General features: G+C 39.0%; 44 protein-coding genes and 1 other annotated feature (1 of these 45 only partly in view). All 44 genes read right to left on the bottom strand.

Annotated elements, in window-relative coordinates; all coding sequences use genetic code 11:
- Positions 1-264: 264 nt before the first annotated feature.
- Positions 265-909 carry an orotate phosphoribosyltransferase gene (pyrE, locus tag AC3A54_RS08770; RefSeq protein WP_487654162.1) on the bottom strand — a complete coding sequence of 215 codons (645 nt, stop codon included), beginning with the start codon at positions 907-909 and terminating at the stop codon, positions 265-267.
- Positions 906-1622 carry an orotidine-5'-phosphate decarboxylase gene (gene pyrF / locus AC3A54_RS08765; RefSeq protein ID WP_487654161.1) on the bottom strand — a complete coding sequence of 239 codons (717 nt, stop codon included), beginning with the start codon at positions 1620-1622 and terminating at the stop codon, positions 906-908. The genes pyrE and pyrF overlap by 4 nt, the downstream gene beginning before the upstream one ends.
- Complete coding sequence (locus AC3A54_RS08760) at positions 1594-2535, bottom strand: dihydroorotate dehydrogenase (protein WP_487654160.1); 942 nt, start codon at positions 2533-2535, stop codon at positions 1594-1596. The genes pyrF and AC3A54_RS08760 overlap by 29 nt, the downstream gene beginning before the upstream one ends.
- The gene (locus AC3A54_RS08755) at positions 2532-3305 is read right to left on the bottom strand and encodes a dihydroorotate dehydrogenase electron transfer subunit (RefSeq protein WP_487654159.1); all 774 of its coding nucleotides are present in this window, start codon (positions 3303-3305) and stop codon (positions 2532-2534) included. Before AC3A54_RS08755 ends, AC3A54_RS08760 begins: the two co-directional genes overlap by 4 nt.
- On the bottom strand, positions 3302-6511 hold the full coding sequence (gene carB / locus AC3A54_RS08750; protein WP_487654158.1) for a carbamoyl-phosphate synthase large subunit: 3210 nt from the start codon (positions 6509-6511) through the stop codon (positions 3302-3304). The genes AC3A54_RS08755 and carB overlap by 4 nt, the downstream gene beginning before the upstream one ends.
- A complete protein-coding gene (locus AC3A54_RS08745; protein ID WP_487654157.1) occupies positions 6504-7595 on the bottom strand; it encodes a carbamoyl phosphate synthase small subunit in 1092 nt (363 codons plus the stop codon). The genes carB and AC3A54_RS08745 overlap by 8 nt, the downstream gene beginning before the upstream one ends.
- Positions 7592-8878, bottom strand: coding sequence for a dihydroorotase (locus AC3A54_RS08740; RefSeq protein WP_487654156.1), 1287 nt, complete (start codon positions 8876-8878; stop codon positions 7592-7594). The genes AC3A54_RS08745 and AC3A54_RS08740 overlap by 4 nt, the downstream gene beginning before the upstream one ends.
- The gene (locus tag AC3A54_RS08735; RefSeq protein WP_487654155.1) at positions 8838-9782 is read right to left on the bottom strand and encodes an aspartate carbamoyltransferase catalytic subunit; all 945 of its coding nucleotides are present in this window, start codon (positions 9780-9782) and stop codon (positions 8838-8840) included. Before AC3A54_RS08735 ends, AC3A54_RS08740 begins: the two co-directional genes overlap by 41 nt.
- Positions 9783-10019: 237 nt before the next feature.
- On the bottom strand, positions 10020-11330 hold the full coding sequence (locus tag AC3A54_RS08730; protein ID WP_487654154.1) for a solute carrier family 23 protein: 1311 nt from the start codon (positions 11328-11330) through the stop codon (positions 10020-10022).
- Positions 11331-11501: 171 nt separating this feature from the next.
- Complete coding sequence (gene pyrR / locus AC3A54_RS08725) at positions 11502-12044, bottom strand: bifunctional pyr operon transcriptional regulator/uracil phosphoribosyltransferase PyrR (RefSeq protein ID WP_335526380.1); 543 nt, start codon at positions 12042-12044, stop codon at positions 11502-11504.
- A 180-nt stretch (positions 12045-12224) separates the two neighbouring features.
- Complete coding sequence (locus AC3A54_RS08720; protein WP_487654153.1) at positions 12225-13136, bottom strand: RluA family pseudouridine synthase; 912 nt, start codon at positions 13134-13136, stop codon at positions 12225-12227.
- Positions 13108-13599 carry a signal peptidase II gene (gene lspA, locus AC3A54_RS08715; RefSeq protein WP_308080239.1) on the bottom strand — a complete coding sequence of 164 codons (492 nt, stop codon included), beginning with the start codon at positions 13597-13599 and terminating at the stop codon, positions 13108-13110. The genes AC3A54_RS08720 and lspA overlap by 29 nt, the downstream gene beginning before the upstream one ends.
- Positions 13600-13677: 78 nt before the next feature.
- Positions 13678-13974: a hypothetical protein gene (locus AC3A54_RS08710; RefSeq protein ID WP_487654152.1), complete on the bottom strand. Its 297-nt coding sequence runs from the start codon at positions 13972-13974 to the stop codon at positions 13678-13680.
- Between the two features lie 158 nt (positions 13975-14132).
- The gene (gene ileS, locus AC3A54_RS08705) at positions 14133-16904 is read right to left on the bottom strand and encodes an isoleucine--tRNA ligase (protein ID WP_487654151.1); all 2772 of its coding nucleotides are present in this window, start codon (positions 16902-16904) and stop codon (positions 14133-14135) included.
- Positions 16905-16979: 75 nt separating this feature from the next.
- Positions 16980-17218 (bottom strand) — a binding site (T-box leader).
- A 48-nt stretch (positions 17219-17266) separates the two neighbouring features.
- On the bottom strand, positions 17267-17782 hold the full coding sequence (locus AC3A54_RS08700) for a DivIVA domain-containing protein (protein WP_308080242.1): 516 nt from the start codon (positions 17780-17782) through the stop codon (positions 17267-17269).
- An 85-nt stretch (positions 17783-17867) separates the two neighbouring features.
- On the bottom strand, positions 17868-18641 hold the full coding sequence (locus tag AC3A54_RS08695) for a YlmH family RNA-binding protein (RefSeq protein ID WP_487654150.1): 774 nt from the start codon (positions 18639-18641) through the stop codon (positions 17868-17870).
- A 28-nt stretch (positions 18642-18669) separates the two neighbouring features.
- Positions 18670-18933: a YggT family protein gene (locus AC3A54_RS08690; protein ID WP_308080244.1), complete on the bottom strand. Its 264-nt coding sequence runs from the start codon at positions 18931-18933 to the stop codon at positions 18670-18672.
- Between the two features lie 5 nt (positions 18934-18938).
- Positions 18939-19394 carry a cell division protein SepF gene (locus tag AC3A54_RS08685; RefSeq protein WP_335544803.1) on the bottom strand — a complete coding sequence of 152 codons (456 nt, stop codon included), beginning with the start codon at positions 19392-19394 and terminating at the stop codon, positions 18939-18941.
- 11 nt (positions 19395-19405) lie between these two features.
- Complete coding sequence (locus AC3A54_RS08680; protein WP_487654149.1) at positions 19406-20083, bottom strand: YggS family pyridoxal phosphate-dependent enzyme; 678 nt, start codon at positions 20081-20083, stop codon at positions 19406-19408.
- On the bottom strand, positions 20080-20910 hold the full coding sequence (gene pgeF, locus AC3A54_RS08675; RefSeq protein ID WP_335544801.1) for a peptidoglycan editing factor PgeF: 831 nt from the start codon (positions 20908-20910) through the stop codon (positions 20080-20082). The genes AC3A54_RS08680 and pgeF overlap by 4 nt, the downstream gene beginning before the upstream one ends.
- Positions 20911-20979: 69 nt before the next feature.
- The gene (locus AC3A54_RS08670; protein ID WP_308080248.1) at positions 20980-21249 is read right to left on the bottom strand and encodes a YlmC/YmxH family sporulation protein; all 270 of its coding nucleotides are present in this window, start codon (positions 21247-21249) and stop codon (positions 20980-20982) included.
- Positions 21250-21345: 96 nt separating this feature from the next.
- A complete protein-coding gene (sigG, locus tag AC3A54_RS08665; RefSeq protein WP_040204876.1) occupies positions 21346-22125 on the bottom strand; it encodes an RNA polymerase sporulation sigma factor SigG in 780 nt (259 codons plus the stop codon).
- Positions 22126-22466: 341 nt separating this feature from the next.
- A complete protein-coding gene (sigE, locus tag AC3A54_RS08660; protein ID WP_487654148.1) occupies positions 22467-23186 on the bottom strand; it encodes an RNA polymerase sporulation sigma factor SigE in 720 nt (239 codons plus the stop codon).
- 44 nt (positions 23187-23230) lie between these two features.
- On the bottom strand, positions 23231-24169 hold the full coding sequence (spoIIGA, locus tag AC3A54_RS08655; RefSeq protein WP_335544798.1) for a sigma-E processing peptidase SpoIIGA: 939 nt from the start codon (positions 24167-24169) through the stop codon (positions 23231-23233).
- A 422-nt stretch (positions 24170-24591) separates the two neighbouring features.
- Positions 24592-25725, bottom strand: a complete 1134-nt coding sequence (gene ftsZ / locus AC3A54_RS08650; RefSeq protein WP_308080251.1) for a cell division protein FtsZ — start codon at positions 25723-25725, stop codon at positions 24592-24594.
- 42 nt (positions 25726-25767) lie between these two features.
- Positions 25768-27072, bottom strand: coding sequence for a cell division protein FtsA (gene ftsA, locus AC3A54_RS08645; protein ID WP_308080252.1), 1305 nt, complete (start codon positions 27070-27072; stop codon positions 25768-25770).
- A gap of 127 nt (positions 27073-27199) precedes the next feature.
- Positions 27200-27562 carry a small basic family protein gene (locus AC3A54_RS08640; RefSeq protein WP_308080253.1) on the bottom strand — a complete coding sequence of 121 codons (363 nt, stop codon included), beginning with the start codon at positions 27560-27562 and terminating at the stop codon, positions 27200-27202.
- Complete coding sequence (locus tag AC3A54_RS08635) at positions 27562-28293, bottom strand: DUF881 domain-containing protein (RefSeq protein ID WP_335544796.1); 732 nt, start codon at positions 28291-28293, stop codon at positions 27562-27564. Before AC3A54_RS08635 ends, AC3A54_RS08640 begins: the two co-directional genes overlap by 1 nt.
- A gap of 55 nt (positions 28294-28348) precedes the next feature.
- Positions 28349-29059: a DUF881 domain-containing protein gene (locus tag AC3A54_RS08630; protein ID WP_308080255.1), complete on the bottom strand. Its 711-nt coding sequence runs from the start codon at positions 29057-29059 to the stop codon at positions 28349-28351.
- Positions 29046-29825, bottom strand: coding sequence for a cell division protein FtsQ/DivIB (locus tag AC3A54_RS08625; protein WP_335544841.1), 780 nt, complete (start codon positions 29823-29825; stop codon positions 29046-29048). The genes AC3A54_RS08630 and AC3A54_RS08625 overlap by 14 nt, the downstream gene beginning before the upstream one ends.
- A 230-nt stretch (positions 29826-30055) precedes the next feature.
- Positions 30056-30964 carry a UDP-N-acetylmuramate dehydrogenase gene (gene murB / locus AC3A54_RS08620; RefSeq protein WP_487654147.1) on the bottom strand — a complete coding sequence of 303 codons (909 nt, stop codon included), beginning with the start codon at positions 30962-30964 and terminating at the stop codon, positions 30056-30058.
- 60 nt (positions 30965-31024) lie between these two features.
- Positions 31025-32128 (bottom strand): undecaprenyldiphospho-muramoylpentapeptide beta-N-acetylglucosaminyltransferase, encoded by a 1104-nt coding sequence (gene murG / locus AC3A54_RS08615; protein WP_487654146.1) that lies wholly within the window; start codon positions 32126-32128, stop codon positions 31025-31027.
- A gap of 338 nt (positions 32129-32466) precedes the next feature.
- Positions 32467-33567 (bottom strand): stage V sporulation protein E, encoded by a 1101-nt coding sequence (spoVE, locus tag AC3A54_RS08610; RefSeq protein ID WP_308080258.1) that lies wholly within the window; start codon positions 33565-33567, stop codon positions 32467-32469.
- Positions 33568-33639: 72 nt separating this feature from the next.
- A complete protein-coding gene (gene murD / locus AC3A54_RS08605; RefSeq protein ID WP_335544793.1) occupies positions 33640-34992 on the bottom strand; it encodes a UDP-N-acetylmuramoyl-L-alanine--D-glutamate ligase in 1353 nt (450 codons plus the stop codon).
- On the bottom strand, positions 34993-35970 hold the full coding sequence (mraY, locus tag AC3A54_RS08600) for a phospho-N-acetylmuramoyl-pentapeptide-transferase (protein ID WP_487654145.1): 978 nt from the start codon (positions 35968-35970) through the stop codon (positions 34993-34995).
- Between the two features lies 1 nt (position 35971).
- Positions 35972-36421: a hypothetical protein gene (locus AC3A54_RS08595; protein WP_308080261.1), complete on the bottom strand. Its 450-nt coding sequence runs from the start codon at positions 36419-36421 to the stop codon at positions 35972-35974.
- A 2-nt stretch (positions 36422-36423) separates the two neighbouring features.
- Positions 36424-37884 (bottom strand): UDP-N-acetylmuramoyl-L-alanyl-D-glutamate--2,6-diaminopimelate ligase, encoded by a 1461-nt coding sequence (locus AC3A54_RS08590; RefSeq protein WP_487654144.1) that lies wholly within the window; start codon positions 37882-37884, stop codon positions 36424-36426.
- A gap of 187 nt (positions 37885-38071) precedes the next feature.
- Positions 38072-39991, bottom strand: a complete 1920-nt coding sequence (locus AC3A54_RS08585) for a stage V sporulation protein D (protein WP_308080263.1) — start codon at positions 39989-39991, stop codon at positions 38072-38074.
- 134 nt (positions 39992-40125) lie between these two features.
- The gene (locus AC3A54_RS08580) at positions 40126-42372 is read right to left on the bottom strand and encodes a penicillin-binding protein (RefSeq protein ID WP_487654143.1); all 2247 of its coding nucleotides are present in this window, start codon (positions 42370-42372) and stop codon (positions 40126-40128) included.
- Complete coding sequence (ftsL, locus tag AC3A54_RS08575; protein WP_308080265.1) at positions 42369-42731, bottom strand: cell division protein FtsL; 363 nt, start codon at positions 42729-42731, stop codon at positions 42369-42371. The genes AC3A54_RS08580 and ftsL overlap by 4 nt, the downstream gene beginning before the upstream one ends.
- A 250-nt stretch (positions 42732-42981) precedes the next feature.
- Complete coding sequence (rsmH, locus tag AC3A54_RS08570; RefSeq protein ID WP_487654142.1) at positions 42982-43914, bottom strand: 16S rRNA (cytosine(1402)-N(4))-methyltransferase RsmH; 933 nt, start codon at positions 43912-43914, stop codon at positions 42982-42984.
- 63 nt (positions 43915-43977) lie between these two features.
- Positions 43978-44409 carry a division/cell wall cluster transcriptional repressor MraZ gene (gene mraZ / locus AC3A54_RS08565; protein ID WP_307289041.1) on the bottom strand — a complete coding sequence of 144 codons (432 nt, stop codon included), beginning with the start codon at positions 44407-44409 and terminating at the stop codon, positions 43978-43980.
- A gap of 156 nt (positions 44410-44565) precedes the next feature.
- Positions 44566-46200, bottom strand: a complete 1635-nt coding sequence (gene bshC, locus AC3A54_RS08560; RefSeq protein ID WP_487654141.1) for a bacillithiol biosynthesis cysteine-adding enzyme BshC — start codon at positions 46198-46200, stop codon at positions 44566-44568.
- A gap of 86 nt (positions 46201-46286) precedes the next feature.
- Positions 46287-46648 carry the 3' portion of a DUF3397 domain-containing protein gene (locus AC3A54_RS08555; RefSeq protein WP_487654140.1) on the bottom strand. Its footprint extends 34 nt past the window's final position, so 362 of the gene's 396 nt are visible here — the last part of the coding sequence; its start codon lies off the right edge, out of view; its stop codon occupies positions 46287-46289.

Here is a 46648-nt window from a genome sequence, read left to right as displayed (position 1 = left end):
TGAGTCCGGTGGAGTACCGAACTCAAGTCTTAAAAGTTGCATAGAAATATTTTGTCTAACTTTATTGGGTCAGATCATTTTCCGGGGCTTTTCTGTACGAATTCCTATCAAAAATTTATCTTAAAAAATTATTTCTACACGATTTTAAGATTTATCTACACACTTTTGAGTTTTATCTACACACTTTTATTATTTATCTACACACATTTAGCTTTTATCTACACAAAAACCAGTTTTATCTACAAATTTCTCTACAGAACCAGGTTAAGCCTCTTGTTTCTCAAACCTCTTGCTCCATGATGAAGGGTCTTTTCTCCAATCTAGGAGGCTGGCTTGGTCGGTTTCGTTAACATAGCCCTTTTCAATTGCAACCTCTATTAACGTAGGAAAATCAGTTAATGATTCACTTTTAATCCCTGCCAGTAAAAAGGCTTCTTTTCCTTTTTCAAGCCCATAGGTAAAGATTGAAACCACCCCAAGCACCTCACAGCCAGCTTCCCGTAATGCTTGAACCGCCGTGATTACGCTGCCTCCTGTGGATATCAAATCCTCAACTACGACTACTTTTTGTCCTGCTTCTACTTTTCCTTCAATTTGATTCCCTTTCCCATGTCCCTTTGGCTTGGAACGAACGTAACACATTGGTAAATCCAAAAGGTCACTGACCCATGCAGCATGAGGAATCCCTGCAGTGGCTGTTCCTGCAATTACTTCTGCATCAGGAAAGTTTTCAAGAATGAGCTTTTTCAACCCTAAGGCGATGTCTTTCCTTACGGATGGGAAGGATAGTGTTAACCGATTATCACAATATATGGGGGACCGTAGTCCAGAGGTCCAAGTGAATGGTGTTTGTGGTTTTAGTGCAACTGCATTGATTTCTAATAGTTTTTCAGCGATATCATGTTTCATAATCTTACTCCCTTCCATTCTTGCATCCAAAGCTCATAACTTGCTAGCGGGTCAACGGCCCTTGTTATAGAACGTCCCACAACAATGGAACTTACCCCTGCAATCTTAGCAAATGTTGGGGTGGCAACTCGTTTTTGATCGCCTACCTCATCTGTTACCATACGAATTCCTGGTGTTACGGTGTAGAAATCTGAGCCTAGCTTTTCACGAATAGCAGCTGCTTCCCAGGCTGAACAAACAACCCCATCGAGTCCCGCTTCTTTCGTTACTGCTGCGTAATGAAGCACTGATTCCTTTAACGTGACAGGAATCAATTGTTCTCTGTTCATTTGTTCCTGAGAGGTACTTGTCAACTGCGTCACGGCAATACAAGCAGGTCGAGTGCGTCCTGCAGCTGTCCCTGCCTCCAACCCTTCTAATGCAGCCTCCATCATTTCCTTGCCTCCCGCCGCATGAACATTGACTAAATCGCATTCCAGTCGGGCAAGGCCTTTCATCGCGCTTTTCACTGTATTTGGGATATCATGAAGCTTTAAATCTAGAAAAATACGATGTCCTTTTTCTTTCAAAAATGCAATCATAGAAGGACCTTCCTGGTAAAACAATTCCATTCCTATTTTTACAAATAACTCTTTCCCACTAAAAGGCTGTAAAAATTGTTCTACCTCTTGCTTGTTTGAAAAATCAAGCGCGATGATAAGCGAGTTGTTCATGCCTCATCCAGCTCCTTCCCGTACATTCACTAATGTGTTCGAAACCTAATTTATCTAAAAGGTCTGGCAGTTCTTTAATAATCGTTGGACAAACAAATGGATCTATGAAATTCGCTGTACCAACAGCTACCGCACTTGCTCCAGCATAAAAGAATTCAATCACATCTTCGGCAGATTGAATCCCACCCATTCCGATAATGGGAATGGATACAGCTTGACTAACCTCGTGAATCATTCGAATCGCTACTGGTTTAATGGCTGGCCCGGATAAACCGCCAGTCCCATTAGCTAAAATCGGTTGGCCTGTTTTTAAATCCAATCTCATCCCAATTAAGGTATTAATCATGGTTAGGCCATCAGCTCCACCTTCCTCAACTGCCTTAGCCATTTCAACAATGTTTGTCACATTTGGAGATAATTTTACATATACAGGAACCTCTGAAATTTCCTTTACCTTTTTGGTTAACTGTTTAGCCACTTCAGGAATCGTCCCAAATGCAATGCCTCCTGTTTTCACATTTGGACACGAGATGTTTAGTTCTAACGCACGTACATTTGGGGCATTTGAAATTTCTTTAGCGACCTTCACATAATCTTCTTCTACAGAGCCTGCCACATTCGCAATAATCGGCACATCATACTGAGAAAGCCAGGGCAGTTCCTCGGACATGACTTTTTCTAAACCCGGATTTTGAAGCCCGATTGCATTTAGCATCCCAGCAGAGGTTTCAGCCACTCTAGGAGTAGGATTCCCAAATCTAGGTTCAGTTGTAGTCGCTTTAATCATGATAGCCCCAAGTTCACTCAAATCGTAGAATTGACTGTAGTCCCTGCCAAATCCAAAGCAGCCGGATGCTGGCATTATAGGATTTTTCAAAGTTAAGCCTGGTAATTCTATGTTTAATCGACTCATATGACAACCTCCCCGGCACGAAATACAGGACCATCGCTGCAAACCTTTTTATACGAAACTCCCTGTGGATCATCCGCCTTTTTGCAAACACACGCAAAGCAGGCGCCAACTCCACAACCCATTCTCTCTTCTAATGATAGAAATAGTTTTTTATCTTGATAACTTTGTTGAATAGCCCTTAGCATAGGGGTCGGTCCGCAGGTAAAGATAGAGTCAAAGGTTAGTTCTTTTATCACATCAGTGACAAATCCTTTCCTTCCATACGTACCGTCAACTGTTGCCACAAATGTTTCTCCATTTTTCATAAATTCATTTTCGTAAAAAACAGCAGATTCTGTTTGGAAGCCGAGGATATGAATGACATTTACTCCTTTAGCCTTCAATTGGTTGGACAGCTGATATAGAGGCGGGACACCAATCCCGCCACCAACTAATAGTGCTGTTTCTCCTGCATTTACTTCATCAACCGGGAAACCATTTCCTAACGGTCCCAGAATATCAAGGTCCGTCCCTGGTTTCATTTTCGCAAGTAGTGAAGTCCCTTTTCCTTCTTTCCGATAAATCATAGTCAATTGTTTGCTTTTTTTATCATAGGAAGAAATGCTGATTGGTCTCCGTAAAGATGGGTCCCAGCTGTTTGAGACCCGAATATGGACAAATTGACCAGGTTCGGTTATTTCATTAACCAATTCTGCTTCGACAACAAGCTCATAAATATCTTGGGCAATTTCATCTTGGCTGACGATTTTGCATAATTCTTTTCTAATCATGCAAAAACGGCCTCCTTTTTCTCCTCTACAGCCATTGCTTCTGCTGAAAAATTCATTGATTCAATTACCTTTAAGATTGCATCCGCTGTATCTAGTGAGGTTAAGCAAGGAACTCCATTCTCAACTGCTTCACGGCGAATTCTGAATCCATCTCGTTCCGGCTGCTTCCCTTTTGTCAGTGTGTTGATAATGAATTGGGCTTCCCCATGATGGATGACATCTAATAGTGTTTTTCCTTCTGAACCAATTTTTCCCACCACTTTCACCTGTAATCCTGCTGACTCTAAAACGGTAGCCGTACCGCTTGTTGCCATTAAACGATAACCGTTTGAAGCAAAACGCTTGGCAAGCTTTAATGCTTCTTGTTTATCTTTATCAGCGACAGTAAACAATACAGTGCCGAACTTTTGAATGTTCATGCCTGAAGCAATCAATCCCTTGTATAGAGCTTTTTCGAGCGTCATGTCCTTACCCATTACCTCACCTGTTGATTTCATTTCCGGTCCTAAGGTGATGTCCACGCTTTTCAGCTTGGCAAATGAGAAAACCGGAACCTTTACATACACACCTGTTTTTTCTGGAACAAGTCCGGGAGTATAGCCTTGATCTGTCAATGAAACTCCTAAAATAGCTTTTGTTGCAATCTTTGCCATTGGAACTTGGGTGATTTTACTTAAAAATGGTACCGTACGACTGGATCGCGGGTTGACTTCGAGTACATAGACTTGACCTTGTGACAATACATATTGAATATTTAACAATCCCACGATGTTTAAGCCTTTTGCCATTTTTACTGTGTATTCAACAAGTGTTTTCTTCACATCTTCAGATAGTGTTTGAGGAGGATACACTGCAATCGAGTCACCAGAATGGACCCCGGCTCGCTCGATATGTTCCATGATTCCAGGTATTAATACATTTTCCCCATCACAGATGGCATCCACTTCAATTTCTTTTCCGGTTAAATAGCGGTCAATCAAGACTGGATGTTCTGGATTTACCTTTACTGCGTTTTTCATGTAATGAAGCAATTCTTTTTCATGATAGACTATTTCCATAGCTCTACCGCCTAGAACATAGGATGGTCGGACTAGAACGGGATACCCGATATCGGTTGCAATCACTAGTGCATCTTCCACTGATAATGCTGTTTTCCCTAAAGGCTGTGGAATATTTAGCTGTTCAAGTGCTTGTTCAAATTTATCTCTATTTTCTGCACGATCTAAATCCTCAAGGCTTGTTCCGAGAATTTTCACACCGTTTTCAGTAAGCTTAGCTGCCAGATTAATGGCTGTTTGACCGCCAAATTGAACCACAACTCCAATAGGTTTTTCTAACTCAATAATGCTCATGACATCTTCAATCGTAAGCGGTTCGAAGTAGAGCTTATCCGATATACTAAAATCTGTGGATACCGTTTCAGGGTTGTTATTAATGATGATCGCTTCATATCCGGCTTCTTTAATGGCCTTAACAGAATGAACCGTTGCATAGTCAAACTCTATCCCTTGACCAATTCGTATGGGTCCAGAACCGAGAACAATCACACTTTTTCTATCTGTAACCACCGACTCGTTTTCCTCTTCGTATGTTCCATAGTAATAAGGAGTTTCCGATTCAAATTCTGCAGCACAGGTATCGACCATTTTGTATACAGGGACTAGACCGAAGTTCTTCCTGAGTGTATTTATATCCTTTTCAGTCAAATTCCATAACTCAGCTATTTTTTTATCCGTAAAGCCTTTTTGCTTTGCTTCGATTAGGATTTCTTGATCTAGTGGATTCGTTGCAAGCTGTCTTTCTAGTTCAATGATCCCTTCCATTTTCTTTAGGAAAAATAAATCTATTTTACTCCATTGATGGATAGTTTCAATGGTAATTCCACGTTTTAGCCCTTCTGCGATGTAAAAAAGCCGTTCATCGCCTGCTTTACGTATCCGTTTCTCGAGTAAATCATTATCAATTTCCTCTGCACCGTTTAATTCGAAATGGTACACGCCTGCCTCAAGTGAGCGAATGGCTTTTAACAGGGATTCCTCAAACGTACGGCCTATTGCCATAATCTCTCCTGTTGCTTTCATTTGGGTTCCCAATGAGCGATTACCTGATTCAAATTTATCAAACGGCCACCTTGGTATTTTCGTCACGATATAATCAAGTGCCGGTTCAAAGCTGGCGTAGGTTTTACCCGTAACAGGGTTCAACATTTCATCGAGTGTTAAGCCAACTGCAATTTTTGCAGCAAGCTTTGCAATCGGATAGCCAGTAGCTTTTGAGGCTAGTGCCGAAGAACGGCTAACACGTGGATTTACTTCGATAATATAATAGTTAAAGCTATCTGGATCCAAAGCAAGCTGAACGTTACAGCCCCCTTCAATCCCTAGCTTTCGAATGATTTTTAGAGAAACATTTCGCAACAGCTGATATTCTCGATCACTTAGCGTCTGACTTGGGGCTACAACAATGGAATCACCGGTATGTACTCCAACCGGGTCAATATTTTCCATGTTACAAACGACAATTGCATTGTCATTTCCATCGCGCATGACTTCGTATTCAATTTCCTTAAAGCCAGCGATACTTTTTTCTAGCAGGCATTGATTAACAGGACTGTGCTTTAATCCACTTGAGACAATTTCCTCTAATTCTTCAGGATTATGACAGATTCCGCCTCCCGTTCCTCCAAGGGTATACGCCGGACGAACAATGACAGGGAAGCCAATCTCTTCCACAAAAGCCTTTGCTTCGGCTAATTCATGAATAATTTCACTATCTGGTACCGGCTCACTTAATTCATTCATTAAGCTACGGAAAAGATCTCTGTCTTCTGCCTGTTTAATGGCTGAAAGTTTGGTTCCTAGAATTTCAACTTCGCATTCAGCTAGAACACCCGATGTTGCCAATTCGACGGCAAGATTAAGACCTGTTTGCCCCCCAAGTGTTGCTAAAAGGGCATCCGGACGTTCTTTACGAATGATTCGGCTGACAAATTCTACTGTCAGTGGTTCAATATAAACCGCATCTGCAATTTCTGCATCCGTCATAATTGTTGCAGGATTAGAGTTTACAAGAATGACACGATAACCTTCTTCTTTTAACGCAATACATGCCTGAGTACCGGCATAATCGAATTCGGCAGCCTGACCAATGACGATTGGTCCTGAACCAATTACTAGAATGGAGTGTATATCTTTACGTTTAGGCATTTGCTGTTACCTCCTGTTTGTTCTCTTCCATCATTGCAAGAAACTGATCAAATAAGCCGTTGGCATCTTCAGGCCCTGGTGATGCCTCGGGATGGTACTGGACAGTAAAAGCCGGGTAATCTAAATGTTTTAGTCCTTCTACCGTTCCATCATTAATCGCTATATGGGTGATTGCTAGTCTTGTGTCTTTAATCGAACCTTCTTCAACCGTATATCCATGATTTTGTGACGTAATCGCAATTTTTCCAGTAGATAAATCTTTCACAGGGTGATTTGAACCTCGATGACCAAACTTCATTTTTTCGGTATTGGCTCCGCACGCTAGAGCAAATAGTTGATGACCTAGACAAATTCCAAAAAGAGGAACCTTACCTAAAACCCCTTTTAACATATCAATAGCTTCAGGAACATCCTTCGGATCCCCAGGTCCATTGGACAGCATAATTCCATCTGGGCGTAATTGAAGAATTTCGTCAGCAGTTGTATGATAAGGAACTACAACCACGTCACAGTCACGCTGGGTTAGCTCTCGTAATATTCCATGCTTCATTCCAAAGTCTACAAGGACTACTCTTTTCCCACGTGCTGGACTCGGATAAGCATTTTTAGTTGATACCTGCTTAACTTGGTTAATTGGAAGTACGGTGCCTCGTAATTTTTTTAATACTTCCTCTGGATTTTTTTCTATACTACAGATGACACCTTTCAAGGTTCCATATTGACGGATTATTCTTGTTAACTTCCTTGTATCAATCCCTGCAATCCCCGGGATTTTTTTCATTTCAAAATACTCAGCTAAGGTAAATTCACTTCTCCAATTGGAAGGAAAATCAGCAGATTCTTTAACAATGAAGCCCTTCACAGCTGGGTTGATTGATTCGAAGTCGTCCCGATTAATCCCATAATTGCCTATAAGCGGATAGGTAAGGGTAACAATTTGTCCGCAGTAGGATGGGTCCGAAAGAATTTCTTGATAGCCAGTCATACCTGTATTAAATACCACTTCCCCAATGGTTTCCGTATCACTGCCAAACCCTTTTCCAATAAATATCGTTCCGTCTTCTAATATCAGCTGCTTTTTCATGCTAGTACACATCCTTTTTCCCAAGCTATTTGGCCTCCAGCGATTGTCATCTCCGGCCATCCCTTACATTTCCAGCCACCAAATGGCGTATTTTTACCCTTTGATAAAAATTCTTTAGGGTTAATCACTTGTTCCTCATCTAAGTTGATTAAGACTAGATCCCCAGGTGATCCAACTTCTATTTTTCCATATGGAAGACCAAATGCTTCCGCAGGCTTTATTGTTAAGAATTCAATCAGTTGCTCAAGTGAAATGATCTTCTTTAACACCAGGTTTGTATAAAGAAGGGGAAACGCCGTTTCTAATCCAACAATACCGAATGGTGCTAACATCATTCCCTCACTTTTTTCCTCCGATGTATGCGGCGCATGATCGGTTGCTATAAAATCAATTGTTCCATCAAGCAGTCCTTCAATTAAAGCCTTCCTGTCTGAGTTGTCCCGAAGCGGCGGGTTCATTTTATAATTAGCATCAAGCCCTGGAATATCATCTTGTGATAATAATAGGTGATGCGGTGTTACTTCCGCAGTGACTTTAATACCTGCTCGTTTTGCATCTCTTACCACACGCACAGATTCTTTTGTACTGATATGACAGACATGATAATGGCAGCCACTGGCTTCCGCTAATAAGACATCCCGGGCAATCTGTACAGACTCGCACACAGAAGGAATACCGTTTAAACCGTGTTTTTCTGAAAATGATCCTTCATGGACAGAACCTTTGTTAATCAGTGTATCCTCTTCACAATGGGCGACAATCGCCATATTTACCTCACGAGCTTTTTTCATGGCGGCAAGCATCTTTTCTGCTGACTGAACACCTACTCCATCATCTGTAAAGGCGAAAGCACCTGCCTTTTTTAGTGCTTCAAAATCCGTAAGTTCCTGGCCAAGTTGTCTTGTTGTAATTGATGCATATGGCAACACTCTTACCTTAGCAGTCTCTTGAATTCGGCCTTGGAGCCATTCCAGCTGTTCTTTGGTGTCAGGCACCGGTCTCGTATTAGGCATGGCAGCAATGGTAGTAAAACCACCTTTCGCTGCAGCGAGCGTACCAGTTGCAATTGTTTCCTTTTTTTCGCCGCCAGGCTCACGAAGATGAACATGTAAGTCAACAAACCCTGGTGACACTAGCTTCCCTGCTGCATCTACTTTTCTATCCACCATAGCATCAATGTTTGAATCAATTTTTGTAATTATTCCGTTCTCTATCAATATATCTGCTTGTTTTTTCTCTCCATTAAATGCTATGAAGCATGCGTTTTGAATAAGTAGTTTCATATCTGTTTCCTCCTTCAAGACTCTCAATTGCCCTTTTGATAACCGCCATTCGGATATATACTCCATTTTCCATTTGTTTAAAAATTCTTGAACGCTTGCATTCTACAAGACTATCAGCTATTTCTACATTCCTATTAACAGGTGCAGGGTGCATGATGATACTTTGGGAGTTCATCATCTTTTCCCTTTCTAAGGTAAGGCCATATTGTTGATGGTACTTGTTTGCAGTATAGCTGCTTTTTTGTTGATGCCGCTCATGTTGAACCCGCAGTAGCATAACAACATCTGCTTCTTTTATTGCTTGGTCCACTGGTCTATATCTGGATATATCCACACTACGGTAATCAAACCATTCCTCCGGTCCAGAAAACATCACCTCTGCTCCAAGCCTTGTCAGTACCTCGGCATTGGACCTGGCCACTCTGCTATGACGGATGTCTCCTATAATGGCAATTTTTAATCCCTTAAATCGGCCAAACTCTTGCTGAATAGTCATCAAATCGAGAAGTGACTGTGTAGGATGATGACCGCATCCGTCACCACCGTTGATGATAGGAATGTTAACTTTTCCTACCAGTTCATCAAAGTACCGATCTTGATCATGACGGATGACAATCGTATTTACGCCGATCGCCTCTAATGTCTTCACTGTATCGTAAAGTGTCTCCCCTTTTTGAACGCTGGAGGTCAGTACTTCAAACGGGATTACCTCTAAACCCAACCTTCTTTCAGCTACCTCAAAACTGCTTTTTGTCCGTGTGCTTGCTTCAAAAAATAAGTTGGCAGTAAACATTTGCTCTTTAGGTTGCCACTTCATTCCGGCTTTAAAATTATGAGCATCTGTTAAGATTTGATTAATCTCCTCCACCTTTAATTCATTAGTGGTTAACAAGTGATTTAACATTCAAGATCCCGCCTCTCATTTTTAATAAAGGCTCTGTTAAACTTGCCTGTTGATTTCCGCTCCAATCAACAGGGTGTAAAAATCAACACTGTTCTTTAACACAGCCTTAAAAAAACACCCTAATCTTATAATTAGGGTGTAGTAACGTACATACTTAGTAACCAAGGTAAATCAGCTTGGTTTTTAAGTTATACACCCTTATAAGCCTCTCAGGACTTCCTTTAAAAGGTTGTTTATTTATGCAGTTTTCTTGTTCTTTACAGATTCTGTTTCTTCAAACATATTTTCTTCTACTGGTTGTTTTCCTGGGAGAATGAGGTTTAGCAACACACCAATGATTGCCGCTAAAGCCATCCCTTGAATTTGAATATTAAAAGGAAGTTTGACTATTGCTCCTCCAATGCCTAAAACCAGTATGACGGAGGAAATCACTAGGTTACGTTTATCACCAAAATCAATTTTACTGTCTACTAACATCCTTAGTCCTGAAGAAGCGATAATTCCAAACAGTAGGATGGATACGCCTCCCATAACTGGAGTTGGGATTGTACTTATTAATGCAGTCACTTTTCCAATAAATCCGAAGATGATGGCCAGCACTGCTGCTCCGGCAATAACATACACACTGTAAACCCGCGTTATTGCAAGAACACCAATGTTTTCACCATAGGTTGTCTTTGGAGGTCCACCAATTAGAGCTGAGATGATCGTCGCAGTTCCATCGCCCAGAATGGAGCGATGAAGACCTGGTTCCTTAATGTAGTCATGTCCAACCACCTTACTTAGTACAAGCTGATGACCAATATGTTCTGACAAAGTAACAACCGCTACAGGTACCATCAGTGCTACTAAATCCCAAGTGAATTTCACCTTATAACTTACAAATGGAATAATAAAATCTGGCTTCTCAAACCAATGTGCTTTCAAAACTGGTGAAAAATCCACAATCCCTATTATTAAAGCGTATATATATCCCACAATAATACCTGCTAATATCGGAATCATACTAAACATTTTTTTTGCGTATATCGAAAAGATAATCGTTGCAGCTAAGGTAACAAGTGCTGCAGAGAAATGAACCATGCTGTACTTTCCTGTAGGGTTATTCATTGCCATTCCAACAGCTGTTCCTGAGAGTGCTAATCCAATTACGATAATTACTGGACCAACCACGATTGGCGGAAGTAAATTCATAATCCAGCGGTGCCCCGCCTTACTAATAACCAAGGCAACAATTCCATAAACTAGGCCTGCTAGAAATGTACCCACCATCGCTGCTCCTGGACCACCAGCAGCTTTTGCTGCAATCACTGGTGCGATAAAGGCAAATGAAGATCCCAGGTAAGCTGGGACTTGCATTTTTGTGATAAGTAGAAAAGCTAATGTCCCAAGTCCACTTGAGATTAATGCTATCGCTGGGCTTAAACCTACAAGGTAGGGTACTAAAATGGTTGCCCCAAACATGGCGAATAAGTGCTGTAGGCTTAATGTAAGCCATTGTGTAGGTTTTGGAATATCTTTTACGTCTAGGATTGGTTTGTTGTTCATTTTTTTCTCCCCTATTTTTATATCGATTATGTTTATTGTCTACCTTTTGGCATAAAAAAACCCTCTTTGCCACTGCGGGTACAAAGAGGGTATGGATATGCCGAAATAAAATGGTTACCGGCATTTTCCCCTTTGTCAGCCTCACAGGACTGCCTTTAAAAAGGGTGCTATTTATTTGTCAAAAATGCTTACTTGATCTATCTTATCTACTTCTGCTAATTCAACTACAATCTTTTCCTCGCTTGATGTTGGAACATTCTTCCCAACATAATCTGCTCGAATGGGAAGTTCACGATGTCCCCTATCTACTAACACCGCAAGCTGGATGGCAGCAGGACGTCCAATGTCCATCAAAGCATCTAGACCCGCTCTTACGGTTCTGCCTGTATATAAAACATCATCTACAAGTATGACTTTCTTATCACTAATATTAACCGGTATATCAGAGCCTTTAACAAGTGGTTCTTGATTTTCGGTTTTCTTCGATAAATCATCTCGATAAAGGGTGATATCGATCTCACCAACTGGAATCGGATTGCCTTCGATTTCTTCAATTCTTGAAGCAAGTCTTTTTGCTAAGTAAATGCCTCTTGTACGAATTCCTACAAGGATACATTCTTCGATACCTTTGTTTTTTTCAATAATTTGGTGTGCAATCCGTGTAAGTGCTCTCCCTATTGCTTGTTCATCAAGAACGATTGCTTTTTGATTCATGTGACACCTTCTTTTATTAAAATAAAAAACCTCTCACCGGTTTTGGCGAGAGGTTGACGATTGCTTTCTTAGATATAGGTATAGTAAGCCTACATCATTAACCGTTCCTTCTCAGCCTCACGGGACCGAATTAAAGGGCTTATTTAACTATAGTCATCTTACTTGATTTTCATACTAGCGTCAATGTTTATTTCGTAAATTTACAAGAAGTTGCTCAAAATCTTCAGGAAGTGGGGCTTCAAATTCTAAATACTCGTTTGTTCTAGGATGTGTAAATCCAAGAATGCCAGCATGAAGAGCTTGTCCGTCAATATCAAGCGTTTTTTTCGGTCCATATTTTGGATCACCTGCAAGTGGATAACCAATATATTTCATATGAACACGAATTTGATGAGTTCTACCTGTTTCTAATTGACATTCCACAAAGGTAAAGTCCTTAAACCGTTCAATAACATGAAAATGTGTAACTGCATGCTTTCCTTTATCAACAACCGTCATACTTTGGCGCTCTTTAGGATCTCTGCCTAGCGGGGCATCAATGGTACCAAAGTCGTGCGGAATCACACCATGTACAATCGCTTTATATTTACGAGTAACCGTCTTTTCAACCAGCTGATTGACAAGACTTTCATGGGCCATATCATTTTTAGCAACCATTAAAAGACCTGTGGTATCTTTATCGATTCGATGAACAATTCCAGGTCTTAGGACACCATTAATCCCTGACAAGTCCTTACAGTGAAACATTAAGCCATTTACTAATGTTCCTGCCACGTGTCCAGGCGCGGGATGAACTACCATCCCTCTTGGCTTATTTACAACTAATACATCACTATCTTCGAAATAAATATCTAAACCTAAATCCTCAGGCAGGACATCCAACTCTTCTGGGTCAGGAATAGTAATTTCAATCCTATCGTTAAGACTACATTTATAATTAGTTTTAATGGTTTGCCCATTTACGAGGACATTCCCATCTTTAATCCATATCTGAACTTGCGATCTTGACCATTCTTCATTGAGGCTTGAAATAACCTTGTCTATTCGGTCACCTTTTTGCTCCTCAAGTATGGTGTGTTCCATTTTCTCCATGTAATTTCTCCTTTGATTCTCTCTCTTCACGCAGCATCTGAATCATTAATACAACAACACCTACGACTAAAGCAGAGTCAGCAATATTAAACACTGGAAAATTGTAGGTAAAGATATAGGTGTGAATAAAGTCCACCACTTCTTTGCGAACAACCCGGTCAATGAAATTTCCGATTGCTCCGCCTAACATTAAGGCTAAGGATACACCTAATAACCATTTTCCTTTTGCTGCTTTCTGCATGTAATACATGATCGCGACAATGACAATAATTGTAATAACATAAAATAACCACATTTGCCCCTGTAAAATTCCCCAAGCAGCACCACGATTACGGTGTGAAGTAATATACAAAATATTATCAATGATAGGAATACTGTCACCTAAGTTCATTTTGCTTACTATTAACCATTTTGTAATTTGATCTAATAAAATAACAAAAAGTGCGATTAAGTAATAAAACACTAAGAAATACCCCCAAGCCTAAACTGACTTACTTCTTAAGCATTTTAGCATACTTTTTCGCGAAACGACAATGTAACATCATAAAAAAGAGGTTGAAATTGATTTTTTATAATACGTTTGCAAATATTGTGAATCCTCCAGCGACTTAAGTGTAGGTATCATGGATAATAAATCATCAGGGATTAGTTCACCTGAAATTTCACAATGACCAAAATTTCCAGCTTCAAATTTGTGAATTGCTGTGTTAATGTCAGCTAGTTCTTCTTCTAGAATGGATGTTAACCACTCCTGCCGCTTCTTGTTCCTTAGTGAATATTCGATTTCTTTTCTTGTTTGACGGAGTTCTAAAAACAGCTTTTCCTGCGTGGCATTCATAGTTGTTACCTCCGTGAATCATTTGTTTTATTATTTCCTTTAACCTACAAATGACCCCGGAAAACATTTGACAACGGCAACAACAATTAACGAAAAAGGGAAAATTTAAATAATAGTAAAAAGCCCCCTGCATTTCTGCATGGGGCATTCATTTTTTATTAAGCTAAGTGTGTATAGTTTTCTTTTACTACTTCTGCACATCGTGGGCAAAGGGTTTTGTGCTCTGGATCCTGACCTACTTCAGGTGTTACAATCCAGCATCGCTCACATGTTTCTCCCTCAGCTTTTGTTACAACAATAGCTGCGCCTTCAAGCTTAAGGGCATTTTCAGGGGCTTCCTCATAGGTTCCAGCCACTTCAAAACCAGAAACAATAAACAATTGCTTCATGTTTTCTTCAATCGAATCTAACAGAGCCTTTGATTTATCATTAACATATAAGGTGATTTTTGCTGTTAATGACTTACCAATTACTTTTTGATTTCTAGCTTCTTCTAGTGCTTTTAAGACATCATCACGAAGCTTCATAAATGTCGTCCATTTTTCCTCTAAAGCTTTCGCACCTGCAAGTTCCTTATACTCTGGAAGATCGGTCAATTGAACACTTTCTTCTTCGACGGCAGGGATGAATTTCCACACTTCATCGGCTGTATGAGAGAGAATAGGTGAAACTAATTTTGTTAGTGCAAGCAGTGACTCGTATAATACCGTTTGAATGGCTCTGCGTTCATGATTATCTGCCGCTTCAATATAAAGGACATCCTTTGCAAAGTCTAGGTAGAATGCACTTAAGTCTAAAGTACAGAAATTATTTACAGCATGATAAATGCCTGCAAACTCATAGTTTTCATAAGCTTGGCGAACATATTTAATTAGCTTATTTAATTTAACAAGCATAAATTGGTCAACTTCACGCAGGTTTTCGTAGGCAACCGCATCTGTTGATGGATTAAAGTCGGCTAAGTTTCCAAGTAAGAAACGGAAGGTATTACGGATTTTACGATATACCTCAGCAACCTGCTTAAGAATTGCATCGGAAACACGAACATCTGCCTGATAATCAACAGAGGCAACCCATAGTCGTAAAATATCTGCTCCTAACTGATTCATAACCTTCGCAGGTATAACCACATTACCTATTGATTTACTCATTTTTCTACCTTCACCATCAAGCGCGAAACCATGGCTCAAGACTCCTTTATATGGAGCTTTGCCAGATACAGCAACTGCAGTGGATAGGGATGAGTTAAACCAGCCACGGTATTGGTCAGATCCTTCTAAATAAAGGTCTGCTGGGCGGACTAAATCTTCTCTTTCTAGAAGAACCGCTTGATGGGAAGAACCAGAATCAAACCAAACATCCATAATATCAGTTTCTTTAGTAAAAATTCCATTTGGGCTTCCTGGGTGAGTAAAGCCTTCCGGAAGTAATTCCTTAGCTTCTTTTTCGAACCAAATATTAGATCCATGTGCACGGAATAATTCAGATACATGGTTAATCGTTTCGTCAGTAATAATCTCTTCACCATTTTCTGCATAGAAAACTGGAATTGGTACACCCCAAACGCGCTGACGAGAAATACACCAGTCACCACGGTCACGAACCATATTAAACAGTCGTGTCTCGCCCCAAGCAGGAACCCATTTGGTTTCCTTAACTGCTTCTAACAAATCTTCACGGAAGTCTTTAATAGAAGCGAACCATTGGGCAGTAGCACGGAAAATTACTGGCTTCTTTGTTCTCCAATCATGTGGATACGAGTGAGTGATAAATGATAATTTCAACAGTGCACCTGCTTCTTCTAAAGCCTGTGCAATCGGCTTATTAGCAGTATCATAAAATAAGCCTTCGAAACCTGGTGCCTCACTTGTCATCACACCTTTGTCATCTACAGGACAAAGAACATCTAATCCATATTTCTGACCAACATAAAAGTCATCTTCCCCATGTCCAGGAGCGGTATGAACACAGCCAGTACCTGCATCAGTGGTTACGTGTTCACCCAACATCACTAACGAATCACGGTCATATAATGGGTGTGCTGCGACAATATATTCTAATTCAGCACCCTTCACTTTTTGAACAACTGTAGTATCGTCCCAGCCGATTTCTTTTGTTACTGCTTCTAAAAGTGCTTCAGCAACGAGGTACTTACTTCCATTTGCAGATACAATCACATAAGTTAGGTCAGGATGTACAGAAATCCCAAGATTCGCTGGAATCGTCCATGGTGTTGTGGTCCAAATGATGATTTGCGTATCAGTGTCAAGTACACCCTTGCCGTCCTTTACCTTAAAACCAACATAAATGGAAGCTGAACGTTTGTCTTGATATTCAATTTCCGCTTCAGCTAAGGCTGATTCACTAGATGGTGACCAATAAACTGGCTTTTTTCCCTTGTAAATATAGCCTTTTTTCGCCATATCACCAAATACTTTAATTTGTTGTGCTTCGTATTCAGGTTTTAAAGTAATATATGGATTTTCCCAATCACCACGAACACCAAGACGCTTAAATTGTGTACGCTGATTATCAACCTGCTCAAGTGCATATTTGGTACATAGCTGACGAAATTCTGCTACCGTCATTTCCTTCCGCTTTACACCTTTATTTGTTAATGCCTGCTCAATTGGGAGGCCATGTGTATCCCAACCAGGTACGTAAGGAGCATGAAATCCGCTCATTGATTTATACCGAACAATCATATCTTTTAGAATTTTATTAAGTGCATGGCCCATATGAATATCGCCGTTAGCATATGGTGGTCCATCATGTAATACAAACATTGGACGGCCGTTTGTCCGTTCCTGCACTTTCTGATAAATTTTCATTTCTTCCCATTTAGCCTGAATCTCAGGCTCTCTTTGGGGAAGATTGCCTCGCATCGGAAACTCAGTTTGCGGCATTAATAACGTATCTTTATATTCCATTTTTTCTTCCTCCTGATATCCTCTTCATATAACAGAATAGCCAATAGACAAATAAAAAAAACCCTCTCATCCCAAAATAGGGACGAGAAGGTTTTTATTCCCGCGGTACCACCCTGATAGATAATACCGATACGTACTATCCTCTTAAGCATTCGTAACGTGAATAACACGCCTGAGCCTACTGCCCAACTAAAGGGGTTCGGTCCGGAACTCAAGGGTGATCTTCCAATTTTTCAGCCTTACCGGGCTTACACCATCCCCGACTCGCTATCTAAGCCAATGAAAAATTGTACTGTCCCTGTCATCGTCATTGCCAATCTATACAACTATCTAAAAATTATATGCTAAAAAATCCGAATCCGTCAAGTTAATGAATCTTCTTCTTGATGTATTTTTAATTCTGTTGCATCTACTTCATACTCTAATAAATGATCCCAATCATCCGTATTCAACATATCAAGCTGTGCCTCAATCAACATTTTAAAACGCGTACGGAAAACCTTTGATTGTTTCTTTAAATCCTCAATTTCAAGCGCAATTTTTCTTGCTTTAGAAAGGGATTCATTGACAATTCGATCCGCATTTTTTTCAGCCTCTTTAATGATTAGCTTTGCTTCTTTTTGAGCATTGCGCTTAACTTCTTCACCCGCTTCTTGGGCAATAACAATAGACTTGTTTAGGGTATCTTCTATGTTCACAAAATGGCCAAGACGGTCTTTCATTTCATTTAAGCGTTCTTCCATTTCCTTTTTCTCTCTTAGAACTAATTCATAATCCTTAATGACCTGATCAAGAAATTCATTTACTTCATCTTCGTCATATCCGCGAAACCCTTTATTAAACTCTTTATTATGAATATCTAACGGCGTTAACGGCATTGATGCCACCTCCATACAATCTGTACATCTATATGTATTAGCAAATATTCGACATGTTTTTCAAAATTCCTGCTTTAAAATTGAATTATTTTTGCTTTCCGACAATCATTCGCCATTTATCCTTTTTGGTCTTTCCTTCAATCCTGATAATTTTCGACCTACCATATCCACGGACTGAAATCATATCACCTTCTTCACATTCAAAAGAAGGATTTTCAGTAAGTGTCCAATTCACCTTTACAAGCCCTTGTTGTGTAAAGGTTTGCGATTTTTGTCTTGATAGATGATAAATACCAGAAATAACCGTATCCAGTCTCAAAGAAGATACAGTTAGATCATTTTCTTCCCATAACTTATCCGCTGAAATCTGATTGTCGATAGCTGTTTCAACTAATCTTACTCCAGCCTTGCCAATAGATTCAATATTAGATTGAATATACGTACTTATTTCCTTCGCAGCAAAAAATTGAACCTGGCCATCCTTCATGAGAATGTCTCCAAATTTCCCCCGCTTAAGTCCTAAAGACATAAGTGTCCCCAAGACCTGCCTGTGTTCAAGGGTGACAAACTTGGTTGGATAATGGACCTCAAAAAGGGTTATTTGAAAATCCTCTTCAATAACGGTCAAGTAATCTGGGTAGATGAATGCTCTTTTCCGCTCACCTTCAAGACTTCCACCAAAAAGCTGAACCTTCACATCATTATTTTCACCAATTAAAAGCTTAAGAATATGTTGTTCCCTCGGGTCAAGGAAATCGGTCAGCTTAGGGGAGTACTGTGATTCGACCTGGTCTTTCCAATGTAATACTTGGTCAATAAAGTCCCGTTCTTCTGGTCGAAAATGTTGATAAATGTTCATTTATTAAAACACAACCTAGTATCAAAATTTAAACAAGCCACAGATAAACACTATGTAGCCCCTTGGTAGCAAAGTTTAGAACTAGAAATGCAACGATTGGAGAGATATCCATCATACCAATTGGTGGGATAATTTTCCTAAAGGGTTCAAGATAGGGTTCACAAATTCTCGCTAATATTCGTCCTATACTTGTCTCTCTTGCATTTGGAAACCAAGACATTAAGATGTAAATGATTAATGCCCATGAATAGAGTTGAATTATTTGTTGTAAAAGACCAAAAACTACTGCCATTTACATTACCACCTCGCACTTTGGTTATCTGGGTCCTGTATAAGATCAGAAATATTCCCTGAAACTTCTACATTATCTGGTGTACATAAAAAAATACTCAAGCCAATTTTTTGGATGTCCCCACCAATGGCGTATACAACTCCACTTAGAAAATCAATAATTTGTCGGCCCTGTTCATTATCAATCCGCTGTAAATTGACTACAACAGCACGTCTACTTTTTAAATGGTCAGCAATTTCAGTGGACTCAGAGTATGTACGTGGTTCCAATAAAATTACCTTAGAGCCCTTTGTAGGAGTTACCGTTTTTTGAACACTTTGCAAGCTAACCACGTTTTGGGATTTTACAGGCTGTTGTTGCTTTTGTTTTTTAGGCTCCTCTTTTTCAACATACTCGTCATCGTTATCATCATATCCGTCATCTAAAAAGAAAAATGTTTTAAGTTTTGATTTAATCGTCATTTTTTTCTCTCCTAACCTTCTTCACCGACAAGTGCTGTTCCAATTCTAATCATTGTTGCTCCCTCTTCAATTGCTATCTGAAAATCATTGGACATTCCCATTGATAGCTCTGTACAAGGTGCAGAAGATAAATGTAAAGCTTGTACTTGATCGCGAAGTTCTCTTAGTTTGCGAAAACATTCACGAATAACATGTTCCTCTTTCGTGAATGGTGCCATTGTCATTAGACCTTCGACACTGATATTTTCATATGGACGAAGTGACTCAATAAAAACAATCGCTTCTTCTGAAGTTAGTCCGTGTTTAGACTCTTCCCCAGAAATATTTACCTGAACTAGACATTTTATCTTTTGTTTCGCTCTTTTGTTGATTTCTTCTGCTAGTGATAATCGGTCTAAAGAATGAATATACTCCACTTTATCAATTATGTTTTTTACTTTTCTCTTTTGTAAAGACCCTATAAAATGCCAGCTAGGCTTGTCCTTTATTACTTCCCATTTAGCAAGCAGGGCTTCATCACGGTTTTCACCTAGATGTTTCACACCTGCTTCCAGGGCCTCTTGCGCGCGTTCTATACTTACATATTTAGTTACTGCAATTAATTTCACATCATCAGGATTCCGGTTTCCTTTTATGCATGCCTCATTTATTTGCTGTTTAATTTGAATTAAGTTATCTGCTACTCTCATAAACGATCTGCTGTCTCCTTCCAACCAATAAAGCTTAACATTCTGCCTGTTTTTCCTTGGTCACGGCGGTGAGAGAAAAACTCCTCCTGATTACAACTAGTGCAATACTTCGTAAGAAGAATATTTCTATCCGGAACTCCTGAAGTCAAAAGGATTTGCCTGTTTACTTCACGTAAATCTAAGGAAAACTGCCCTTCTGACACTAAATTATAGGGTAAACTTTCCCTGCCTTCTAGTGTATTTTCTACTAGCTTAATAATTCGTTCATCTACAATATAACATTTTTCACAAATAGATGGGCCTATTGCAACAAAAATCTGTTCAGGCTTGACCCCTTCTTTACCCCAAGCTGTAATCATCTCTTTAGCAATTTGGCCAACTGTCCCTTTCCAACCAGCGTGAGCGGTGCCAATCATCCTCTGTTCAGGAGCAATAAAAAAAAGAGGGACACAGTCAGCAAAGCAAAGAGTTAACAGAATGCCCTCTTCATTTGTATAAAAACCATCCGTGCCTTTAAACGAATGTTCATAGGAATTGGAGCCCTTACCACGGTCAGCTTTAGAAATATTCCTAATAATAATGTCATGTGTTTGTTCTGCACCCACCCAATTGTCTAGAGGAAACTCTAATTGTTCAGCTACTATATGTCTATTTTTGCATACATCGTTAACATCATCACCCACATGAAAGCCAAGGTTGAGCGATTCGAAATAGCTTCCGCTCGTTCCCCCGAGTTTTGTTGTAATCCCCGCTTTCAGTCCAGGAAATTGTTGAATCCAGTTATCAATTGTTAAATAGGATTGATTTTTTAAAACAAAGGGTTCCATTACAATACCTCAAATGTTTTTCTTTAGTTTACCATGAAAAGAAAAATTGGTCACCGCAAAACCATAAGGTCAAACCTCTGTTTCTTCCGCTATCTTCCCTTCTATTCCTTTATATCTAACCAAAATAACGTCCTGACCAATTTTAATAATATTTCTCCATGGAATAACAATATCTTCATCTTTCCCAAAAAAGCCAAGTACCCTTCCACTGCCGGAAATCACAACAGCTTCAATTTTACCGGTCGTTAGATTAATCTCAATATCACCAATATTACCAAGCCTTTTACCATCTGATACATTTACAACATCTTTTATCTGGAATTCGGAAATCTTGAACACATACACCACTCCCAGTTTTATTACTATAAAGAATATATGTGTACATGGAAGATTTTATTTTAAAAAGCAAAAATAAAGCTGCCCCTTAGGACAGCTTTAACTTTGAATATTCTTATTCATTTGTCGAATGGCAGCTTTCTCTAAACGTGAAACCTGCGCTTGGGAGATCCCTATTTCATCAGCAACTTCCATTTGCGTTTTTCCCTGAAAAAAACGCTTTCGTAAAATTAGTTTTTCACGTTCGTTTAAACGGCGCATACCTTCTTTTAAGGCTATTTCTTCAATCCAATGAATATCTTTATTTTTTTCATCGCTTAACTGGTCCATTACATAGATTGGATCGCCGCCATCATTATATATTGGCTCAAACAAGGATACTGGATCTTGAATAGCATCCAAGGCGAATACGATTTCTTCATGTGGTACTTCTAAGACCTTTGCGATTTCTTCAGCAGTTGGTTCACGTGAGGTTTCGCTCATTAATCGTTCCCTAACCTGAAGTGCCTTATAGGCAATGTCTCTTAAGGAACGAGATACACGAATTGGGTTATTATCACGTAAGTACCTTCGTATTTCACCAATAATCATTGGTACGGCATAAGTGGAAAACTTTACATTTTGACCTAAATCAAAGTTATCAATTGATTTCATTAGTCCAATACAGCCAACCTGAAACAAGTCGTCAACAAACTCGCCACGGTTATTAAACCGTTGAATAACACTTAATACGAGCCGTAAGTTTCCGTTAACAAGCTTTTCTCTGGCGCTAATATCGCCCTCTTGCATTTGCTTGAAGAGTATTCTCATTTCTTCGTTCTTTAACACAGGAAGTTTAGATGTATCTACACCGCAAATTTCAACCTTATTTCGAGTCAATCCTTTTCCCTCCTCACAGGAGCTGCTGTACAAAAAACAGTATCTCCTTGAGAAGGAAAAATATGCACATGTCCATGAGCTCGGACATGTGCATATTTGTCGAAAATTGCAATTTAAACAGGAAATTCTAGGGTTTTTTCAACTTAAAAATATTTTATTTTTGTTTAAGAAATAATAAATATGTACTAGTGTGTATAACTGAACTAGTAATCTGAATCCAGCTCCAGCGCCTAGCCCCTCGGGGTCAAATAACCTTCGGCAAGAAAAGTCAAAAGACGGACTTTTCTCGCCGAAGAACATTTGCCTGTCGGGGCTGAACGAGGCGCTTCCGCCTTTTATTCTTAAACCATTTTATTGAATTCTTTTCTCAATCTTTTAATAATTCTCTTTTCCAACCGTGAGATGTAGGATTGTGAAATCCCTAGCATATCTGCAACATCTTTTTGGGTTTTTTCTTCACCGTTCGTTAGGCCAAAACGCAGCTCCATAATTTGCTTTTCCCTATCAGAAAGCTGGTGTAATGCTTTAGTAAGCAATTTTCTATCTACATTCGCTTCTAAATCCTTTGTAATAATGTCTTCATCTGTTCCAAGAACATCAGATAATAATAATTCGTTTCCATCCCAATCAATGTTTAATGGCTCATCAAAGGATACTTCAGATCTGATTTTATTATTTCTACGTAAGTACATGAGTATTTCATTTTCAATACATCTTGAGGCGTATGTAGCAAGTTTAATCTTTTTCTCTGGGTTAAAGGTATTAACCGCTTTAATTAAACCAATCGTTCCGATACTAATTAGGTCTTCGATATTTATACCAGTATTTTCAAATTTTCTTGCGATATAAACAACTAGCCGGAGATTCCTTTCAATTAGCATAGATCTCGCAGCCTTATCTCCACCAGGAAGTTTACTTAATAACATTTCTTCTTCATCTTTACTTAAAGGAGGCGGCAATGCTTCGCTTCCGCCAATATAAAAAACTTCATCCGTTTTTAGGCCCAATTTTATTAAGAGTTTATACCAGTAGTAGGATAAGCGAAGTCTCCATTTTTTCATGCATGTTCCTCCTTCTAAATTATGTTTTTCTGAGTATAGTATTATTAACTTACTTTCACTGATTCCTCGGACTGTTTTACCCCTGTAAGCATTTTTGGGTGAACAATACACTGAAAGGCATCATCTGGAGAGAGCTGCTGTGTGGTAAAAGATACAAGACCCTTCTCACAAGAATATTGCGCACCATTTTGCTCGAATAAAATGGAATCGGGTTTAAGAGCAACAATAAGCTGATGTTCTTGTCCAACTACACTAAAAGGGATAATTCGCATTCGATTTTGCCATTCGGTAGGAAACTCCTCCATACCCATAATAAGTTGTTCAGGATCGAGAGTTATTTTTCTAATTGGTTCAGGAAGGGCTTCTAGCTGATTTTTGATTGATACAAACATAACTGGTAGCTTGGACAGTGGGTCATACAATTGATTTCCACTATCCACTAATCCCTTAAATACTAAGCTGATGTTCTCGATTTTCAACCTTACATTGACTATTTGATCAAATTGAATTTTGGTCATTTCCATACTCTCAACATTCTTCTTTGAGAAATGCCAGGCGATTGGAAAACCTATTAGAACAAAAAGCCAACTTACGGGATCACCAAAACCCTTTACACTCGACATCAGCACCTTCGTAGTTAATTCAGAATCATATTGAATAAAATAATGGGCTCCTGTTAAGGCCCCACCAATTAAAAACGTAGAAACATAAAGAGTCATTAATGCCTTAAGGAAAAATTTCATTCGCTTGTATCCAAATGCTATTAACACCATAAAAACGGAACAAATCAATTTGGAAATTGGATGCCCTGAATAGACATTTAAAGGTGTAAACGACAATAAAATAATCAACGAGCCAATAAATCCTCCAGCAAGTATCCTCCAAAGATGTATTCTTCGTTTCAGAAATATAGCAGTTAAGTAAAGGAGAAGACTGTCAAAGAACAAATTAAGAGCCCAAATAACATCTAAATAAACAGTCAACAAAGCTTCCTCCTTTATCAGCTATCAAAAGGTGAGTAATCTATCTGTTTACGAAAAAGTATAACGTACTTGTATGGCTGAAGTGTGTCACTTTCTGTAATCAAAAAAACAGAAATTTCCACTATTCCCTACGGATTTTGTCATATTTTAATCTTGATTACCTTAATAAAAGGCTTTGTTAAACTTGTCTGTTGATTTCCGCTCCAGGCGCGAGCGGTCCGTGGGCGTTTCGGCGAGCCTCCTCGGCGCTTGCGCCTGCGGGGTCTCCCCTGAACCCTACTCCCACAGGAGTCTTCGCGCCTTCCGCTCCAATCAACAGGGTAAAAAAATTAACACTGTTCTTTAACACAGCTAAACAAAAAAAGCATGGTCCGAGTTTGGACCATGCTTTTAATAGTTTTTTATAGTGCTACCGCTTTAGATTATCTTCTACGGTTACGGTTTCTTAAGAATGTCGGAATATCTAATGTTTCCTCTTGGGCTACATTCGTATTACGAACTGGTTCTTGTGGAGCTTCTTCACGTTTGTGCTCTCTCTTAACAGTTCCTACAGCAGGTTTTGCTTGTCCAAAGGATGGACGTGTTACTTTTGGTTGTGAACCTTCTTCGTTAAAACCAGTGGCAATGACGGTTACAATAATCTCATCTTTCAAGTTTTCATTAATTACGGAACCGAAAATCATATTCACTTCTTGGTCAGATGCTGTTGCAACAATATCAGCAGCCTCTTGCACCTCATAAAGACTTAAGTTAGTTCCCCCAGTAATATTCATTAGAACACCCTGAGCCCCATCAATAGAGGTTTCTAATAAAGGTGAGCTGATTGCTTTCTTTGCTGCCTCTGCTGCACGGTTTTCTCCTGCAGAGACACCAATTCCCATTAAGGCAGAGCCTTTATTTGACATAATCGTTTTTACGTCAGCAAAGTCTAAATTGATTAATCCAGGAACAGCGATCAAATCAGAAATACCTTGAACCCCTTGACGAAGAACATTGTCTGCCTCGCGGAAAGCTTCAAGCATTGGAGTGCTTTTATCAACAATTTCAAGAAGGCGGTCATTTGGAATGACGATTAATGTATCAACCGCTTCTTTCATTGATCCAATTCCACCAGAAGCCTGGTTTGAACGTTTTTTACCTTCAAAAGTAAATGGACGTGTAACAACACCCACTGTTAACGCACCAAGGTCACGAGCGATTTGAGCAATAACTGGTGCTGCACCAGTACCTGTACCGCCACCCATACCAGCAGTAACAAACACCATATCAGCACCTCTAAGTGCTTCCTCTAATTGTTCCTTACTTTCTTCTGCGGCCTTTTTACCAACCTCTGGATTAGCACCTGCTCCAAGACCACGAGTCAACTTCGCACCAATCTGCATTTTGACTTCAGCTTTGGAAAGGTTTAAGGCTTGTGCATCAGTGTTTACTGCGATAAATTCAACACCTTGAACGCCATGCTCAATCATTCTGTTTACCGCGTTGTTTCCTCCGCCGCCAACCCCGATAACTTTTATTGTTGCAAGAGAATCTAAATTTGTATCAAATTCTAACATGACAAATCCTCCTAATTCGCCGATTTTCTTTTTCGAGGATGTTTATTCGAAAAAGTAACCAAGGAATTTTTTTACTTTTGATGACATCTTATCTTCCGGATGTTTTTCTACTTTTGCTTTAGGTTGATGTTGTTGTTTTGGTGTTCTTTTTTCAGTTGGTTCAGCTACCACAGATGCACCCGTACCACCAATATTTCCACCTGGTAATCTACCATTCTTGTAAGCATATTTAATTAAACCAACCGCCGTTGTATATTGAGGTTCTCTTACACCAATATAGTCTGGTACCGCAAGGCGAACAGGATTTTGGAACATATCCTGTGCGAGTTCCAATACCCCTTGCATTTTTGCTGTTCCACCTGTTAATACAAAACCACCTGGTAACTCTGTTACACCTAAACGCTTCAGTTCATTAACAATTAATTCAAATATTTCTTCCATTCTAGCTTCAATAATTTCAGATAAATAGAGCTGGTTAAATTGTTGATGTTGATCACTGCCAATAATAGGAACACTGAAAAACTCATCTTCAGAAGCAATATCATAGAAGGCATGTCCGTATTTAACCTTAATTTTCTCAGCATCCTCTGTTGAGGTGTGCAAAACTTTTGAAAGGTCGTTCGTTAATAAATCTCCACCAACAGGAATTACACTTGTCGCCTTTAAAAATCCTTCCTCAAATACAGCGATAGTAGTAGAACCTCCGCCAATATCGATGAGGGCAACACCTAGATTTTTTTCATCTTTGGATAAAGCATAATCTCCTGCAGCTAACGGCTGAAGAACAATGTCTACTATCTCAAGGCCTGCTCGTTCTACACAGCGTAATGTATTTATGATGATAGATTTAGATCCAGTAATAAGTGTACCATCCATTTCTAGACGAACACCAATCATTCCACGAGGATCGTTAATTTCATCTTTACCATCTAAAATGAATTGTTTTCGAATCACACCAATGTTTTCTCGTTCAGGTGGAATGGATCCCACATGTGATGCTTCAATGACACGAATGACATCTTCATTCGTAATTTCTCGGTTTTGGCTGGATACAGCGACAATCCCATGACAGTGCTGAAGCATTACATTATGACCTGATATTCCGACTACCACTTCTCTAATCTCCATGCCAATCATTCTTTCTGCCTGTTCAATCGCCCGCTTAATAGAATGAACGGTATCGTCCATGTCAACAATCGATCCCTTACGTAATCCTTCAGATTTCACATTGCCAACACCAATTATATTTAACGAGTCTTTGCCCGAGTCATTGACCATTTCACCAATGATAACTTTTACACTGGATGTACCGATGTCAAGACTTACGTATATTTCATTGCTGTTCATTCTTTGGCACCTCCTTTTAATCTCCTTGGGTAGAACAACAACAATTCAATTTTGTTCATTAATAGATTCTCATAGTAATATCTTATAAAATTATTCGTCACAACTACATATTTCCCTTTAAAAAAGTTCAATTTTTTTCTATTTTTTCTTTGTTTGTTGACCATTTTGTTAATAATATTCGTCTTATGACGGCGATATTTTGAAACAACCTGACACCAAACGCAAAAACTGCTGCTAAATACAAGTCTACACCAAGATGAACACCGAGAAAAGCTAAACTTGCTGCAAGCATTATATTAAAAAAGAACCCAGATACAAATACCTTTTCATCATAAATATTTTGCAAATGAGCCCTTATTCCCCCAAAAAGTGTGTCGAAGGCAGCTAATACAGCAATTGATAAATAATTTGAGTATTCTTCAGGAATACTTATTTCTGTTAACAGTCCAAGGAAGATCCCGATCACAAGTCCCACTAACGGAAGCCACATTAGGAACCGCCTCCTTCCTTTATCGGTTCCATATGCCTAATCCTAATTGGATTCTCATAAGCAGGAACAGTAATATTTGGACTAGGTGAAGAAACATTGAGTCTTAAGCTTTCAGCAAAGAATTCATCTCTAGCCTTTGAAACCTTCATTTGGTTTGATAATTTTTCGGCATTGTTCATCGAATCTACACCCACCTTAACCTCAACCGGCAGGGTCCTAATTGTATGACCATCAATCTTTGTTTCCCTATTTATATCCCTAATAACCGTGGTATTTATAATTCGTTGACCATCAATGGAAACATATTTTGCTTCATACATATTAAGTTCATTCAATAGTCTTTTAAGCAATTCAGGGGAAACAACTGTTGTTGCCACAGGTGTTCCTAGCTGTACATCCTCGATGACCGGCTCAATATGTAAGGTGATTCCCGGACCTGAAACCTCAGTCAAGCCTGCCTCCGTCTTTAGCTCCTTAAGTGTATCCCGTAACGCCTGCTCCTTACTCTGTTTCCGCTTAGATTCATAGGCTGATAGTTTTTCTTCATTTGAGCGGATTTCACTTAATAAGTTAGACTGTAGCTCTTTTTCTTTGAGCAATGCCTCACGGAGCTGCCAAACATCTCTTGTATCACGTTCTTCAGGCTTCTTCACGGTTTGAAATTGAATTGCAATCATAAAACCAACCACAGCAGCAATTAACGTAAAACTCAAATTCTTCGGCTTGTCCACTTTTTTCACCTAACCTTTTAAATTAATCCTCATGTGGACACATTTTACCCTCAACTTAACTTCCTAATATTGGGTTCAACACGATTTCATCTTCTTTTTCCAAGGAAAAAACCAAATTATCGTTTACCAGCTGGTCTTTTACTCCGCCTGTTAGGTTTAATGATGAAGTTAATACTTCTGGGTCACCAATAGCTGTAATGACAAATGGCGCGGGGTGTGGGACTCCATCCACAGTAATGACTGGTCCATTGCAAACAATGTACGAATGACTTGTTAACCTCTGTCCATTAATAGCAACCGCCGCTGCCCCGGAAATATATAATTCATTAATAACCTTAAAAACATGGTGTTCATGAACAAGATAATTGTTCACATTATCTTCCTTCGGATCATAGGCACCATCTGTCAAAGTAATCTTAACGCCTTTTCCTTTTACCTTGACTTTTCCGAGGTACATCCTGTACTTTTCTGCATCTTCTGCTAGGTTTAAAAATACTTGTGTTTCTTTAGCAAGATCCTTCTCGTTTTTTAATACCTTGTCCTGTTTTTGGTTTAGTTCCTTTTGTAGCTTGCGATTTGTCTCCTCTTGGGCAATCAATTGATTTCTTAATCCAAGAGTTTTTTCATATTGTTTGCCTGACAAACTAGGCTTTTCTTTTTGATTCTCCAGTTGGGTCAAATGATAAGAAAAGGCAATCATAAACCCCAAAACTAAGCAGACAAGGGACAAGATCACGTGTTTACCCCTTACCTTAATTTTCTTCAACTTCTTTTTCCTCCACTTCTGGTTCAAAAGCCTTAAAATAAGAGCCTACTTCCAAATCAATTATCCCTTTTTTATTAGGATCTAATTGGCTAATGATTGAGGGATAATGCACCATTTTTTCCGAAAAGCTTCTGAGAGTTGCACTTACCTCAAAGCCATCATTCATAAACAAGGAAATGTGATACTGGTCTGTTTTTTTCGGAGAATAATGAATTTCAGAAATGGAGTTTAAAATTTCACTCGGGAGATTTTGTAACTCTTTTACCATTTCGTTTAGGGCTTTCCCTTCTTTGAATTCGAAAAGAATTGGAGAATTAACTGGGATTTTTTCCTCATTTCTATCTTTCAAAATTTTACCATTTTCCATAACTGGATAATAGTTTGATTCCTGTTTAAGATACGCTATTCTTTTATGTTCTCTAACTTGAATTTGAACTGTGTTTGGCCATTGAATCTTTATATCTGTCTCTTTTATTTCGGATAAGCCCTGTAATTTCGAAGAAACCTCACTCTTCTTGACTTTCCATATATTCGTAGTCTTAGAAATACCACTCTTGCTAATAATTTCAGAGTCAGTATAAACTTCATTGCCTTCTATCCTAATTGTCTTTACATGGCTTAATGGGGATTGTGTATAAGCGATAATTACTATCATTGTAAAAAACAAAAATAGCAGGAGCACCAGCCTTTTGTTTGCTTTTCGTCGTCTTTGCTCCTTTAACTTAGGAATACGATCCTCTAGAGCAACAATTTTACCTTTTTCCATCATAATTCCTCCAAATGAAAAGCCTTAGCTTGGGGGCGCTGGTTGCCCTACACTATAAAGCCCATAAAGCATGTCTATAAGTTCGGCTACGTTCTCTATAGAAAGTGAAACAACGGCACGAAAACTCATGCCGTCATTCATTTTCTTCCTAGTTTCCATCTGTAATATTATCAGTAATTATAACACAATATTTGTCATTAGTAAGAGATTTCTTACAATAAATACAAGGATTATTTACGTCCGACTATTTCAACCTCTGTTTCCATTTTTACTCCATAGAGGTTAAAAATCGTATCCTTAATATGCTGAATTAAGGCTAAGACATCTGCGGCAGTGGCGTTCCCTGCATTTACAATAAAGTTACCGTGCATTTCAGAAATTTTTGCTCCACCCATGCTAAATCCCTTTAGACCAGCCGTTTCAATAAGTTTCCCTGCATAGTTAGGAAGTGGATTACGGAAAATACTACCAGCACAAGGGAAATTCCATGGTTGCGTTTCTTTTCGATAATCCTTGTTTTTTTGCATTTGTGCCACAATGGCTGCCCTATCACCTTCTGTAAGATCAAAAACAGACTCAACCACTACTCCTGGCCGTTTGTTCTGTAATACAGAGGTCCTGTAGGAAAATTTCATTTCCTCATTTGACAGCCATTCCATAGACCCATTTTCAAATAGAACATGAGCCCTAGTTAGAATCTTACTAATGTCTGATCCATGTGCACCAGCGTTCATATAAACTGCTCCACCAACTGATCCGGGTATACCACTAGCAAACTCGAGTCCTGCTAAACCTTTTTTACTGATAAGTGTTGCTAAACTTACAAGCGAATGACCGCCACCGACAGTAATTGTTGTCCCTTCGATCTCTAAGTGGTCTAATCCAGAGCTTAGTTTGATTACGACTCCTTCAATACCTTTATCAGATACAAGAAGATTGGATCCACGACCAATCGCTCGCCAATTTAATCCATGCTTATTAATTACAGACATTACTTTCTTTAAATTTTCAACTGAAGAAGGTTCAATAAAAAGGTCTGCAGGACCTCCAATTTTCATAGTGGTATGGTTGGCTAGGAGCTCATTTTCCTTCACCTTCCCAATATTTAGCGTCTGTAATTCTTTTATTATTTCGTCCATTTTTACCACCTAACTTTCCAAGATGCTAATAGTTCAGTTTATGCACTAAAGTAAATTGGGCTACTTTTGATTCGTCTCCACAAGTTCTTTCATTAATGAGTATAGCTTGCTTGCTGAATCCGGAACCCCCATTTTTTTAGCTTTTGCTTTCATTTCAGTTAAATTCTCATTATCTAATAGTATACGGTCAATGTGTGTTACAAGACTTTTACTTGTCAAATCTTTTTCTAACAATAATTCTGCCGCCCCATGATCACTTAAGGATCTAGCGTTCTTTTCTTGATGATTGTTTGTGACATATGGACTTGGAATAAGAATACTTGGAATTCCAAGGGAGGTTAATTCCGCTAGTGTTGTTGCTCCCGCTCTCGAGACAACTAAATCAATACCTGCAAGAACTTCCGGCATGTTATGAATAAAAGGTTTGATCACCACATTCTTGGGATTTCCAACTAACTCTACTTCCTTTTTTACATCCTCAAAATGGGTATCACCCGTTACATAAAGAATTTGATACATTTTTTCTGCAAACTCAGGCAATGCTTTTACTACTGCTTCATTTATTGGACGGGCGCCTCGGCTTCCACCAAAAATTAATACAGCAGGCTTTGTCGTGCTAAGACTAACAGAGAGTCGGCCACGTATTCCATCCTGACCTACGACCTCTGACGCTCGAGGATTTCCGGTAAAAGCAATCTTTTTCTGAGGGAAATAATCCTTTGCCTCTTCGAAACAGATTGCAATTTTATTTACATATCTGCTTAAAAATTTATTTGTCAGACCAGGCACGCTATTTTGTTCATGAATAATCGTGGGTATACGAAGTTTAGCGGCAGCATAAACGACTGGGCCGCATACGTAACCTCCTGTACCGATTACAATGTCCGGCTTAAATGCTTTTAATATTTTTTTACTATCTTGCACACCTTTTAAGAATCTATAAACTGTTTTTACATTTTCGAAAGACAGTTTACGTTTAAAACCAGTTATATGAATCGATTGGAATGCTATATTTTCTCTTGGGACAATTTTACTTTCTAGACCATTAGTTGTACCTATGTATAGAAACTCTGCGTCTTTGTTTTCATTTTGAATTTCTCTAATTAGTGCTAGAGCCGGATATATATGACCGCCAGTCCCTCCACCGCTTACTGCTATTCTCATCTTTTCCACCTCATTAACTATTTAACACCTAATTGCATACCTATATTACTATAAAAATTGAAGAAAGAAAGCAAATGATAAAAGATTGTTAAGTAAATGTAAAGAAGGCCCTAGATAAAATGCTTTTTTAAACCAGTCCGTTGATCTCCGCTCCAGGTGCGAGCGGTTCGTGGGCGTTTCGGCGAGCCTCCTCGGCGCTTGCGCCTGCGGGGTCTCCCCTGACCCGTACTCCCACAGGAGTCTTCGCACCTTCCGCTCCAATCAACTAAGTGCATTTCATCAATATGCTTTATCATAGCCAAATAAAAAGAACCCTGCCACTGAACAGGGTGTCTTTTTCAATATCTTGAATAACGGCTGATATTAAGGAGAACACCGATTGCCATTAACATTAATGTTAGCGAGGAGCCTCCATAGCTTAAAAATGGTAATGTAATTCCTGTGACTGGCATTAGTCCCGTTACAACACCAATATTAATCATTACTTGAATGGCGACCATCGCGATGATTCCAACAGCTAGAAAGCTTCCATACAAGTCTGGAGCACCAAGCGCAATTCGAATGCCCCGCCAAAGCAAGAGAGCAAAAAGTAATAAAATAAACGAGCCACCTATAAATCCTAATTCCTCTGAAAGAATGGCAAAAATAAAATCGGTTTGCGGCTCGGGTAAGTAAAAAAACTTTTGCCGGCTTTCTCCAAGACCAAGTCCAAAAAGCCCCCCTGGACCAATGGCGTATAGCGATTGAATAATTTGAAATCCACTCCCTAAAGGATCGGACCAAGGATCTAAGAAAGAGGTAATCCTCTTTATTCTGTATGGTGCTGAAGCAATTAATCCAACAAACCCAGCAACACCTAATAACCCCAAGAAAGCAAAATGACTAATGCGGGCCCCTGCAATAAAGATCATTACGATACAAGTTCCCATCATGACAGTTCCTGTCCCTAAATCGGGTTGAAGCATAATCATCGCAAAGGCTACAAATGCAAGACCTAAAGAAGGGACAAGCCCCTTCTTAAAGGAGGTAATCAACTTTTGTCGCTCAGACAAATATTTTGCTAAAAAAGCAATCATCGCTAGTTTCATAAATTCAGACGGCTGAATGGAGAAAGCTCCTACTCCAATCCAGCTCCTAGATCCATTACGTACATTCCCTATTCCAGGAATTAATACCAACAATAATAATACAAAACAAACGATTAAAATAGTTTTAGACCATGTTCTCCACGTCCAGTAATTAATGTTCATGATAAAAAACATGGCAACAATTCCGACTCCGGCAAATAGCGTCTGCCTTTTGGCAAAGAAAAAGGAATCGTCAAATTTATATTCAGCCCATATCGCACTTGCGCTGTAAACCATGATTAGCCCTATTGCCAGCAGAGTGAAAGTTACAATCATTAAAATAAAATCAGGAGTTGTTCTCTTTGTCGGCACCACTATACACCTCAACTACGAGTTTTAGGGCTTAGCAGCACCACATGTGAGACCCAAAAGTGGTACAAGCCCTTACTTAAGCTTATGCACCGCTTCGATAAAAATGTCTCCCCTGACTTCAAAAGTTTTATATTGATCCCAGCTAGCACATGCTGGGGAAAGCAATATAACATCACCTGATTCAGAGTATCGATAAGCTTCAGGCACTGCCTTGTCAACATTATCGACACGCTTCATTGTTTTTATTCCCGCTTCGTTACCGACACGTTCCAACTTAGGTGCCGTTTGTCCAAAAGTAATCATTGCTTTCACATTTTTCAAATATGGAAGGAGCTCGTCAAATTCATTACCCCGATCAAGTCCGCCGGCAAGGAGAATAATAGGAGTATCAAATGCAGCAAGTGCATTCACTGTTGCTAAAATATTGGTTGCTTTTGAGTCATTATAAAATTTTCTCCCACTTATTTCCCCAACGTATTGCAAACGATGTTTGACACCCGTAAACGTTCGAAGTACTTCTTGAATAGCCTTATTATCCACACCCGATAGTTTAGCAGCTGCCATAGCAGATAAGATGTTTTCAAGGTTATGTACTCCAGGTAACGCAATTTCTTCTATTTCCATTACCCTTTCACCATTAAAAACGATCCAGCCTTCATCAATATATGCTCCATTCGTCAGCTTCTTTTTAGTGGAAAAAGGAATGATGCTGGCTTTTGAGTGACGGGCAATTTCCATCGTATCTTCTTGATCCGCATTTACTATTAGGTATTCTAGTTCAGTTTGGTTTTTTGTGATATTAGCCTTTGCTTCAATATACTCTTTTCTAGTCCCATGATAGTCTAAATGAGCATCATAAAGGTTGGTAATGATGGCGATTTTCGGATTAAATGTTTCAATCCCCATTAATTGAAAGGATGATAATTCAATGACAATGGTATTTTCTGCGGTTGCTGCTTGAGCAACACCAGAAGCCACCGTTCCGATATTTCCAGCTATTAACGGTGCTTTATTTCCGACATTTAACATTTCATAAACCAAAGTTGTTGTTGTCGTTTTTCCGTTCGTTCCAGTGATACCGACAAATGGTGCTTCTGAAATTTGGTAAGCGAGTTCTACCTCTGTTATAACTGGTATTCCCTTTTCTAGTGCTCCTTCAATCATTGGATTGTAATAAGGAATACCAGGGTTTTTCACAATCAGCTCGAACCCTTCATCAAGAAGTTCAATCGGGTGATCCCCACATATTACTTTAATCCCCTGTTCTAACAACCCTTGTGCCTCAGGATTTTCTGATAGTGGTTTTTTATCATTAACTGTTACAAATGCACCTAGCTTATGAAGTAGGGCAGCGGCGGTTACACCGCTTTTTGCCAAACCAAGTACAAGTATTTTTTTATGACGATAAGATTCAATCTGCTTCAATTACAACCACACCTCTATATAGATTCCAATTACTGCAAAAATTAGTCCAACACTCCAAAAGGTAACAACTACTCTCCATTCTGACCAACCCACTAATTCATAATGGTGATGTAGGGGACTCATTCGGAAAATTCGCTTGCCCGTTGTTTTAAACGAGATGACCTGTAGAATGACCGAAAGTGTTTCAATTACAAAGACGCCCCCGATGATAATTAGCAAGATTTCAAGCTTAGTCAAAATGGCTATTGCAGCAATGGCTCCACCAAGTGCAAGTGAGCCCGTGTCCCCCATGAATACCTTAGCGGGATGTGCGTTAAATACCAGAAAGCCCAGTACAGCACCCACTACTGCCACTGAAAACACTGCAATTTCAAAATTATTTTGATTCCACGCTAATACAGCAAATGCACCAAAAGCAATAGCCGCGGTGCCTGACACCAAGCCGTCTAGTCCATCTGTTAGGTTAACTGCGTTGGAGAAACCAACAAGCCAAAAAATAATGAGTAAAACATAAGTCCATCCTAAATCAAAGGAATAATCACCAAGTGGGAGTTTTATTTCAGTTGACTGTCCTGTATGTTTGAATATTAGGTAGAAGACAACAGAAATAATGATTTGACCTAATAGTTTTTGCTTTGAAGTCAATCCTAAATTCCGTTTTAATACCACTTTAATAAAATCATCTAAAAATCCTAGCAGGCCAAAGCCAAAAGTAACAAATAGTAATAAAAATGTTGTAATAGAGATTTGATCAGAAAATTTCCCTATCATTACTAGCGTTGTAATAATAATAGAAAATAAAATCATGACACCGCCCATTGTAGGCGTACCTGATTTTTTTTGGTGTGATTTAGGACCTTCTTCCCTAATGCTTTGTCCAAATTTCAACCTTCGTAAGAAGGGAATAAAAATCGGAGAAAGTAAAACCGAAATTAAAAATCCCATAACAATTGTGAAGAAAATAACTTGCTCCTTCATTCTATCCCCTCCTTTCTGTATTGTCTTCGCAACGATCAGCTATCATTTTTAACATCACAGCTATATCATATGACTCTTTATTTTTATTAAGAAGTTTTTTATTTGTAAATTTGATGTTAGTTATATCCATAATCTTGTCTGTTTCTCCATCTAGTTTTTCTATATAATAATTTAAAATTTTCCCTATTGCCTCAGAGTAATCATCAGTAATAAATAACGGAAAATGGTTTGGTGTATAACGCGGAAGTTTCTTTCCCCGTTCCCAAACCGCTGCAATGGCACCATTAGCAATTGCTTCTGAAAGCTCTCCAGACTCCTCATTTATTGGCAAAAATAAACCTCTAGGCTGTGCTACATTGGCTTGATCGGACATAGTGTAAAACAACATATCATCCTGAACACCTTGTTTTTCAGAAAACAAATGGACCAAGTCGTTTAAAGCTAAATACATACCTATCTCCCCTCGATTGCTTCCCGAGCAATCAGCCTATCATCAAAATCATGTACAACATTACCAATAATCTGATAGGTTTCATGTCCTTTACCGGCAATTAAAATGACATCACCAGTCGTTGCATTGTTAATTGCAGTAAAAATTGCTTCTTTTCGATCAGGTATAACCTGGTAGCTTTCACCTTGTACCCCTTCTTCCATTTCCTTCAAAATCGCGATCGGGTCTTCACTTCTTGGATTATCCGAAGTAAGAATAGGGTCAGTAGCTAAGCGGCAGGCAATTTGAGCCATTAATGGACGTTTCGTGCGGTCACGATCTCCCCCACAGCCGACAATGACAAAAATCCTTTTCTTTGCGAAGTGCTTAATAGTTTTCAACACATTTTCTAGGCTATCTGGTGTGTGAGCGTAATCCACGATTACTGAAAAATCTTGTCCTGCATTAACCAATTCAAACCGTCCAGCCACACCCTTAACTCCCTCTATGGATTCAATAATCTTATTCAATTCAATCCCTGAAACTAGCGCAGAAGCAATGCTTGCTAAAACGTTATAAACACTGAATTTTCCAATCAGATGCATTTGAATGGGGTAACTGTACTCATTTATAACTAAATTAAATGTAGTACCCTTAGGAGTCATTTGTATGTTTTGTGCTTGAATATCAGATTGGTTGTCGATACCATATGTAACAACATGTGCAGCGGTTGATCTTTGATACATTTCAGATGCTGGGTCATCGGCATTCAAAATAGCAAATTTAGGCTGTCTATGATTATAAGTATTACCGAGTTGGGAAAACAATAAGCTTTTAGCACGTTGGTATTCTTCCATCGTTTTGTGGTAATCAAGGTGGTCCTGAGAAAGATTTGTGAACACTGCTACATCATAATCACAGCCATGGACTCTTCCCATGTCAAGTGCATGTGAAGATACTTCCATAACGGCTGAATCGACACCTGAATCAACCATTTGGTTGAACGTTTTTTGAAGCGTCAAACTTTCTGGAGTTGTGTTTTTCGTTTCCAGTATCTGTTCACCAATTTTCGTATACATTGTACCTATGATTCCTGTTTTCTTACCTGCATCGGCAAATATTTTTTCAATCAAATGACTGGTAGTGGTTTTTCCATTTGTGCCTGTGATTCCAATTAAATGCAGCTTTTTCGTTGGCTGTTCATAAAAGGCATCCGCAAGTACAGACATTGATCTTGTAGTATCCTTTACAAGGATAACAGGTACATCTATTGCTAATGGGCGTTCAGCTAAAACGGCAACCGCACCATTTTCTACAGCAGATTCAGCAAAATCATGGCCGTCCACAGTGTAGCCTTTAATACAAATAAATAAGCTCCCTTTTTGCACCTTCCGATTGTCATTTTCAATCGATGTAATTTCAGGATTTCCCCCTTTGAAGGGAACGATTGGGTGCAAAGACTTTAGTAGCTCTTGTAGTTTCATTTTACCTCAAATCCTCTCATGACAGTACATACATATTGCCAGTATTTACCTCAGTGAGACTACTAGCGAAAGTTCCATCTTATTTTACATTAAATTATTTTATTTTGCTATTTGTTATGTAGGTTTTAAAAAAATTAGGCGGCGGAATAGATTCCGACCGCCCCTAAGGATGACTATTTACTTATTTTTAGTCCCCTTTTCCAAAGTATAACCTTATTTTGGATCCTTCTTTTACTTTTGTTCCTGGGCTAGGGGATTGTCTAACAACCACATCCCCTTCTCCGCTAGGATCAATTCTTAAGTTAATCATCTGCTCCTGAAGTTCGCCTTTTGTGAGACCCACAAGGTCAGGTAATGTTAATAAAGGCGTATCTGGCCACTTTATTTCTTTTTCGATTTGATCTTTACGAGGTTCTATTCCCATTGCACTTAAACTATCCTTCATGATTGCACCTACAATCGGTGCAGTGACGGTACCACCAAATGCGGTAACCCCTTTAGGATTATCAACCGCAACATAAACCACTATTTGGGGATCATCCGCAGGTGCAAAACCCATAAAGGAAACAATAAAGTTATTTTCCAAGTATCTCCCGTTTTGAGCCTTTTGGGCGGTACCCGTCTTTCCGCCAACACGGTAACCTTCCACAAACGCTTTTCCTCCAGTTCCCTGTGCGACCACACTCTCAAGGGCATGGCGGATTTCTTTCGATGTTTCCTCGGTTATAACTCTTCTCTTTTCAACAGGAGTATTCCTCATAACCACTTCTTTCGTAACAGGATCAATTAATTCTTTTGCAATATACGGTTTGTATAATATCCCACCATTTATGGCAGCAGATACTGCGGTTACTTGCTGGATCGGTGTAACGGATACCCCTTGTCCAAAAGCGGTAGTAGCTTGTTCAACCGGACCTACCCGATTTAGATTGAATAGAATCCCTGTCCCTTCCCCTTGTAAATCAATTCCGGTTTTCTGACCAAAACCAAAATCCTTTATATATTTAAAGAGTTTATCCTTGCCTAGACGCTCACCTAATTCTACAAAACCTGGGTTACAAGAGTTTTGTACTACTTCTAAAAAGGATTGGTCCCCATGTCCACCCCTTTTCCAGCATTTTAACCGTGCACCCGCCACTTGAACTGAACCAGAATCATGAAAATGTTCCTTTTCCAGATTAACCTTTCCTTCATTCAACGCAGCTGCGAGTGTAATAATTTTAAAAGTAGAACCTGGTTCGTAAGTAGACCAGACAGGGAGGTTCCTGTTATATATTTCCTGCGGTACATTTCGAAAGTTAGCTGGATCGAAAGTCGGTCTGCTCGACATGGCTAGGATTTCACCATTATTAGGATTCATGGCAATAGCTACTATTCCGTCTGGATTGTATTTCGCCTCTGCAATATCAAGCTCTCTTTCCACAATGGTTTGTATTTTCGAATCTATTGTCAGCTTTAAATCAAGACCATTGACTGGTTGCTCATAATCATCGGCCATGCTATTCATGCGCTCCCCTTTGGCATTCGCATAGAATTTAACCGCACCCCGTTCACCATTTAACTCTTTATCATAGTACTGCTCAAGTCCCATTAATCCTTGGTTATCCACACCTGTAAAACCAAGAACGTGTGACAGATAACTCCCATTCGGATAATGCCGCTTTGAGTCCTCACCTATATATACACCTTCAAGTCCCAGAGCTCTAATTTCTTTTGCCTTTTCATGTGAGATTTTCCTGCCTTCTTTAATCCGTACAGATGATGCACGTTTAGTAATTTCACGATAAGCATTTTCTCTCGACATATTTAATACGGATGCCAGCTTTTCAGCAGTTGTCGCAGGATCCTTAATCTGCCGCGGAATGACATATACAGTTGGTGCACTAATATTTGTTGCTAATGGGATCCCATTCCGGTCGACAATTTGTCCCCGCTCTGGTTCAAAAGGAATATTCCGACTCCAGGATCCCTTTGCTCGATCGGTTAACATATCCCCTAGAACAAATTGTACATATCCAAGTCTAACATCAATAATTAAGAAGGTCAGGAATCCAACGAATAGTGCAATCATTAGTCTCTTACGGACAGTAACATTTGAAACACGCATAGTATAAACGATCCTCCTCTTTCCTGCATTCCATTATCGTTCATTTATATGCTTGTACTTTTTTCAATAGAACGAGCCATTGTTGAAAAAACAGCGTAAAAAAAGAGGTCGACTTTGCAGTCAACCTCTTCAAATCAATCTTTTACCTTTTGTTCCTTGTCATCCGTTTGTTCCTTACCCTTATCAGTCGATGCTTCTTTTTCTTCATTCCACTGTTCTTCAGGGGTTTTCAAATCGACAATGAGGAAATCACCCTCTTTAAGAGGTGATTTTGGTTTAAGATTTTGCTGGGCTACATATCCTTTTCCTTTAGAATTGAGCTTAAGGCCAGCAAGGCTCGCCACCTTCATCACATCTCTTAGTGACCAACCGGTCATATCCGGTGCGGTTAATTCTCCATTTGTTTGGAGGATTACCTTTTCCCCTTCTAATATAGTTGTCCCTGCCTTAGGAAGTTGTCCAATTATTTCTGTTCCGTTTCCAAGCACAACTGTTTCAAAACCTTTTTCCTTTAAGTCCTTAACGGTATCAGTAACGGAGTGTCCTTTTAGATTTGCCATCTTATTAATCGATGCCTTTTCCAGGACAGAAGGCTGTATATTTAAATAGTGTAGGCTATTTTGCATCACAGGATTAAAAACGCCAGATACAGGAATCGCCCCTTGTCCTGCCTCCAAGCCTTCCAATACTGGCTCCTGGACAGCTACATATACGATTAATTTAGGGTCGTCCTTTGGTGCCATCCCTAAGAAGGAAAACATATAACCGTTTACCCCTTTTATATATTTACCATTAGGTCCTGGAATATTAGCGGTTCCAGTTTTGCCTGCAACACTATAACCCTCGATTTTGTAACGGCCACCAGTACCCTTAGGCGAGGTAACAACTGTTTCAAGAATATCTCGCACCTTACTTGCTGTTTCAGCAGAAATTGGAGTTGATACCACCTCTGGTGAAACCTCTTTAATGGTTTCACCTGTATCATGATTGACAATCTTTTCAACCACATGAGGTTGCAACATCTTTCCACCATTAGCAATGGCTGTGGCTGCTTGAATTTGTTGAATCGGTGTAATCGCCGTTCCTTGTCCATATGCAGTAGTAATTTTTTCAATTGGATAGGTAAATTGGATTTTACCAGAGGTTTCATCTGGTAGTTCAATTCCCGTTGGTTTATCAAAGCCAAATTTAGTTAAGTATTCTCTGAACCTTTCAAAGCCCAATTTTTCTTTTGCTATTTTTGCGAATGCAACGTTAGAAGAACGCTGAACTCCCTCTAAGTATGAAATACTTCCCCAACCTGAGCCATTATGGTCATGAATCGCTTTATCCTTATTTGTCACTTTATATGACCCTGATTGATAGTATTCATTTGGATTGAACACATTTTCTTGCACTGCTGCAGCTAATGTGAAAATCTTCATAGTAGAACCTGGTTCAAATGATGTTTCCACCGCTTCATTATGCCAGCTTTTATCGATCCCTTCTTTTGTTTTTGGATGAAAGGAAGGACGCTGACCCATAGCTAAAATTTCTCCTGTTTTTGGATCTGCAACAATGGCAATGATTTTTTTAGGCTTATAATCTTTTGCCACTTTGTTCATTGCATCTTCTAAAAAGGTTTGAATTTTTTTATCAATTGTTAAGTAAACATCATTTCCATTTTTTGCTGGTGTGATTTTCTCTTTTCCATCCGGCAGTAAATAGCCCCATAGATCACTCTCATAATTAATCTTACCATCGACTCCGGTTAATTCCGTGTTTAATGATTTCTCAATTCCCATTTTTCCAATTGATTTATAGGTTTGATCCTTTTGTTCAACACGGTCAGCATAGCCCACTACATGAGAAGCGAACATCCCATTTGGATAAAACCGTTTTGAATCACGAATAAAAGTAATACCTGGGAGTTCTAAGGCTTCAATTTCTTTCTTCGTTTGATGCGTAATATCTTTACCAGCCTTGCCAAACTCTACTTGAAATCTTCCTTTGGAAATTCCCTTTGTTAGGATACTATAAATCTCGGTTTCATCCATTTGAATATATTTAGCTAGTTCTGTTGCCGTTTTCCGCGGATTTTTAACATGTTGAGGCTTTTTAGGGTTTGTTGTCATTTTTTTATCAACAATAGCGATTAATGTATACGCTGCCGTATCCTCGGCGATTACCTCACCATTCCGATCAAAGATTTCTCCCCTAGCTGCTGCCAGTGTCCCTTCCCTGTTATACTTCTGCTGTGCTTTCGCAGCAAGAGGCTGTCCCCCTACTTCTCCAGTAATTTGGATTGAGTAATATCTAAAAAGTAATACAAAAAAGAGCAGGCCGAATATTACAAACAATATCGCTGCTCCAGCATTCATATAGGGCTGTTTCTTGCTCATTTTTCCTGCACAACCTTGACGTTATTTTCGTTTAACACAAGTCCCATTTTCTTTGCTTTTTCATAAATTCGGTCATATGCACTAAGTTCACTAACTTGAACCTGCAAGTCGCCGTTAACCTTCTGTTGTTCCTTCACTTTTGCTTCAACATTCTGAAGATCTTTATTTACTTCATAAATATTAGCCTGGGTAGAAATTAGATGCACGGCACCGAAACAAACCAATCCTGCAAATGCAACTCCAATGATTTTTTCCCCTGGAGTGAGCCAGGATTTTTTTATTTTTATTTCACCAATACTTTTGCTATTTTGTTCAACTTGTTCTTGTTGTTGTTGATACTTCCTGGCAAGATTACTCAATCTTTTCCCCTCCAGATTTTCTTATTTCCAGCTTAAGCACTGTTTTGCCTGTCCTATTTTTAAGGCTGTGTTAAACATGGCTGTTGATTTCCGCTCCAGGCACTTCGCTTTCCGTGGGTGTTTCGGCGAGCCTCCTCGGCGCTTGCGCCTGCGGGGTCTCCCCTGAACCATACTCCCACAGGAGTCTTCGTGCCTTCCGCTCCAATCAACAGGTTATAAAAATCAACAATGTTCTTTAACAAAGCCATTTTTAAAGTTTTTCTGCGATTCTAAGCTTTGCAGAACGGGCGCGATTATTTTCTTCTAACTCTTCTTCCGATGGAAGAATTGGTTTACGTGAGACTAGCTTTAAGATTGGTTTATACTCATCTGGAATTATTGGTAAACCTGGAGGCAAATTAGGTGTTTCACTAGCCTTCTTAAATGCTGCCTTACAAATTCTGTCCTCTAGTGAGTGAAAGGTAATTACACTGATCCTTCCCTCAGGGTTTAGCAAATCAATCGCTTGATTTAATGATTGTTCAAAAACTGCTAATTCATCGTTAACAGCAATTCTGACTGCTTGAAAAATCCTTTTTGCAGGATGTCCCCCTTTTCTTCTTGCCGGTGCAGGGATTCCTGCCTTAATTAATTCAACTAATTCAAAAGTTGTTTCAATCGGTTTTACTTGTCTTGCTGCTTCAATTTTTCGAGCAATTTGTTTTGAGAACTTCTCCTCACCATAGCGGAAAAAGATTCGAACTAAATCTTCATATGCCCAATGGTTGATGACATCATATGCAGAAGTATCTGCTTCATTGTCCATTCTCATATCCAAGGGGGCATCATGATGGTAACTAAAACCTCGTTCAGGCGTGTCCAATTGTGGAGACGAAACCCCTAGGTCATAAAGAACCCCATCAACTTTATAAATCCCGCGACTTTCAAGTTCCTCTTTTAAGTACAAGAAATTGCTTTTAACAATCTCTAATCGACTACCGTATTCAGATAATTTCTCTTTAGCATGTGCGATTGCTGTTTCATCTTGGTCAAATGCAAACAATTTACCATTGTCGCTAAGTCTTGAGAGTATGAGCGAACTATGTCCAGCCCCACCCAAAGTACAATCAACATAAATACCATCCGACTTAATATTTAGTCCGTCAACAGCTTCTTTTAATAACACAGTTGTATGTTCAAACATTTTTCGTACCACCTTTTCCAATCAGCGAAATCTAACAGAAAATATATTAATATAACTTATCCATTATATATCAAAGCCAATCATATTTTCTGCAATTTCCGCAAAAGATTCTTCAGACTGTGTAAAATAGTCTTCCCAAATCTGTTTACTCCAAATTTCGATTCGATTGGAAACACCCAAAATTACGCATTCTTTTTCTAGTTTTGCATATTGCAAAAGTGGTGTAGGGATATTTATTCTTCCTTGCTTATCAAGTTCACTCTCTGTTGCTCCTGAAAAGAAGAAACGAGTAAAAGCACGGGCATCCTTTTTTGTCAGAGGTAAGCCTTTTAATTTCTCTTCAATAAGTCCCCACTCTGATACTGGGTAACCAAATAAACATTGATCCAATCCACGAGTAATGATAAACATGTCGCCAAGTTCATCTCGGAATTTGGAGGGCACAATCAATCGGCCTTTATTATCAATGCTGTGATGGTATTCACCCATGAACATACCCATTACCCCCACTTTCTATAAAAAATGTACCACATTCCCCCACTTTTCACCACCTATTTTTTAACTATTCGCCCCTATTTCTATAAAATCCTTTTTTACCCAGTTGAATTCTTACAAAAAAAAGAAAAACTTCACTGCATTAGTGAAGTTTTTCTACATTTTTATAACCTTATGGCTACCATTAAATTCAAATGCCTCTGTCATGATATCTTTAATAAATGTCAAACCATATTCGTTCAAATAATAAAATACATTCCAAACCCGTTCTTGTGGAAAGCCATCTGGCCTTAACGCAAGATCCACTCGAGCATATTTATTTAATATCACATTATGTCTAAACTTAACCGCATCTTCAAGTTTTGATTGCATAAAGTTAATTTCTTTCAGTAAGTACGTTTCATTCTTCTTTAGCATCGGAAGCAGTCCACGGTCAAGTTCCTCTGTTTTTGCTTCAATAAGTTGATACTGCTCCATTAAGTCAGCTTTTGTCTTTGAAAACATCTCTTCTAACTCTCTATCCTTAATGGTTGAAAGAAAGCCTTCCTTTTCTTGTTCCGTTCCTCTAGTTAAAACATCAGTTATATTTATCTTTAATTCTAAAATATCTGTTTCAACAGACCGATCCAGGAATGTAATATTTAAGCGTGGGACAATCGGCGGCATCTTAATATGAAAATGCTCAAATACAAGTTTTAGCTCTGCCCAGTAGGAAATTTCCCCAGGTCCTGCAATAAATGCTATGGTTGGGAATAGCCATTCTTGCATAAGAGGACGAGTCACCACATTATTGCTTAATTGTTCCGGCTTTGTGTTCACAAGCTCCATTAATTCTTCTTTTGAAAAAGAAGCTGTTCCACTTTTCCCCACAAAACGGTTCGATTCTCGACTGTATTCTAGGAGGATACGCTCATTTTCTTTTTGATCATAAAAAAATAGGTTTGCCGCTTGGTCACTAATATCTATAGTAATCGGGTAGCCTTTATTTCCAATTTGCTTTTGCTGCTCAAGGACCGAAAACGTGATGGTTTCATGTTGTTCTATTTGCTGAGTAAAGAAGTCCCTTTGTATTAAACGAAAATCTTTATTTCCTGAATCAACAATTAACAATCCATAATCTTTGAACAATTCCATAATAATGTTTGCAAAAAAATCAACGAAGTTCTTAGACCTACTAACTTGTTCTTCCGCAAACTGCAAAAGTGTATTTGTATGTTCTGTTTCGCCAAAATTTTCAATGATGTTTTGTACCCATGATACACATACATCTTTATTTAGTTCTATATCCGATACCATTTTCTTTTGGAGTACTCTTTCAGGGTAGGTCCATTTGTCAACTTTTTGGTTAACTGGCACAAATACATGATTTACTTCTTGAAAATCATGGTCTTCCCCAGCAACCCAAAAAACTGGTACCACAGGAACACCTAATTGTCTTTCTTTTTGTTCTGCTAATTTAATAATGGAGATGACCTTATGGATGGAATAAAGCGGTCCTGTTAGAATTCCAGCCTGTTGGCCACCAATGACAACGACGCTATCATTTTGTCTTAATTTTTCTATTGATTTCTTTACAGCCTCTGAAGTTGGAAAGCGTTCCATGAAGGATTCTATGTGTGCAGCTACCTCTCTGCGAGGAAATATTCTACCGCCTAATTCCGCCATTCTTTTCTTATCTTCTTCTACATCATTGTACCGATAGTGAAAAAAAGGCTGGATATCAGCAGATTGTTCCAAATAATTAGAAGCAAACCGATTCGTTGCTGGTAAAGAGAGATTTAAAATCTCCATTTATGTACTCCCTTTCTGGTCACTGATATTCATTCTAAACGAGTATATCACTACCTGCCCTATTTGAAAAAACCATCCGCTCATTTTTATGTTGAAAAGCTAAAAGTGACAACACTTGAAATTACGCCATAAAAAGTGAGGGCAATGTACACTAGAAAAAACAGCATAAAATTAAATCGCCAAAAGCCCTTCATAACCTTTTGAAGAATGATCTCTTCCTTAACTTTCCAATGAACAAGAACAAACATCATTGCTATTACTATCATTATTAGTATTATTAACCAAAACAATGATATTTTCCAAATCGTAACAATTAAAAAATGGACAGAAATGATATATAAAATAGTGGTGTAATCTAGTGCGATATGAAGAGATCTCCGTGAATTTTTTGTTATTATTTTTCCAAATAAAAAGACCAAAATAGAGCCGAAAATTGGTAATGCAAAAA

The organism is Neobacillus sp. Soil_C_43 (genome assembly GCF_057656715.1).
The sequence above is the reverse complement of the archived record's forward strand: the minus strand, read 5'-3'. Positions and strand labels throughout refer to the sequence as shown.

What these genes read in the sequence shown, in the direction of transcription:
- ftsZ (WP_308080251.1), bottom strand. Translation starts at nt 25,725, where the DNA reads ATGTTAGAATTTGATACAAATTTAGATTCTCTTGCAACAATAAAAGTT.
- AC3A54_RS08755 (WP_487654159.1), bottom strand. Translation starts at nt 3,305, where the DNA reads ATGATTAGAAAAGAATTATGCAAAATCGTCAGCCAAGATGAAATTGCC.
- mraY (WP_487654145.1), bottom strand. Translation starts at nt 35,970, where the DNA reads ATGAAGGAGCAAGTTATTTTCTTCACAATTGTTATGGGATTTTTAATT.
- mraZ (WP_307289041.1), bottom strand. Translation starts at nt 44,409, where the DNA reads ATGTTCATGGGTGAATACCATCACAGCATTGATAATAAAGGCCGATTG.
- ftsA (WP_308080252.1), bottom strand. Translation starts at nt 27,072, where the DNA reads ATGAACAGCAATGAAATATACGTAAGTCTTGACATCGGTACATCCAGT.
- AC3A54_RS08745 (WP_487654157.1), bottom strand. Translation starts at nt 7,595, where the DNA reads ATGAAAAAGCAGCTGATATTAGAAGACGGAACGATATTTATTGGAAAA.
- murB (WP_487654147.1), bottom strand. Translation starts at nt 30,964, where the DNA reads ATGGACGAAATAATAAAAGAATTACAGACGCTAAATATTGGGAAGGTG.
- AC3A54_RS08740 (WP_487654156.1), bottom strand. Translation starts at nt 8,878, where the DNA reads ATGAAACTACTTATTCAAAACGCATGCTTCATAGCATTTAATGGAGAG.
- AC3A54_RS08580 (WP_487654143.1), bottom strand. Translation starts at nt 42,372, where the DNA reads ATGAGCAAGAAACAGCCCTATATGAATGCTGGAGCAGCGATATTGTTT.
- AC3A54_RS08735 (WP_487654155.1), bottom strand. Translation starts at nt 9,782, where the DNA reads ATGTTAAATCACTTGTTAACCACTAATGAATTAAAGGTGGAGGAGATT.
- pyrE (WP_487654162.1), bottom strand. Translation starts at nt 909, where the DNA reads ATGAAACATGATATCGCTGAAAAACTATTAGAAATCAATGCAGTTGCA.
- ileS (WP_487654151.1), bottom strand. Translation starts at nt 16,904, where the DNA reads ATGGAATATAAAGATACGTTATTAATGCCGCAAACTGAGTTTCCGATG.
- rsmH (WP_487654142.1), bottom strand. Translation starts at nt 43,914, where the DNA reads ATGTTTGAACATACAACTGTGTTATTAAAAGAAGCTGTTGACGGACTA.
- murG (WP_487654146.1), bottom strand. Translation starts at nt 32,128, where the DNA reads ATGAGAATAGCAGTAAGCGGTGGAGGGACTGGCGGTCATATATATCCG.
- sigE (WP_487654148.1), bottom strand. Translation starts at nt 23,186, where the DNA reads ATGAAAAAATGGAGACTTCGCTTATCCTACTACTGGTATAAACTCTTA.
- pyrR (WP_335526380.1), bottom strand. Translation starts at nt 12,044, where the DNA reads ATGAATCAAAAAGCAATCGTTCTTGATGAACAAGCAATAGGGAGAGCA.
- AC3A54_RS08760 (WP_487654160.1), bottom strand. Translation starts at nt 2,535, where the DNA reads ATGAGTCGATTAAACATAGAATTACCAGGCTTAACTTTGAAAAATCCT.
- AC3A54_RS08625 (WP_335544841.1), bottom strand. Translation starts at nt 29,825, where the DNA reads ATGGAAAAAGGTAAAATTGTTGCTCTAGAGGATCGTATTCCTAAGTTA.
- carB (WP_487654158.1), bottom strand. Translation starts at nt 6,511, where the DNA reads ATGCCTAAACGTAAAGATATACACTCCATTCTAGTAATTGGTTCAGGA.
- AC3A54_RS08585 (WP_308080263.1), bottom strand. Translation starts at nt 39,991, where the DNA reads ATGCGTGTTTCAAATGTTACTGTCCGTAAGAGACTAATGATTGCACTA.
- AC3A54_RS08595 (WP_308080261.1), bottom strand. Translation starts at nt 36,421, where the DNA reads ATGTATTTAGCTTTAAACGACTTGGTCCATTTGTTTTCTGAAAAACAA.
- AC3A54_RS08590 (WP_487654144.1), bottom strand. Translation starts at nt 37,884, where the DNA reads ATGAAACTACAAGAGCTACTAAAGTCTTTGCACCCAATCGTTCCCTTC.
- AC3A54_RS08640 (WP_308080253.1), bottom strand. Translation starts at nt 27,562, where the DNA reads ATGTGGCTTCCGTTAGTGGGACTTGTGATCGGGATCTTCCTTGGACTG.
- AC3A54_RS08700 (WP_308080242.1), bottom strand. Translation starts at nt 17,782, where the DNA reads ATGCCGTTAACGCCGTTAGATATTCATAATAAAGAGTTTAATAAAGGG.
- AC3A54_RS08685 (WP_335544803.1), bottom strand. Translation starts at nt 19,394, where the DNA reads ATGACGATTAAATCAAAACTTAAAACATTTTTCTTTTTAGATGACGGA.
- pyrF (WP_487654161.1), bottom strand. Translation starts at nt 1,622, where the DNA reads ATGAACAACTCGCTTATCATCGCGCTTGATTTTTCAAACAAGCAAGAG.
- AC3A54_RS08720 (WP_487654153.1), bottom strand. Translation starts at nt 13,136, where the DNA reads ATGGAGAAAATGGAACACACCATACTTGAGGAGCAAAAAGGTGACCGA.
- AC3A54_RS08695 (WP_487654150.1), bottom strand. Translation starts at nt 18,641, where the DNA reads ATGAACATTTATCAACATTTTCGACCAGAAGAACGGGACTTTATTGAC.
- AC3A54_RS08680 (WP_487654149.1), bottom strand. Translation starts at nt 20,083, where the DNA reads ATGAGAGTAGCAGATAACTTAATTCAAATTAAACAGCAAATAAATGAG.
- AC3A54_RS08690 (WP_308080244.1), bottom strand. Translation starts at nt 18,933, where the DNA reads ATGGCAGTAGTTTTTGGTCTTTTACAACAAATAATTCAACTCTATTCA.
- AC3A54_RS08710 (WP_487654152.1), bottom strand. Translation starts at nt 13,974, where the DNA reads ATGAATGCCACGCAGGAAAAGCTGTTTTTAGAACTCCGTCAAACAAGA.
- AC3A54_RS08730 (WP_487654154.1), bottom strand. Translation starts at nt 11,330, where the DNA reads ATGAACAACAAACCAATCCTAGACGTAAAAGATATTCCAAAACCTACA.
- bshC (WP_487654141.1), bottom strand. Translation starts at nt 46,200, where the DNA reads ATGGAGATTTTAAATCTCTCTTTACCAGCAACGAATCGGTTTGCTTCT.
- pgeF (WP_335544801.1), bottom strand. Translation starts at nt 20,910, where the DNA reads ATGGAACCCTTTGTTTTAAAAAATCAATCCTATTTAACAATTGATAAC.